The organism is Rhodoferax sp. (assembly GCF_028715765.1).
GTDB lineage: Bacteria > Pseudomonadota > Gammaproteobacteria > Burkholderiales > Burkholderiaceae_C > Rhodoferax.
This window is the reverse complement of record NZ_JAQURE010000001.1, coordinates 112,500-169,445: the sequence shown is the minus strand read 5'-3', so window position 1 is coordinate 169,445 and position 56,946 is coordinate 112,500. Positions and strand designations below refer to the sequence as shown.

The following is a 56,946-nucleotide window of genomic DNA, read 5'->3' as shown; positions in this document are numbered from 1 at the left end:
AGCCTGTGGGCAGCTGCACCAGCGGCTTGTGACTGGGTGCTGGCCGCAGTGGCTGCCGCCTGGGCGCTGGGCATGTCGTCTGAGTTGCTGGGCGCAGCCCTTCGCACTTACAAACCTACACACTAAGAATGATCGTTGAGTTATGAAGTTATCGCGCATTCGTGCCCTGCGTGGGCCCAACCTCTGGACGCACCACACCGCCATTGAAGTGGTAGTGACTTGTGACCCGCAGCATTGCAACATCACCGACTTTGCCGGTTTTGAGACCCGTTTGCGAAGCCGTTTCCCGGCCATCAGCCCGCTGCAGTCGATCGGGCAAACCGGTCCGGTGTGCTTGGCGCATGTGTTGGGCTTGGCGGCGCTGGGTTTGCAAGCGCAGGCCGGTTGCCCGGTGACCTTCAGGCGCACCACGCCCACGCTTGAGCGGGGGGTGTTTCAGGTCATCGTGCAATACAGCGAAGAAGCGGTTGGGCGCAAAGCCCTGGAGTGGGCTCACACGCTATGTTTGGCAGCGCTGAAAGACATGTCGTTTGACATCACCCAAGCCCTGACTGAGCTGCGCGACCTTGACGAAGACGTGCGCCTGGGGCCCAGCACCGGTGCCATTGTGGACGCGGCGGTAGCGCGCCATATTCCATTTCGGCGCATGACCCAAGGCAGCATGGTGGCCCTGGGCTGGGGCAGTCAACAGCGCCGCATTCAGGCGGCTGAGACCGACACCACCAGCGCCATTGCCGAGGGCATTGCCCAAGACAAACAGCTGACCAAAAAACTGTTGGCAGCTGCAGGCGTGCCAGTGCCAAGCGGCCGTGAGGTACTGAGCCCTGAAGACGCCTGGGCGGCTGCGCTAGAGATTGGTTTGCCGGTGGTGGTGAAACCCATGGATGGCAACCAGGGCAAGGGGGTCACCGTCAACATCACCACGCAAGCGCAGCTGGTGGCGGCTTTTCACACTGCCAAGAGTTTTCGCTCACATGTGTTGGTGGAGCGGTTTTTGCCAGGTCATGATTTTCGGCTGCTGGTGGTGGGCAACCAATTGGTAGCCGCAGCTCAGCGCGAAGCTCCGCATGTGGTGGGTGACGGCAAGCATAGCGTTCGAGCGCTGGTAGATGAAGTTAACCAAGATCCGCGCCGTGGTGTAGGTCATGCCACATCTCTGACAAAAATTCGGTTCGATGACATTGCCCTGGCGTGTCTGGCTGACCAGGGCTTACACGCCGAGACCATCCCTGCGCTGGGTCAACGGGTGGCCTTGCGCCGCAATGCCAATTTGTCCACCGGCGGCTCTGCCACCGACGTGACCGACGATGTGCACCCCGATGTAGCCGCCCGCGCAGTGGAGGCTGCGCAAATGGTGGGGCTGGAAGTGTGTGGCGTGGATGTGGTGGCTGACAGCATTCACCACAGCTTGGAGCAAAGTGGTGGCGGTGTGGTGGAGGTCAATGCCGCGCCGGGTTTGCGCATGCACATTGCGCCGTCTTTTGGCAAAGGGCGAGCGGTCGGCGAAGCCATTGTGGATTTCATGTTTGGCAAGCAGGGTACCGGCCGCATTCCCGTGGTGGCTGTCACCGGCACCAACGGCAAAACCACCACGGTGCGACTGATTTCGCACCTGCTGGCGCACAGCGGCTTGCGGGTGGGCATGACCAACACCGACGGCGTTTACATCGACGGGCAGTGCATTGACACCGGCGACTGCAGTGGCCCCAAAAGCGCCCGCAATGTGTTGCAACACCCTGACGTGGATGCGGCAGTGCTGGAAACCGCCCGTGGCGGCATGCTGCGCGAAGGCTTAGCCTTTGACCGCTGCGACGTGGCGGTGGTCACCAACATTGGCACCGGTGACCATCTGGGCTTGAACTACATCACCACGCTGGAAGACCTGACGGTGCTCAAGCGGGTGATTGTGAAAAACATTGCACCCCATGGCTCGGCGGTGCTCAACGCGGCCGACCCGGCCGTGGCCGATATGGCGCAGCACTGCACCGCAGGGGTGATTTTTTTCGCCTTGTCGAAAACCCAGCCGGTGCTGGCTGCCCATTTGGCAATGGGCTTGCGTGGGGTCTATGTAGAGGCGGGCGAGTTGGTGGCAGCGCATGGGGCGCAACGCATGACCATCCCACTCGCCCAAGTGCCCCTGACGCTGGGTGGCGCCATTGGTTTTCAGGTTGAAAACACGTTGGCGGCGGTGGCCGCGGTGTGGGCGCTGGGCGTGGAGTGGTCAGTGGTGAGCGCGGGTTTGGCCAGTTTTGAGAACGACCACAACAACGCGCTTGGCCGCTTCAACATGTTCACATACCAGGGTGCCACGGTGATTGCCGACTATGGCCACAACCCGGACGCCATGCTGGCCTTGGTGCAAGCCGTGAACAACCTGCCCGCCAAGCGCCGCAGTGTGGTCATCAGCGGTGCGGGCGACCGGCGTGACGACGACATTCGCCAACAAACCCAAATTTTGGGGCAAGCCTTTGATGACGTGGTGCTGTACCAAGACCAATGCCAACGCGGCAGAGCCGATGGCGAGGTCATTGCGCTGCTGCGTGAAGGTTTGAAAGATGCCACGCGCACCCAAGCGGTGACAGAAATCACCGGAGAGTTTTTAGCCATTGACACCGCCATGGACAAACTTCAAGCCGGCGACCTGTGCCTGATTTTGGTAGACCAGGTGGAAGAAGCGCTGGCGCACATCCGCGCAAAAATCAGCGCTGCTTGAGTTGCGGCTGGGCAATTCATCTGCCAGAGCATCTGTTTTTTCAGGGCTGCGCTGCAGTGAGGTGCAAAAAATTCAACTGGTGAAAGCGTTGAAAATCAGCGTCAAATGAAACCAAACGGGTGTTGGTGGCCAGCGCCAATGCTGCCAGATAAGCATCAGTCCAGCATCTGTTGGGTAGTCCTGTGTCTCTGGTCAGCGTCAAAAAATGCACATCCAAGTTGTCGGGTTCAGCGACAAAAGCAAGTTTTGGCGTGGCTAAGTAACGCTGGTAAATATCCCAAGTTTCGGCGTTGGTAAGGGTGCGGCTCAGAACCCGTGGTTGTGTGCATAAACGCATGAAACCCAACATGGTGATGCGGCAAAACGCCATTTGATCAGCGCTGCCCAGGTTCCAGTAGGCAAGCGCGGTGTCATGGTGCATGTGGTTTTCGTCCACCAAGGCAAGCCAGACGTTAATGTCAGGTATGTCCATCATTGGGTTTTGTCTGACGGCTGAAAAGCGCTGTGGTATTGCACCAAGTCTTGTGCGTTGAGCATGGCGTAAAGCTCGGCGTTGCTAAGCGCCGGATTCAGCGGCGTGCCTGGAACACGCTTGATTGCAATGGGTAGTGCGCACGGTGGTTGTTCTGGGCCAGGTGTCGTTGCTCCGGCGGCCAAGCCGCGTTGTATCAGCTGGCAAACCAACTCTTTGAGTTTCATCCCATTGATGGCGGCTTGAGCTTTGAGCTGACGAAAAGTTTCATCCGGAAGATCAAGGGTGGTTCGCATAAAAATGCCTTTACATCAAAAAATCAAATCATACACGCGCTATCTGAGTGCGGCACTTGCAGCCTCTGGGGTCAACATGGGTTGCCCCAGATTTTTGAGCACGTCGCGCACCAGCCTGGCGCGGTCATTGGCATCAGGCAAGGGGCGCTCGATGCGCAGTTTTTCGTTGCCAGCCAGTTTGATGTGTTTGTTTTTTTGGATCAAGGCAATGATTTTCATGGCATCAATCGGTGGGTCTTTCTTGAAGGTGATGGTGATCACGCCCGGTGCGGCGTCCACCTTGGTGACCCCATAGGGCTGGCTCAAGACCCGCAGGCGGTGCACGTCAATCAAGGTTTGCGCTTGGGCCGGTAGTTTGCCAAAGCGGTCGATCAGCTCTTCCATCAGCGTGTCGATCTGCCCCGCCGTTTTGGCGGTGGCGAGTTTTTTGTAAAAACTCAAGCGCAGGTGCACATCGCCACAAAAGTCGTTTGGCAAAAGGGCAGGGGCGTGCAGGTTGATCTCGGTGGCGGCATGCAGCGGCGCCATCAGGTCGGGTTCTTTGCCGGCTTTGAGGCAGCGCACCGCCTCTGAGAGCATTTCGTTGTAAAGCTGAAAACCCACTTCCATCATGTTGCCACTTTGGTTTTCGCCCAGCACTTCACCCGCGCCGCGAATCTCAAGGTCGTGCATGGCCAGGTAGAAACCGCTGCCGAGTTCTTCCATGGCCTGAATTGCGTCCAGCCGTTGCTGCGCGTGCCGGGTCAAGCCTTCCAGGTCTGGCACCATCAAATAGGCGTAGGCCTGGTGGTGGCTGCGCCCGACCCGGCCACGCAGTTGGTGCAACTGGGCCAGGCCAAACTTGTCGGCGCGCGCCATGACGATGGTGTTGGCCGTGGGCACGTCAATGCCGGTCTCGATGATGGTGGAGCACAGCAGCAAGTTGCTGCGCTGCGCCACAAAGTCGCGCATCACCGCCTCTAACTGGCGCTCTGGCATTTGGCCGTGCGCCACGGCAATGCGTGCCTCGGGCAGCAGTTCTTCCAGCTTGGCGCGGCGGTTTTCAATGGTTTCAACCTCGTTGTGCAAAAAATACACCTGGCCGCCACGCTTGAGCTCGCGCAGCACGGCCTCGCGGATCACCCCATTGCTCTCGGAGCGGACAAAGGTTTTGATGGCCAGGCGGCGCTGTGGCGCGGTGGCGATCACGCTCAGGTCACGCAAACCTTCCAGCGCCATGCCCAAGGTGCGCGGAATCGGGGTGGCGGTGAGGGTGAGCACGTCAACCTCGGCGCGTAGGGCTTTCATTTGCTCTTTGTGGCGCACGCCAAAGCGGTGCTCTTCGTCAATGATCAGCAGCCCCAGGTTGTTGAAATGGGTGTTTTGGCTCAGCAGTTTGTGAGTGCCCACCACAATGTCAATGGTGCCGTCTGCCACGCCTTTGAGTGCGGCGGTGATTTCTTTGGCTGACCTGAAGCGGCTCATTTCAGCCACTTTGACCGGCCAATTGGCAAAGCGGTCGACCAGCGTTTGGTAGTGCTGCTCGGCCAGCAGCGTGGTGGGCGCCAAAAACGCCACCTGCTTGCCCCCGGTGATGGCAATGAACGCGGCACGCAGCGCGACCTCGGTCTTGCCAAAGCCCACATCGCCGCACACCAGGCGATCCATCGGGCGCGGGCTGATCATGTCTTGAATCACCGCGTGGATGGCCGCCTTTTGGTCGGCCGTCTCTTCAAAGCCAAATTCGTTGGCAAAGGTTTCGTAATCTGTCGGGCTGTACCTGAAGGCAAAGCCTTCGCGGGCGGCGCGACGGGCGTAAATGTTGAGCAGCTCGGCGGCACTGTCGCGCACTTGTTCGGCGGCGCGGCGCTTGGCTTTTTCCCACTGGCCACTGCCGAGTTTGTGCAGCGGCGCTTCGTCTGGGCTCACCCCGGTGTAGCGGCTGATGAGCTGGAGTTGGCTGACCGGCACATACAGTGTGGCCTGGTCAGCGTATTCAAGGTGCAAAAATTCTTGTATTTCAGGGTCGCCATTGGGGAGTTTGTTACCCAGGTCGAGGTTGATCAAACCCCGGTAGCGGCCAATGCCGTGGGCGCTGTGGACCACTGGATCGCCCACTTTGAGTTCGCTCAAGTCTTTGATCAGCGCTTCTACATCACTGACTTGTTCTTGTTTTTTGCGTCTGCGGACACTGGGATTAGCCGCAAAGAGCTCGGTTTCGGTGACAAAGTCCACGCCAGCTTCTAGCCAAGAAAAGCCAGTGGCCAGGCTGGAAGTGGCCATGCCAACCGGTTCTGTGCTGGCTAAAAAGGCTTGCAAAGAGTCAAACGTGGGCGGCTCAAACTGGCTGCTGTGCAAAAAGTCCAGCAAGCTGGCGCGCCGGCCATCGCTCTCAGCCAGCACCATCACGCGCTGTTGGGTGTGGCGCAGGTGGGTTTTTAGGTGCGCCAGCGGGTCATCGGCTCCGCGCACCACGGTCAGCGGGGGCAGGGCTACAAACTCAAGTGCGTTGTCTGCTGGGGGGGCGATTGGGCGCAGCGCCAATTGGGCGTGCTGGTTGACCCGGGCGTAAAACTGCTCGGCACTTAAAAACAGCGCATCAGGCGGCAGCACCGGGTGCTCGGGGTCGCCTTGCACCAGGCGGTAACGGTCGCGCGTGTCTTGCCAAAAATGCGAAAAAGCGGGCTCCAGGTCGCCGTGCAGCACCACTGTGGCGGCAGCGCCCAGGTAGTCAAACACGGTGGCAGTTTCTTCAAAAAACAGTGGCAAATAGTATTCAATGCCAGCGGTGGCCATGCCTTGGCCGATGTCTTTGTAAATGCGGCTGCGACTGGGGTCGCCTTCCAGCAGTTCGCGCCAGCGGCTGCGAAAACGCGTGCGTGCATCGTCATCCATCGGAAACTCGCGCCCCGGCAACAGCCGCACTTCAGGCACCGGGTACAGGCTGCGCTGGCTGTCGGGGTCAAAGGTGCGAATGCTGTCAATTTCGTCGTCAAACAAATCCACGCGGTAGGGCACCAGGCTGCCCATGGGAAACAGGTCAATCAGCCCGCCACGCACGGCGTATTCACCGGGACTGACCACTTGGGTCACATGGCTGTAGCCCGCCAGGGTGAGCTGCGCCTTGAGTTTGGCCTCGTTGAGCTTTTGCTTGACTTTGAAATGGAAGGTGTAGGCGGCCAGAAAGCTTGGCGGTGCCAACCGGTAAAGCGCCGTGGTGGCTGGCACCAGCACTACATCAGCACCGGTGTCGGCGTCTTGCTGGCTGATGCGCCACAGCGTGGCCAGGCGCTCGCTGATCAGGTCTTGGTGCGGCGAAAAAGTGTCAAAAGGCAGGGTTTCCCAGTCGGGAAACAGCACACAGCGCAGGTCTGGTGCAAAAAACGCCATTTCGTCAATCAAACGCTGAGCATCAGGGGCGTCTGCGGTGACGATGGCGGTGACTTTGTGCGCTGCTTTTTCGCGCAGCGCCAGTTGCGCCAGCAGCAAGGCATCGGCCGAGCCGACCGGACGGGGCAGGGTGAAGCGCTTGCCTTGGGTGAGTTTGGGTAAATCCATAGAGCTTGGGTGCAGGTGTGCGAGTGAAAAGCCGAAGCCAAAACGCCAACACCCTGCGCAAGGGTTGGCAGGGTGTGAATGGGTTGGATTCTAGAATGCAGCCCACACCATGACCCAACTCACCGACATTGCCCTCACACCCACCCCCAGCCCGCGTTGCTGGGCACTGATTCCCTGTGCTGGCACCGGCACGCGCGCGGGCGCAGCTGGCCCCAAGCAATACCAGTGTCTTGCGGGCAGGCCGATGGTGATGCACACCCTGGCGGCATTTGCTGAGGTGGAGCGACTGGAGCAAACGCTGGTGGTGGTGTCGGCAGACGATGCATTTTTTCAAACCCATGAGGCTTTGGATGCGTCATTTTTAATAGCATTTTGTGGAGGTTCTACAAGGGCTGCAAGTGTTTTTAATGGTTTAAATGCGTTGCTGGCCGAGGGCGCTGTGGCGCATGACTGGGTGCTGGTGCATGACGCGGCGCGCTGCCTGATCACCCCAACCCAAATCAACCAGTTGCTTGATGCCTGCCTGCCAGATGAAGTGGGTGGGCTGCTGGCCTTGCCGTTGCCAGACACCCTTAAAACGTGCATCGCGGGCCGCGTGGCTGCAACCTTGGCGCGCGCTGACAAATGGCTGGCACAAACACCGCAGATGTTTCGCATAGGCAGCTTGCTGGAAGCGCTGGAGCTGGCGGGTGATGCGGTCACCGACGAGTCGAGTGCCATTGAGGCATTGGGGCTGAGTCCTAAGCTGGTGCCGGGCAGCGCGCAGAACTTCAAGGTCACTTACCCGGAAGATTTTCAATTGGCTGATGCGGTGCTGCACAGCCGCATGACAAGGCAGGCAACATGAACTTCAGAATTGGCGAGGGGTGGGACATTCATGCGCTGGTTGAGGGGCGTAAGCTGATCTTGGGTGGGGTTGAGGTGCCGTTTCACCTGGGGTTGCTGGGGCATTCAGATGCCGATGTGCTGTTGCACGCCATCACCGATGCGCTGTTGGGCGCGGCTGCGCTGGGGGACATCGGCACACATTTTCCAGACACCGATGCCCGCTTCAAGGGCGCTGACTCCAGCGTGCTGCTGGCTGAGGCTGCCCGGCGCGTGCGTGACAAGGGGTTTGAGATTGGCAATGTGGACAGCACCCTCATTGCCCAAGCTCCCAAGCTGATGCCGCACATGCCTGCCATTCGCGCCAAGCTGGCGCATACCCTGGGTGTGGCGCTTGATCAGGTCAATGTGAAGGCCAAAACAGCTGAAAAAATGGGACCGGTGGGGCTGGGTCAGGCGATGGAAGCGCGCGCTGTGGTGTTGCTTAAATTCATATAAATTCATATGAAAAATAGGCCTCTAGCGCTTGATGGTATTGCTTGAGCAGCTATTTATTTGGTAGTGTGTGCAAGGGCAGGTCATGCTGCTGGGCGAGTTGGTTGATGGACTCGCAGGTGAGCGGCGCCACAAATTTGGCCATGGCGTGTGCGGTGGCGGCTTGCATCATCAGGGTGGGTGTCCAGGTCAGGCCGACTACTGCGCACAGTCGCTTGGCGAAATGCGGCTCCAGTGCGGCCAGCGCCACGCGTCCATCTTGGCAGGGGTAAATGCGATAGCCCGCGTGACCGCCACCCAGGGGGGTACCAGGCAGAGTCACACCCCACTGGCGTGGCAATGCCAAATGGGCGGCGGCTTGCGACAAGGCCACTTCAAACATTTGCCCTTGGCCGGTTTGGCGCTGCAGCAGCACAGCTTGCAGCACGGCCTCGGTGGTCATGAGGGCACCCCCCATGTCTGCGTACAGGGTGGCGGGCAAGTCAAGGCCTGTGATCAGGTCGTTTTCTGCCATGTAGGTGAGGTCGTGACCCGGCTCCTCGGCTCGCTTGCATGGCGCCCCCACAATGGCCACCATGCTCAATGCGGGGTGCTGTGGGTGAAGGTCTTTCCAGGTCAGGCCTAACTTTTTCAGGGCGCTGGGGCGAAACGAGGTCAACAGCACATCGGTTTTGGCCAATGCGCGGTGCAGCGTTTTTTGTCCCGCTGGGGTTTTCAAGTCAACGGTTTGCACGCGGATGCCTTGGTGCATGGCGGTATAGGCGAGCGGGCTGTAGGCCTGCATGGGGTCGCCGCTGGTTGGGCTTTGCTGCTGGCTTGGGTTGAGGCTGTGAGCTGGCGCGCTTGGCACAGCGGGTGGCTCAAACTTCAGGCACTTGGCGCCCATGTGGCGCAGGCGCTGCAAGGCGGCGGGGCCTGGCAAATTCAGGCTCAAGCTCAAAATGCGCACGCCTTGGAGTGCGTGAGGTGTTTTGGGTGTGGTGATTGGCATGGTGAAAGTTCTGTGAAAGCAGGTGGGAGTGAAGCTATCAATCCCGCAAGGGCTATTTGGACAAAAGCAATTTGAGCAGAGCCCACAGGTAGAATTCAAGTCACACAAGATCATTTTGTCTTGTGATTTTTTTGCTGATTTGCACTGGTTCATGCACGCCGTTGATGCGGATTTGAGTCAGGTCAAACGGCTCAAGGATTTTCATGAAACGTGTGGATGATTTTCGCCTGAAGTTCGGTCAAAAAGAATATGTGCCGATCATGGTGGGCGGTATGGGGGTAGACATTTCTACCGCTGAGTTGGCGTTGGAAACCGCTCGTTTGGGGGGCATTGGTCACATCTCGGATGCCATGGTCAATGATGTGTCTGACCGCCGGTTTGACACCAGTTTTGTCAAAGACAAAACCAAGCTGTACCGGCACAACATCCTTAATGCGGATAAATCAGAAGTTAAATTTGACTTGGATGTGCTCGCAGAGGCCACACGCAGGCATGTGGGTGCCACCATGGAGGCCAAAAAAGGCGATGGCCTGGTGTTTGTGAATTGCATGGAAAAGCTCACCATGAATGGCCCGCGCGAGACGCTGCAGGTGCGCATGGCTTCAGCGCTTGATGCCGGCATTGACGGCATCACCTTGAGTGCGGGCTTGCACCTGGGTTCGTTTGCCTTGATTGCTGACCACCCGCGTTTTCGCGATGCCAAGCTGGGCATCATTGTGTCGAGCGTGCGCGCCCTGCAATTGTTTTTGCGTAAAAACGCGCGTCTGAACCGCCTGCCTGACTATGTGATTGTGGAAGGCCCCTTGGCCGGTGGTCACTTGGGTTTTGGTATGGACTGGGCGCAGTATGACTTGGCCACCATCATTGCCGAGGTCATCAAATACGTGGCTGATGAGCAGCTCAACATTCCGGTCATCGCGGCGGGTGGCATCTTCACCGGCAGTGATGCGGTATCGTTTTTGGAATCAGGTTCGGCCGCAGTGCAGGTGGCCACGCGCTTCACGGTGTCAAACGAATGCGGTTTGCCAGCCGCCGTCAAACAAGATTATTTCACCGCGAACGAAGATGACATTTTGGTCAACACCATTTCGCCCACTGGCTACCCCATGCGCATGCTCAAGGGCTCACCTGCGATTGGTGACGGTATTCGCCCCAACTGTGAGTCTTATGGCTATTTGCTCGATGGCAACGGCAATTGTGCGTACATCACGGCTTACAACCGCGAGTTGGCTTTGCACCCGGATGGCAAAAACATCTCAGTGCAAGACAAAACCTGCTTGTGTACGCAAATGCGCAATTTCAAACTGTGGACCTGTGGTCACTACACCTATCGGCTCAAAGACACGACCCGTCGCAACGCCGATGGCAGCTACCAAACCCTCAGCGCCGAGCATATTTTCAAAGACTACCAGTTCAGCGTTGACCATCAAGTGGCCTTGCCACTTGAAGCTACTGCATAACCCGCGTCGCGTCGGCCAGTTGTTTTGACAACTGGTTTTGGTTTTGAAACATTGATGCATGCCTATATCTGCACTTTCGAACTTTACAAATCTTTGACGTTTCATCATGCAGCCTTGACACGCACTGCGCACACTCTAGGCTTCTTTTACAAGTTTAGGAATTTCAACATGACACGTCACATCAACACGGCCATCAAATCACTGGGTTTGGCCATTTCACTTGCTCTGGGTGCCGCTGCGTATGCTGCCGACCCGGTGACTGATCTGATGCAGGCGGCCAATGCGCCTTACCGCATGGCGCTGTACAAGACCAATGGCAAGTCACAGAATGAAGCCCAGCAAGCCCTCACACAGGCGCAGCAAACATGGAACAAGCTGGCTGAGTTCGGTGCCAAACCCGCAGCGCCTTATGACCGTGATGCGGCATTTGCTGCGTCAGTCAAAGAAGTGAGCGTGGTCTACGATCAAGCGCTTAAAGAAGTTGCAGCGGGCCAGCTCTCGCAAGCACACACCACTCTTGAGCGCGTGCGTGAAGTGATGGCCGACATGCGCTTGCGCAACAACGTGGTGGTGTTCAGCGACCACATGAACGCCTACCACAGCCAGATGGAGGTCATCATGATTCATGGTCAAGACACGCTGGCGCAGCCCAAAGGCATGTGGCTGCTGACGGCTCAGACCGGTGCCTTGAGTTATCTGGCGCAACAGCTGGAACTGCAAGCCCCGGCTGATTTGAAGGCCAACGCTGAATTCACGGGTTTGCTCAAAGCCGTCAACCAGTCTGTCAGTCAGCTCGAAGCCGCGCTGTTGAATCAAGATGTGGATGCTGTCAAAGCGGCTGCCGGTAAGCTCAAAGGGCCTTACAGCAAGTTGTTTGCAAAATTCGGTTGATAAGTTTGTTTTATTTTGAGTGAGGAGCATGGATGAGTACGTTCGATTCAATGGGGTTGATGAAAAGCATCAATGACAACCTGGGGCCTTTTCGCAAGTCGCAAAGCGAAACCATGCTGGGTTTTGGTCAAATGGCCAAAGCGGCCATGGCTGAAGGGCAGGTCAGCGCCAAGCACAAAGAGCTGATTGCACTGGCCATTGGCGTGACCCAACACTGCTCTGGGTGCATTGCGTTTCATGTCAAAGCCTTACATCGCTTGGGCTGCACTCGTGCCGAGCTTGAAGAAGCATTGGGTGTGTGTGTGTACATGGGTGGCGGCCCAGGTCTCATGCTGGTGGCAGAAGCGCTGGCCGCATTTGATGCCATGGCACCACAAAAAACTTAATAAAATATGGCTTTAGCGCTTATTATTTAAGCGCTAGTAGCTATTTTTTATGTAGCTAGATTGAGTCCTCAATAGACTTGAGTTTGCGGTAGAGTGAGCGTTCACTGATGCCCAATTGAGCTGCCAGCTCTGCACGACTGCCGGTGTGGCTGCGAACCATTTCACGCAGCCCAGCTTGAGCCATCTTGGCCAGTGCGCCGGGTTTGGCCTCGGTGCCAAGGCCAGGTGCCAGCGCAGCAGGCAGCTCAAAGCTTGTTTTTCGACCAGATTGCAGCGCTTGCTGTACATGGCTGTCTTGCAACTGGCTGCCGTCACACAGCAGGGCAGAGCGCTCCAGCAGATTCCTTAGCTCTCGCACATTGCCTGGGTAGGTTTGGGTTTGCAGCAGTTGCAGCGCGCTGTCGCTTAAATTCAGTTTGCGTTGGGGGGACACCCGTTCTAGCAAGGCAGCGCATAGCAAGGAGATGTCGTCTTGGCGCTCTCGCAGTGCCGGCAAATGGATGGGGAAGGTGCTCAGGCGGTAATACAAGTCTTCACGGAACTTGCCTTGTGCCACCATCTGATCCAGATCACGGTGTGTGGCAGACACCACGCGAATGTCAGCATGGCGCTGTTCGGTGCTGCCCACGCGGCGGTAAGTGCCGGTTTCAAGCAAGCGCAGCAGTTTGACTTGCATGCTCAGAGGAATGTCGCCGACCTCGTCCAAAAACAAGGTGCCCCCACTGGCTGCTTCTACCAAGCCTCCCCGCGCGGTGTTGGCGCCCGTGAATGCGCCGCGTTCATGGCCAAAAAGTTCAGATTCAAACAAGTTTTCTGGCAGACTGGAGCAGTCAACTGGCACCAGCGCTTTGCTGGCGCGCGTGCTGGCTTCGTGCACGGCGCGGGCAACCAGCTCTTTGCCGGTGCCTGATTCACCCAGCAAGAGCACCGTGGCTTGCGAAGGTGCCACACGTGCCACCAAACCCAACATGGTCATGAACGATGCGCTTCGCCCAATCAATCCCTGAGCCGTGGGCTGACTTTGCGCCACTTTCAGGGGCTCCATTTTTTCCACATAACACGTTTGTAGCCCACTGGCGTCTTGTAAAGGCGCGAGCTCGATGCTGACGTATTCTTCGCCCTTGGAGGTGTGGTGCAGGTGCAGCACCCGTTCGCGTTGGCCTGATTCTCGCGAACGAACCAGCGGACAAGATTCACCTGCCTGGTCACAAGGCACACTGAACCGATGCGACACGTCGAAACAGGTGCGCCCGACCACACTGCGGTCGGGGCTGAATTGACGGCGGTAGGCCGCATTGGCAGCCAAGATGCGGTATTGCGTGTCAAACAAAATGTGAGGCTCGGGCAGGCTCTCAATGAAAGACATGAGTTCAGGAAAGGGTTTCATGGGGTGTGCCAAAGTGGAATCGTTCAATTATGTCAAATTTGGCATAGGATGACAAAAATGGCAGTTTTGTTGTATGAATTGACGCTGCTTGAAAAGCAAATACGTCTTTAACTGATTGTTTTTAAATGAAGAAATTTTTATTTCAAACATGGCACAGTTCTTGATTGATCTTTATCAATTAACCGCGCAAGAGGCTGGTCTGGCAGTCAAAGACCTAAGCCTCTCATTGGAAAGCACAAGGTGTATTTCAGAATCTTAAACAACGATGCCACAGGTGAACTCACCTACTTGTTGGCTGATTTAGATGCCAAAGAAGCCGTTTTGGTAGACCCACATGGGCGCGATGTGCAGCTGTTGCTGGCGTTGCTGGCCGAGCGTGATTTGCGTTTGCGTTGGTCATTGCGAACCCATCACCATGATGCGCTGCAGCCTACTGAGCCTGAGCAATTGGCACTCTTGGGTGCCCCTATGGTGCAGGGTGGCTCTGGCAGTGGGGCTGTGCAAGATGGCCATACACTGACTTTTGGTGACGAGTTGATTCACGTCATGGCCACGCCTGGGCACACCCGCAGTTGTTTGAGTTTTGCCTGGCGGGATCGCGTTTTTTGCGGTGGCTTGCTGGCCTTGACGTCGTGCCCACATCAACCCGCTCCCGCAGCGCCAGAAGCGTTGTGGGACAGTGTCACACAGCACATCTTTACCTTGCCAGATGAAACATTGTTGTTTACCGGACACGAGCAGCGCTCTCGTGCTGTGACCACTGTGTTTGAACAGCGGCGTTGGCACCCGTTTTTTGCCGGCCAGACGCGTGACGATTTTTTAATGCACATGGCCGCATTGCCCGAATCACATCCTATTCATTTTGCACATTGAGGAGTCTTTGATGACAACCGATAACAACAGCCCCAAAAAAGTCATACCCATTGCAGCAGTGGCACCCGAAGAAGAGTTGGTGTCTCTGTATGCGCCACATCAAAAAATTTATCCGCGCAGTGTTTCTGGCGTGTTTTCGCATTGGCGCTGGGTCATGGTGTGGGTCACACAGCTTGTTTTTTATGGTTTGCCGTGGTTGGAGTGGGGGCAGCGTCAGGCCGTGTTGTTTGATTTGAGTGTGCGCCGGTTTTATATTTTTGGCTTGGTGCTGTACCCGCAAGATTTCATTTACCTCACCGGCTTTATGATCATTGCAGCGCTGTCTTTGTTTTTGTTCACCGCTGTGGCGGGTCGTTTGTGGTGTGGCTACGCTTGCCCACAAACGGTGTACACAGAAATCTTTTTGTGGATAGAGAAAAAGATCGAAGGTGACCGTGCAGCACGCATGCGCAGAGATGAAGGAGCGATGACGAGCGAGAAATTGGCGCGCAAAACTGGCAAGCAATTTTTATGGATTGCTTTTTCGTTCTGGACCGGGTTTACTTTTGTCGGCTATTTTGTGCCCATGCGCGAAATGGCTGGCGCGTTCTTGGGTGGTCAGTTGGCAGCTTGGGAGTTTTTTTGGGTGTTCTTTTACGGCTTTGCCACTTATGGCAATGCAGGTTTCATGCGCGAACAAGTGTGCAAACACATGTGCCCTTATGCGCGGTTCCAAAGTGCCATGTTTGACAAAGACACTTTGATCGTGACCTATGACACTGAGCGTGGTGAACCGCGTGGTGCGCGTTCCAAGAAAGCTGACCCAAGCAAGATGAACTTGGGCTCTTGTGTGGATTGCAGTTTGTGTGTGCAAGTGTGCCCCACTGGGATTGATATTCGCAATGGGCTGCAATATGAATGCATTGGTTGCGGCGCTTGTGCCGATGTGTGCGACACGGTGATGGACAAAGTGGGCTATCCGCGTGGCTTGGTGAAATATTCCACCGAAAACGCCATGAACAACCATTGGAGCAAAGAGCAAACCATCAAACGTGTGTTGCGACCCAGGGTGTTGGTCTACAGCACCATTTTGCTGGGCATTGTGTTGGCTATTTTTGTGAGTTTGGCAACCCGCACGCCCTTCAAAGCCGATGTGGTGCGAGACCGTGGTGTGATGGCGCGGGTGATTGAGGCTGGCAAGATCGAAAATGTTTACAGCATTCAGGTCATGAATGCCACAGAGTCTAATCAACGCTACAAAATTTCTGTTGAAGGGTTGCCAGGCATTGAAATCACCTCAGAACCCACTTTGAGTCTGGAGCCGACCAAAGCGCGCTGGGTGCCAGTGCGGGTGCAGGTGCCACCAGAGGCCGATAAACCAGGTTCACATGAAATTCACTTCATTATTGAGTCACTTGACAGCCCTGGGCGTCTGCGTGAAGAGTCTAAATTTGTGATTCCACGCTGATGAATCGTTTGCCCTGAAGTCTGTCGCGGTGCTTCGATAGACTCAGGGCGAGTTGCGTTGAAAGCAGCGTTGATGTCTTACCAATGTTCCTCCGAGATGGGTTGATCACCCAAGCTTTTTGTGTTGCAGAGCCCATCCTACAATGGCCAAAAGGATTGGCAGCAACATGAAAATATTGATTTCAAATGACGATGGTTTTCGTGCACCGGGCATTGTGGCGCTCTATGAAGCGCTGAAAGACGTGGCTGAGGTAGAGGTGGTGGCGCCTGAGCACAACAACAGTGCCAAGTCCAACGCCTTGACTTTGCATACACCTTTGTATGTCACCCGGGCTCCCAATGGCTTCAGGTATGTCAATGGCACCCCGGCCGATTGTGTGCACATTGCCCTGACTGGTTTGCTGGGTTACCGGCCTGACTTGGTGGTGTCTGGCATCAATAACGGCGCCAACATGGGTGACGACACCATTTACTCAGGCACCGTGGGTGCTGCCATGGAGGGGTATTTGTTTGGCGTGCCAGCCATTGCGTTCTCTCAGGTGGAGCGTGACTGGCGTCATGTGGATGCTGCTGCCGCGAAAGCCCGCGAGCTGGTGTTGCAAATGTCGGCGCAAGGCTTGGTTGGCAGTGCTGCGTGGTTGTTGAATGTGAACATGCCCAATTTGCCACTGGATCAAATGGGGCACTTGAAGTTGTGCCGTTTAGGGCGTCGCCATGCTGCTGAAGCAGTCATCACACAGCGAAATCCCCGCGGTGAAACGATGTACTGGATTGGTGCTGCAGGGGCGGCCAAAGATGATGCTGAGGGCACTGATTTCCATGCCACTGCGCAAGGGCACATCTCAATGACACCCTTGAAAGTTGACCTGACAGACCATGAGCATCTGAGCTATTGGGCACAAACGGCAGCTAAATTGACCACTGCAGTCTGACTTGTGACATGACGCTGCATCGTCCCACGCCACCCAAAAATCGCCCCAGTTTTCCTGCACGTTTGGCCGCATCGCCCACGGGTCTTGCATCCGTCTGGTCTTCGCCTCAAGCCCATTCATTGCCAAGCGTTGCCAAACCCTTGTTGCAGCCGCATGGGCTGGGGATGGATTCCAGCGCTGTTCGGCAAAGCATGGTGACCAAGCTCAAGCACCAAGGCATTGAAGATGCCTTGGTGTTAAGTGCCATGGGTCAAGTGGAGAGGCATCGTTTTGTCGACACGGCGCTGGTGAATCAAGCTTATGAAGACACCAGTTTGCCCATTGGTCTGGGGCAAACGATTTCAAAGCCAGGGGTGGTGTCACGCATGCTTGAGCTGTTGCGCCAAGGTCAGCTGGGGCGCCTGGGAAGAGTGCTCGAAATTGGTACGGGTTGCGGTTACCAAGCCGCAGTGCTGAGTCATTTGTGTACGGAGGTTTACTCCATCGAACGATTGCGTGGGTTGCACGACAAAGCGCGTGACAACTTGCGCCACTTTCGCTTGGCCAATGTGCATTTGCTGTTTGGTGACGGCATGTTAGGGTATGCCAAAGGGGCGCCCTATGCGGGCATCATTGCCGCTGCGGGCGGTGAAGCTGTGCCGCAAGCTTGGGTGGAGCAACTGGCTGTTGGCGGGCGCATTGTGGCGCCAGTGTGCACTGGCGCAGCTGCCAAGATGGGGCAAGCGCTGGTGGTCATTGAAAAAACGACACAAGGGGTACGGCAAACAGTCATGGAGGCTGTGCATTTCGTCCCCTTAAAATCCGGCGTTGATTAAAGGGATAGGTATGACTGGTTTTAATTCAAAATTTGCTTTTGTTTGTGTGGTTTCTGCCATCACCCTGGCAGGGTGCGGTAGCAAAAGTCTGAACCATGCACCGGTTGAAGAACGCATGACGCGTGCCGGTAACCCTTCGGCACCTGTTGTGGTCACGCCTGTCAAACAGTTGCCAGGTTTTGAGAATGCAGGCAAGCCCGGCTACTACACCGTCAAACCCGGCGACACCATGATTCGCATTGCCCTTGAAAATGGACAAAGCGTGCAAGATGTGGCGCGTTGGAGCAATGTAGACAACCCCAACAAAATCGAGGTCGGCCAAGTGCTGCGTGTGGCGCCACCTGCGGGTGATGTGGTTGTCAAGCCTGTGAGCAAGCCTACTGTGACTGCGTCTACGGCCGCTGCAGGCGCTTCAGCGGCTGCAAGTTCCCCTGCTGCACCAGCTTCATCGCCCGCAGATACCAAGCCGGTTGCTGCGGTGAGTGAGGTGAGCTTTATCTGGCCAGCAGCGGGCGCTGTGTTGGCTGGGTTTGATGAACAAAAAAACAAAGGTGTGGACATTGCCGGCACTGCTGGTGAGCCGGTGCTGGCTGCAGCTGATGGCCGCGTGGTGTATGTGGGTGCAGGGCTACGTGGCTACGGCAACCTGATCATTCTCAAGCATGACAACGTGTTTTTAACCGCCTATGCGCACAACCGCGCATTGCTGGTGAAAGAAGACCAAAACGTCACCAAAGGGCAAAAAATTGCCGAGATGGGCAACAGTGATGCTGATCGTGTGAAATTGCACTTTGAAGTGCGTCGGCAGGGTAAGCCGGTTGATCCTGCCAAATATTTGCCTGCGCGTTAGGGCTCTCAAGCCCACAATTTTGTGGGCTGAATTTCTTGAAATATTGAACTCATGACTGAATTGACTGAGACGTCGGTAAAGGTGTCTGTTGTGCCTAGTAACTGGTTGCAGGTGGAGTCGCTTGACCTGGATGCCCAAGGGATTGCGCACAAGGCTGATGGCAAGGTGGTTTTTATCGAGGGTGCTTTGCCTTTTGAACACGTCAGCGCCAACATCAATCGCACTAAAAATAATTGGGAGCAAGGCACGCTGACCCAAATTCACAAATCATCTTCTCAGCGTGTCACACCAGTTTGCCCACATTTTGGCTTGCACACGGGTGCCTGTGGCGGCTGCAAGATGCAGCATTTGCATCCTAGTGCACAAATCGCTGTCAAGCAGCGGGCACTTGAAGACAACTTGTGGCATTTGGGAAAGGTCAAGCCTGAGCTGGTATTGCGACCCATTGAGGGGCCAGGCTGGGGCTATCGGTACCGGGCACGGTTGTCAGTTCGATTTGTGAAGAAAAAAGGCACGGTGTTGGTGGGTTTTCATGAGCGCAAGAGCCGCTATGTGGCCGATATGCAGGTCTGCCCTGTGCTGCCCCCGCATGTCAGTGCCATGCTAATGCCGCTGCGAAGTTTGATTGCTTCGCTCGATGCAGTAGAAACTTGTCCGCAAATTGAACTTGCGTGTGGCGACGAGGTCACTGCGCTGGTGTTGCGACATCTAGAACCTCTGAGCGTGGTCGATGTGCAGAAGCTGCGCGCCTTTGCCGCGGAGAACAAGGGGGTGCAATGGTGGCTGCAAGCCAAAGGGCCTGAGACGGTGAAGTTGCTCGACCCGCAGGCTGCCCCTTTGACCTACGCATTGCCAGAGTTTGGCATCACCATGCCGTTCAAACCCACCGACTTCACTCAGGTGAATCCGTACATCAACCGGGTGCTGGTGTCGCGCGCATTGCGGCTGCTCAATGTCCAACCGCACGAGCGTGTGATTGACTGGTTTTGTGGTTTAGGCAACTTTACTTTGCCCATTGCCACGCAGGCGGGTCAAGTGTTGGGCATTGAAGGAAGTGACACACTGGTTGAGCGGTCACGTGAAAATTATATGAATAATTGTGCTCTAAGGCCTATAAATAGAGTGCTCGCAGCTACTGAATTTATAGCTAGAAATTTATTTGAAATGACCCCTGAGGTATTGATTCAAGATGGCGTAGCCGACAAGTGGCTGGTAGACCCCCCGCGTGAAGGTGCTTTTGCACTGGTGAGCGCTTTGGCTGAATTGCATCAGCAAAAACTTGGCTCAGTTGAAGGCACTGCCACGCCCGGCGCAAGCCAGTGGCAAGCGCCGCAGCGCATTGTGTATGTCAGTTGCAATCCATCAACTTTGGCCAGGGATGCGGGGTTGTTGGTGCACCGTGCAGGTTACCGTTGCGTAGCCGCAGGGGTGGTGAACATGTTTCCACATACTGCGCATGTCGAAAGTATGGCGGTTTTTGAGTACCAAGAGCCAAGCCATTGACCGATCAAACTCAATGCGCTGATGTTTTACTCTTGGTTTTGGGTGTGATGTCTGTCAGCTCTTCTTCCGCGGGTGGACTCACAGGTGCGGGCGGTAGTGGTGGCGCAATTTCTGCTTTGACACCCTCAACTTTGTTATCTCGCATGTAGGCGTCCATTTCGCGCCAGCCATCAAAAATGGCAGCTTTGTTGATGCCTTTGTTCAGGGTGTAGCAGTCTTCAATGCCTCGCATGCCATAGCGGCAAGCGCCACCTATGGCTTTGGCCTCAGCTTCTTTTTGGGCAACTCGAGGGTCGGGCCCCAAACCTAGTAAGTCACATGCTGACAGCAGCAGGGCAGTCAAGACGATGAACAGGTTTTTTGACATGGTTAAGCGTGGATGTTCATTCAGAGAATGTTGGAAATTATGTGCCTTTGACAAGTGATTGAGTCACAATTTAAACCAACAAAAAAGGCCTGAAAAGGCCTTTTTTTCTGGGATTGGACGCGGATTGTCAGTCGCGCTCGCCACCCATGATGCCAAGCAAGGCAAGCAGACTTTGAAAAACGTTGATGATGTCCAGGTACAAAGCCAATGTGGCGCTGATGTAGTTGGTTTCACCACCGTCGACGATGCGTTTGAGGTCATAAAGCATGTACGCGCTGAAAACCCCGATAGCCATCACAGAGATCACCATCATGCCTGCAGTTGAACCAACAAATACATTGATGATGCCACCCACCATGATAGCCAGTGCGCCTACAAACAACCACTTTCCCATGCCTGATAAATCACGTTTGATGACGCTGGAAAGGCTTGCCATGACAAAAAATACACCGGCGGTGCCACCAAATGCGGTCATGATCAAGTCAGGGCCGTTTTTGAAGCCCAGTACCATGGCAATCATGCGAGAAAGCATCAGTCCCATGAAAAATGTAAAACCTAACAAAACTGGCACACCTGCAGCAGAGTTTTTGGTTTTTTCAATGGCGTACATGAATCCAAAAGCACCACCCAGAAAAACGATCAAGCCAAGTCCACCACTGAGTGAGCGAGTTATGCCGGTGGCTACGCCAAGCCATGCACCGAGTACTGTGGGTACCAAACTTAAGGCAAGCAACCAATAAGTGTTACGCAATACCTTGTTGCGCTCCTGAACCGCAGCGCCATAGCCAAAGCGGGGCTCAATGGATTGAATTCGTTCTGTCATGTTGGGCTCCTGATAAATTGAACAATTTGAACGCAAATTTTAGGGTGGTTCAGCCAAACGGCCAAATATGGACGTCATTCCAGCGCTTACTTTTTGTGAGGATACTTGTGACTTGGATATCTTGAATGCGATCAAGCTTGCACTGTATTCTTCAACCTTAACTCAACGCTTTTTAAGGTGTCTCACATGCAAACCAAACCCGTATTGCAACTCTCTGATGTGAAGGCGATTGCCATGGCTGCCGAACAGCATGCACTTGCCAACAACTGGCCTGTCACCATTGCAGTCGTAGATGACGGCGGACATTTGCTTTGGCTGCAGCGTCTAGATGGTGCAGCAGCCATTTCTGCACACATTGCGCCGGCGAAAGCGCATACCGCGGCGTTGGGTCGGCGTGAAAGCAAGGTTTATGAAGAGGTGATCAATGGCGGTCGTGTTTCATTTTTAAGTGCACCTGCCGTGTCTGGCATGCTTGAAGGCGGCGTACCTATTATCAAAGATGGATTCTGCTTGGGCGCTGTGGGCGCTGTGGGCGTGAGCGGTGTGAAGTCAAGTGAAGATGCTGAAATTGCACGTGCGGGTATTTCCGCTTTGGGAATTTGAAAATAAATTTGATCCATCGCATTCAGTTCAGCGCAAAGTTGACCGGAACGTTAAACCACATGTCCTGCGCTTCACCTGCGCGCTGCCCTGGCACATATCTCCAACCCATCACGGCATTTTGGGCGGCTTGATCTAATCTCTGAAAACCACTGCTTTGTTCGATGCGACTGTCCAGTGCTACCCCACTTTTACTGATTAAAACCTTGATCACTACGCGTCCTTGTTCACCTAGTCGTTGACTGAGCTGTGGGTAAAGTGGTGGTGGATTTTTTAAGTACTCGGCATTGCTTGATGGCAGGATCACTTTCTGAAGTGCAGATGCACCAGAGGCATCTGATGATTTTTTGTTTTTTGAGGTTTCAGCGGGTGCTGCGCTGTGTTCGGGCTCTGCAGCACTCAAAGATGACGGCTTTGTTGACTCATTGGCGCTAACCAAACTGCCAACAGGAAGAGCCTGTTCTGATTGTCGTGAAGGTTGTAACGCTGGAAGCGTTTTTTCCAAACGATGAACAGGCAAATGGGCGGCGTGATGAGTGGATTTTTGAACCCGTTCACGTACTTGTTCTGGGCTGGTGGTTTGAGTCGTAGCTGCATGCCACATATTGATTTGAACATGTACAGGTTCAACAAAAAATTGCGATGGCAAAGAGCGAGTTTGGAACCATGTCAGCCCTATCAAGTGAATGCTCAACACCACGGAGACGAGAAAACCCAATCGCATTTTTTCAACTGAAACATCAATGACTAAGCTCAAACTCAGGAAAAGGATAAGCGTTCCGGGCGAAGTTCTTGAAGAATGGTGGCTGAGATTTCTTCAATGGATTTGGTTGTTGTAGACAACCATCTGATGCCTGAGCGTCGCATCATGGCCTCAGCCTGTTGGACTTCACGTCGGCAGTTCTCAAGCGAGGCGTATTTGGAATTAGGTCTGCGTTCGTTTCGAATCTCACTCAAGCGCTCGGGCTGAATCGTTAGACCAAACAATTTTTTCTGGTGCGCTTTAAGTGCTGGAGGTAAATCCTGGCGCTCAAAATCTTCCGGTATCAAAGGGTAATTGGAGGCTTTTAACCCGTATTGCATGGCTAGGTACAGCGAGGTTGGCGTTTTGCCACTGCGACTGACACCCACCAAAATCACGTCTGAGCTCTCAAGGTCGCGGTGCGATTGGCCATCGTCATGGTCGAGTGAGAAATTGATGGCATCAATACGGGTTTGGTATTGTTTGCTTTTGCTGGCATCACTGAACCGGCCGATTCGGTGGTTTGACTTGATGTTGAGTTCTTTCTCAAGAGGGTGAACAAATGTACTGAACATGTCTAGCAACATTCCTTCACAACCTTCAGCGATGACTTTGAACACCTCCTCGTTGGCCAGTGTGGTGAAAACGATAGGGCGTTTGTTGTCGTGTGCGCCAGCTTGATTGATTTGTCTGACGGTTTGATGCGCTTTATCAACCGTATCCACAAAAGGCAATCTGATGCGATGCAAGTTGGCCTCAAACTGATTCAAAATCGCTCCGCCAAAGGTTTCAGCGGTAATGCCTGTGCCATCTGACACAAAAAAAACTGTTCTGTTGGGCATGATGAAGATCAAAGTTGGTTGTTGCGTTCGCTTGATCCTGGTCTTGCCACTCGCGGGTTCGGGTGGCATTTCAGTCTGCTCTGGAGTGCATTTGCAAGCTCTACAATAATGATTATCTAACCAAATTTCCTGCAAAACCGCTTCAACATCACAACATCAAAGTCAGCGGTTTTTGTTAAATTGACAGACCGAAGTTCGGGTTTGTCAAAGACCAGTTTTTTAACTTCTGGAGTCTTGATATGTCTAAACTTTTTGCTGAAACCGACTTGGTCGTTCCTTTTGAAAAATTGCGAATGACGGATGTGGATACCGTGGGCGGAAAAAATGCCAGTCTTGGAGAAATGATCTCCAATTTACCCACTGGCGTGAAAGTGCCCACAGGTTTCGCGACCACGGCGCACGCTTTTAGACAGTTTCTCGCCTTTGATGATTTGACTGGAAAAATCAACGCACGTTTGAGCAATTTAGATGCTGATGATGTCAACGCGCTGGCATCGGCAGGTGCCGATATACGAGCCATGATTGAAAATCAGCCCTTCCCTGCCGATCTTGAAAAAGGAATACGCGAGGCGTTTGCGACCTTGTCGGGAGGCAGTGAGGTGGCTTCATTCGCCGTGCGATCGTCAGCGACTGCAGAGGATTTGCCCGATGCCTCATTTGCCGGGCAGCAAGAAACATTTTTGAATGTGACCGGTATCGAAGCTGTCCTGCACAAGATTCGTGAGGTATTTGCATCGCTCTATAACGATCGTGCGATCAGTTACCGTGTGCACAAAGGTTTCGCACATGAAACCGTGGCTTTGAGCGCAGGCATTCAGCGCATGGTGCGTTCAGATTTGGGCGCAGCGGGTGTGATGTTCACGCTGGATACCGAATCAGGCTTTGATCAGGTTGTTTTCATCACCTCAAGTTATGGTCTAGGTGAAACAGTGGTGCAGGGCGCAGTGAACCCAGATGAGTTTTATGTTCACAAACCCATGCTTAAAGCGGGTAAATTGGCCTTGATTCGCCGCAGTTTGGGCTCTAAATTGATTCAAATGCAATTCACCACGGCGGAAGAAAAGGCGCAGACGGGTCATTTGGTTAAAACCACCGATGTGCCCACTGAGTTGCGCAATCGGTATTCTTTGACGGATGCAGATGTTCAAAAACTTGCCGCTTATGCATTGGTGATTGAAGAGCATTACGGCCGCCCCATGGACATTGAATGGGGTAAGGATGGCATCGATGGTGAGTTGTACATCCTTCAAGCTCGCCCTGAAACTGTGAAAAGCCAGGCTGTTGGCAAGGTTGAACATCGCTACAAGCTCAAAGGCAAAGGCGCAGTGCTCGTTGAGGGGCGGGCCATTGGTCAAAAAATTGGCACTGGGCCAGTGAAGATTGTGCACAACATCAGCGAAATGGATCGGGTGCTTGCAGGTGATGTGTTGGTGACTGACATGACGGATCCCAATTGGGAACCTGTTATGAAGCGTGCTTCAGCCATTGTGACAAACCGTGGTGGCCGCACTTGTCATGCAGCAATCATTGCTCGAGAGTTGGGCATACCTGCCGTGGTGGGGTGTGGCAATGCAGATCAAGTCTTGAAAGACGGGATGTTGGTGACTGTCAGCTGTGCTGAAGGAGATACCGGCTTCATTTATGACGGACTGTTGGAAACCGAAGTGACAGAAGTTCAGCGTGGCTCCATGCCTGACATCAATGTGAAAATCATGATGAACGTGGGTAACCCACAATTGGCATTTGACTTCTGTCAGTTGCCCAACGCTGGCGTTGGCTTGGCTCGTCTTGAATTCATCATCAACAATAACATTGGTGTGCATCCGAAAGCCATTCTTGAATATCCAAACATTGATGCCGATCTGAAAAAAGCAGTTGAGTCTGTGGCGCGTGGACATGCGTCACCCCGGGCTTTTTATGTGGATAAAGTTGCTGAGGGCGTTGCCACAATTGCGGCCGCTTTTTGGCCCAAACCAGTCATCGTTCGTTTGTCTGACTTCAAGAGCAATGAATACCGCAAATTGATTGGCGGTAGCCGTTATGAGCCTGATGAAGAAAATCCAATGTTGGGTTTCCGTGGCGCAGCACGTTACATCAGTGAAGATTTTGGTGAAGCTTTCGCCATGGAGTGTGAAGCTTTAATGCGCGTTCGTAATGACATGGGTTTAACCAATGTGCAAGTGATGGTGCCTTTTGTGCGAACCTTAGGTCAGGCGAAAAAAGTAACAGAATTACTTGCGGCGCAAGGACTTCAGCGTGGTCGTGACGACCTCAAGCTCATCATGATGTGTGAGATTCCTAGCAATGCTATTTTGGCCAAGGATTTCTTGCAGTACTTTGATGGTTTCTCAATTGGTTCAAATGATTTGACCCAACTTACTTTAGGACTAGACCGAGACTCTGGCCTTGAATTGTTGGCCAAAGATTTTGACGAGCGTGATCCAGCTGTCACTGCTCTCATTGGTGCAGCCATCGGTGCTTGCCGTTCTGAGAGCAAATACATTGGTATTTGTGGTCAGGGGCCCAGTGACCATCCAGATTTTGCAAAATGGTTGATGAATGAAGGTATCTCTTCAATTTCATTAAACCCAGATACTGTAGTTGCTACCTGGCAAAATCTTGCCAAAGCATAGATTCCATTTATTACGCGTGGCACCACGGGGTGCCATCATCTATCGATGATGAACCCAGATTCCACTGAGGTGCAAAGCCAACCTTTGATTCGCTTATCAAGCTTACGAGGTTGGCTTTTGTTTTGTTGGTTTATTGCCTCTTTTGGCGTTGTTTTTTTTGCTCAAAATTTGCAACAAGTGGTAGCAGGCTGGCCGCTTGCCTATTGGTTTGCGGCTCAGGGAAGCGTACTTGTCTTCATCGTTATTGTGGCGATGTTTGCTTGGTTTGCAAATCGCCATGAAGGTGTATCTCAAGCGCCTGACCCTGGCTACACACGTTACGTCAATCGTATTCATAAACGGTTTGCGTTGTTCGTGGTAGTTTTTCTCTTGTTTTTATTGTTACTGACGTTTGCGGAGCAGTCAGGTCTGAGAAAAATATGGGTTGGCGCTATTTTTCTTTTTGCTACTGTTTTCTTTTACGCCTTGGTCGGAATATATGGTCGAACCTCGACTGCGACAGAATATTACGTTGCAGGTCGGCGAATTCCAGCCATGTACAACGGCATGGCAGTTGCCGCAGATTGGATGAGTGCTGCCTCTTTCATCAGTATGGCAGGTGGTTTGTATTTGCAAGGTTTTTCAGGTTCGGGTGCGCAACCTGGTGGGCTGGTTTACATACTTGGCTGGACAGGCGGTTTTTGTTTGGTTGCATTGCTTGTTGCACCACATTTGCGTCGAATGAACTTATACACAGTTCCTGATTTTTTTGGTGTGCGCTATGGTGGCCGTTGGCCGCGAATTATTGCTGCATGGGCTGCTGTACTTTGTTCATTCACCTATGTTGTCGCTCAAATTTACGGTGTTGGGCTCATTACTTCAAGATTGACAGGGGTTCAGTTTGAAATTGGCATTTTGCTAGGTTTGGGCGGCGTGCTGGTTTGCTCATTTTTAGGGGGGATGCGTGCCGTGACGTGGACCCAAGTCACTCAGTATGTGGTTCTCATTCTGGCTTTTTTGATACCTGTTTCATGGTTGGCATACAAACAGCTTGGCAACCCTTTAGCTCCCCTTGTGTATGGTCAACAACTCTCCAAAATCACCAATTTGGAGCGAAAACTTGTTGATGATGAAAAGGAGCAAGACGTCATCTATCTGTATGCTAAAAAATCAACTGATTTCGCACTCAAATTAAGCAATGTATCTGAAGCGCTTGAGCTAGAGCGTAAAAATCTTCGTGCGGAAATCAGCCAATTGACAGAAGCACATGCTGAAGAATCTGTGATCGTTCAAGCGCGGCGTGAACTGGCCGCTTTGCCCAGAGATGAGGATGCAGCCAGAGAGCGCTGGACCAAAGCCATGGTGGAAAACATGGAGCGCGCGCAGCCCTTGGCGGGTATGCCACTCCACACGCGCCCTTTTGCAGGTGACTCAGAAGGCTCCAAGAATGACCAACAGTTGTTCAATACTTCTCGTCTCAATTTCCTGGCATTGATGTTCTGTTTGATGATTGGCACAGCAGGACTGCCGCATTTACTGACGCGCTTTTTTACCACTCGTGATGTCTCAGAGGCTAGAAATTCTGTCACTTGGTCACTTTTTTTTATCGCATTGCTTTATTTGGCAGCTCCGGCATTGGCAGTGCTGGTCAAGTTCGAGATCATGGGGCATTTGGTAGGACAAAGATTTGACGACCTACCGGTTTGGATTGCGCAGTGGGCGAAGGTTGATCCTTCATTGATTTCAGTCAGCGACATCAATGGCGATCACATTCTGCAATTTGCAGAGTTAAAACTAGGTGCTGATATTGTGATGCTGGCTACGCCAGAAATTGCTGGTTTGCCCTATGTGGTGTCTGGATTGGTCGCCGCTGGTGGCTTGGCGGCAGCTTTATCAACCGCTGATGGCTTGTTGTTGACCATTGGTAACGCACTGGCTCATGATCTTTTTTACAAGGGCGAGAGCACCAAATCGAGTGCAGTGCGACGTGTGATGTTGTCTAAATTTGCGTTGCTGTTGGTTGCGTTGTTGGCTGCTTATGTGGCAGCTCAAAGACCGGCTGATATTTTGTATCTGGTTTCAGCTTCGTTTTCTTTGGCCGGTGCTGCCTTTGTACCGGTCATGGTGATCGGAATTTTTTGGCCCAGAGCAACACGGCAGGGTGCAGTTGCAGGCATGCTTTCTGGGTTGTTTGTGACGATTTATTACATGGTTGTCAATGCACCTGCAGTCAGAACTCTCTTAGATTTACATGGGTCAGGACTTTGGTTTGACATAGAGCCAGTATCTGCTGGCGTTTTTGGTGTTTCGGCGGGCGTCCTGGCGACGCTTTTTGTAAGCTTGTTGACCCCTACCTCTCAATCCACTCCACACAGTATCAAGTCACCAGACTAGCAGTCTATAATTGAGGGCTTACCTTATCACACCCCAAAGAGACGCTGGGGGTGATTTTTCGCCTCATAGAGGTTTATCCAGAAGGAGTTTCAATGCGTCATTATGAAATCATTCTCATGATCCATCCGGATCAGAGCGAACAAGTCCCAGCCATGCTGGAGCGCTACAAAGGCATGATTGTTGCTGGTGGCGGCAAGGTGCACCGCGTTGAAGACTGGGGTCGTCGCCAGTTGGTGTACATGATCAATAAGCTGGCCAAAGCTCATTATTTGTGTGTCAATATCGAGGCAAATCAAGCTGTGATGGCTGAACTAGAGCATGCCTTCAAGTTCAATGATGCTGTTCTCCGTCACTTGACAGTGCTGAAGAAAAAAGCTGAAACCGGCCCATCTTCAATGATGAAGACGGTTGAACGTGAAGATGCACGCAAAACGCAGCAGGCAGAATACCAAGCTTGATGCCGTTGACATCAGTTTGAGGTGAATGCGAAAGTCAATCAATTGGTGCTGACTGCGAGTATTGTTGAGATTGAATCTCTTCGGTACACGCCTTCTGGCGTACCTGCTCTGAATTTCAAACTTGAACACGCTTCTGAAATAACCGAAGCGGGCAAAGTAAGACAAGTCAAAGCGTTGCTCAAGTCAGTGTCTTTAGGGGCTGTGGCTGAAAGTTTGGCCAAGCAAGACATTGGCAGTCAGTGGGTATTTCATGGGTTTTTGTCAACACCGCGCAATACCAAGCAAATTGTGTTTCACATTCATACATTCGTTAAAGATTAAAGCTTTTCCCCATATTTAAGGAGTCCATCATGGCAGGACCAAAACGTTTCAATAACAAAGACAAGCGCCCAAAGCGCCCAGCACAAAATTTACTCTTCAAGCGCAAGCGCTTTTGCCGCTTCACCGTGACTGGTGTTGAAGAGATTGACTACAAAGACATCGATACCTTGCGTGACTTTATTGCCGAAAACGGCAAAATTATTCCAGCACGCCTGACCGGTACCCGTGCCATTTTTCAACGTCAACTCAATACCGCTATCAAGCGTGCCCGCTTTTTAGCCATGCTGCCTTACAGCGATCAGCACAAGATCTAAGGAAAACCATCATGCAAATTATTCTGCTCGACAAGGTGGTTAACCTTGGCAATCTCGGTGAAATCGTTCGTGTGAAAGACGGTTACGCTCGCAATTTTTTAATACCTTCTGGACGCGCTCGCCGTGCTACTGCTGCAGCCAAGCAAGAGTTTGAAGCACGTCGTGCCGAACTTGAGAAAGCTGCTGCAGCCAAATTGGCCGAGTGTCAAGCGCTGGGTGAAAAGTTGGCTGGTTCAACTTGCAAGCTGACCCAAAAAGCGGGTGTGGATGGCCGTTTATTTGGCTCTGTCACCAATGCTGACATCGCTGAAGAACTCACCAAATCTGGCTTTGCCGTGGCTAAAGCGCAAGTTCGCATGCCTACAGGCCCCATCAAGGTGGTCGGTGACAGCAACGTGAGCGTTGCCTTGCATACAGATGTTGTGGTTGAAATCACTGTATCTGTGTACGGCGAAACAGCTTAATCATTTTCTGTAAAGTTGAGGCCGCCAGGCGAAAGCCATGGCGGCTTTTGTTTTTTTAAGCTCACCATTTTTCACTTTGGGTTTGAAAGTATGGCTGCCTCAATCTCAATTTTGACGTAGCAGCTCTTTGATCGGCATTACGTAGTAGTTGTATTGCAAAGGAAGTAGACATGTCCGCAGTTCTCTCAAACCTTTCAGATGATTTTGGAACAGATCGTCAAGTGGCTCAGCTGCGTATTCCACCGCACTCGATTGAAGCTGAATCGAGTGTGCTGGGCGGGTTGTTGCTTGACAACGCCGCATGGGATCGTGTCAGTGATGTACTGACTGAACTCGATTTTTATCGCTACGAACACCGTGCCGTGTTTGCAGCCATGAGTCAGCTGATCAATGCGTCTAAGCCGGCCGACGTGATCACGGTGTTTGAGCAATTGCAAAGCTCGGGCAAGGCAGAGGAAATGGGCGGCTTGGGTTACTTGAACGCACTTGCGCAATACGTTCCCAGTGCAGGAAACATCAGACGCTACGCCGAAATTGTTCGTGAGCGATCAATTCTGAGAAAACTGGTTTCTACCAGCGAGGAAATTTCAGCCAACGCCTTCAATCCGAAAGGTCGTCCAGTCGCTGCCATTTTGGATGAAGCCGAGCAAAAGATTTTCAATATTGGGGAAGAAGGTAACCGCACCAAGCAAGGCTTTCAGACCATGGACAAGCTGGTGGTGGAGTTGCTTGATCGGGTGCAGGAAATGGCCGACAACCCCAATGACGTCACGGGTGTACCCACTGGGTTTTATGATCTTGACCGAATGACCGCTGGGTTGCAGGGGGGAGATTTGGTGGTTTTGGCGGCACGACCCTCCATGGGAAAAACTGCGCTTGCGATCAACATTGCCGAGCACGTGGCTTTAAACGAAGGTTTACCCGTAGCGGTGTTTTCTATGGAAATGGGGGCTGCGCAGTTGGCGGTGCGTATTGTCGGCTCGATTGGACGCATTGACCAAGGCCATTTACGTACCGGTAAACTGACGGATGACGAGTGGCCCAGGTTGTCAGAAGCAATTGAAAAACTCCGTACCATTTCCTTGCACATTGACGAAACAGCTGGGTTGACGTCGAGCGAACTGCGTGCCAATGCCCGCAGACTTTCACGTCAATGTGGTCAGCTGGGTTTGATTGTTGTCGACTATTTGCAGCTGATGAGTGGCTCAAACGGCAGCGATGGTGAAAATCGTGCCACCGAATTGGGTGAAATTTCCCGTGGCTTGAAGATGCTGGCCAAAGAGCTTAAATGCCCTGTGATTGCCCTGTCCCAGCTAAACCGCAGTGTGGAGCAGCGGCCAGACAAACGTCCCATGATGAGTGACTTGCGTGAATCAGGTGCCATTGAGCAAGATGCTGACATCATCATGTTCATTTACCGTGACGAGTACTACACCAAAGACGCGTGCAAAGAGCCTGGTGTGGCCGAAGTCATCATTGCCAAACAGCGTAACGGTCCTACTGGCGTGGTCAAATTGGCGTTCTTGAACAAGATCACGAAATTCGAATCTTTGGCCTCAGGCACATCTGGTGATTTTTAAAAAATAGGCTGTAGACCATTAAAAATAAGCGCAAGCAGCTATTTAATTTGCAGCAAATCTTTTTATAAAATTTCACTGGCGAAATCAGCCAAACGTGAGCGTTCACCACGTGCCAGCGTGATGTGACCACTGTGTGGCCAACCTTTGAATTTGTCCACTGCGTAAGTTAAGCCTGATGAGCCTTCCGTCAGGTAGGGGGTGTCAATCTGGGCGATGTTGCCCATGCAAATGATTTTGGTGCCAGGCCCTGCACGGGTGATCAAAGTTTTCATTTGTTTTGGGGTCAAATTTTGCGCTTCGTCAATGATCACGTACTTGTTTAAAAATGTGCGACCCCGCATGAAATTCATGCTTTTGATTTTGATGCGGCTGCGAATAAGCTCATTGGTGGCGGCACGTCCCCATTCACCTGCGGCGGTGTCGGTTTTACCAAGCACTTCAAGGTTGTCATCCAGCGCGCCCATCCAAGGCCCCATCTTTTCTTCTTCGGTGCCGGGTAAAAAACCAATGTCTTCACCCACACTGACCGTGGCGCGGGTCACAATGATTTCGGTATAGCGTCGTTCATCCAGCACCTGTGTCAAGCCAGAAGCCAAGGCCATCAAGGTTTTACCTGTTCCGGCGGTTCCTGTGAGGGTGACAAAGTCCACCTCGGGATCCATCAATAAATTCATGGCGAAATTTTGTTCGCGATTGCGTGTAGTGATGCCCCAGATGGCATTTTTCAAATGTGTAAAGTCACGCAGGGTTTTGAACACCGCTGTTTTATTGCGAATTTCGATCACTTTGGCATACATGCTGGGTTCGCCAGGTGCTTCAAAATAAACGAATTGGTTGATCAACAGCTTGGGCACCACAGGGCCGGTGACGCGGTAAAAAGTTTGCGCACCCTGTTGCCAACTCTCAACCGCTTTGCCGTGTGTGCCCCAAAAGTCAGCGGGCAATGCGTAAGCGCCGCTGTAGAGCAAATCACCATCTTCAAGCGTTTTGTCATTTTGGTAATCCTCCGAGCTCAGACCCAATGCACGCGCTTTGACGCGCATGTTGATGTCTTTGGAAACCAGAACCACTTCACGTGGCGCGCATTGTTGCTTGAGCGCTTCCACCACCCCCAAAATTTGATTGTCTGCCTTGCCTTGAGGAAGACTGTCGGGCAGAGCATAGTGAAGCAGCTGCGTTTGAAAAAAGAGTTTGCCGCCCGCTTCTACGTGACCAGTGGTGTTCAGCGGTAAACCTTGGCTGATGTCTGAAGAAAGCTGTCCTGCCAATGCGTCCAGCGTTCGACTGGTTTGGCGACCATTGCGCGCCACTTCGGTCATGCCTTTTTTATGGGCATCCAGCTCTTCAAGCACGATCATGGGCAAGAACACATCGTGCTCTTCAAACCGGAACAAACAAGTGGGGTCGTGCAGTAACACATTGGTGTCAAGCACAAACAGCTTGGTAAGACCTGTCTGCTTTAAGGGGCGAGCGCGCTTCGCTGCTGCTTTACCCTGTTTGGCTGGCTCGGGGCGCTGAATCGGCGGCTGTGGGTTGACTGTTTCAGGTGCTGGCTTGGCATCAGCCACCGCAGGTACGGCCACCTTGGGCGATTGCGTCTTGCTTTTGGGCCGGGCAGGTACGTCGTATTCTTTCATTGACAGCAAGGCGGCGCGTTTGGTGGGGGCAGTTGGCAAAGGCATAAGGAGTGCTCGCAAAAAGGGGAGAATCAGAAATTTAAAAACAAAAAAGCCGCCATGTCACCAAGGCGGCTTTGATTGAATTTGAAAAACAACATAAATTAATTATGCAGGAACCTTTGTGACAGTTGTGTGAATATAAATCTGACAACGAACAACAATCAAACGAACCGACTCAAGCCAACACGGGTGTTTTTTTGAGTGCTTTGACCGCAGCCAGAACTTCTTCCACGTGTCCTGGCACCTTCAAGCCTCGCCATTCTTCTTTTAAATTGCCGTCTGCACCAATGAGGAAGGTGCTGCGCTCAATACCTTTGACTTTTTTCCCGTACATGATCTTGTTTTTGACAACACCAAACATGTGGCACATCTTTTCTTCAGTGTCGGCAATCAATTCAAACGGCAATTCAAGTTTTGATTTGAATTCTTCGTGCGACTTCATGTTGTCGCGCGACACACCAAACACAGCTGCACCAGCTTTCGCAAAATCTTTGTACTTGTCGCGAAACTGCATGGCTTCGGTGGTACAACCCGGTGTATTGTCTTTAGGGTAAAAATACAAGATGATGACTTGGCCTAAGTGCGAGGTGTTGGTAACCCGAATACCCCCTGTGGCATTAGACTCAAATTCCGGAAGGGGTTTATTGATAACTATCGCCATATTTCTTCAATCTCTTGTGACTGGATGCGTCATACACTCAAGTCGTGGACACTATCCTCATGTGCGCTTGTGCGCCCTCGACTGCAAGCTTTGGATTTTACTCTGATTTGATTTTCAATCTTGAGACGAACTGAGCCAATTTCAACGCTCGCACACCATTCAAAAAATTCAATTTTCCAGCAGCAAAGCCACTGCCACATGTCGGCCTTCGCTCGCAAGTACGTTATAAGTTCGACAGGCGGCCTGGGTGTCCATGGTTTCAATACCAATTTGTTGACCAATCAATGACTGAAGCAGGCTGGCAGCAGGAAACCGCAGTCGTGCGCCGCTTCCAAAAATGACCAGTTCGGTTTGCAAAGCTGCCAACTGTTCAAAATGTGCCGGCGTTAAATCTTCAAATCGACAACAGTTCCAATCAAATCGCTCACCGTTGGAGGCAATAACCACGCTGTGGTCAAAGCGCGTATCACCGAATTGAACCCAGTTTGCACCGTAGGATTGAATGGATTGAGCTGAGACAGGGTCGGGATGGAATTTCATGGATGTAGGCTAATAACAAGCCTTGACGAACCGAACACAGCAGCAAAAAAATGCCGCATCACTTGTGTTTAAATTATAGGTTTCGCTATTTAGCAGCCATGCCCGGAGGGACATTGAAAACCATACGCAAATCAGCCAAACTGGCCAACGTCTGTTACGACATCCGCGGCCCCATCATGGACGCGGCGCGCCAGATGGAAGAAGATGGTCACAAGATCATCAAGCTCAACATTGGCAACCTGGCGGTGTTCGGCTTCGATTCCCCTGAAGAAATTCAGCAGGACATGATCCGCAACTTGCCCAATTCGGCCGGTTACTCGGACAGCAAGGGTATTTTTGCGGCGCGCAAAGCGGTCATGCACGAGACCCAAAAGCAAAACATCAAAGGTGTCACGCTGGATGACATCTACCTAGGCAATGGCGCCAGTGAATTGATCGTGATGGCCACCAACGCCTTGCTTGACGATGGTGATGAGATTTTGCTTCCTTCCCCCGACTACCCGCTGTGGACGGCTGCAGCCAGCCTGTCTGGCGGCTCACCTGTGCATTATTTGTGCGACGAAGCCAATGGCTGGATGCCTGATTTGAACGACTTGCGTAGCAAAATCACGCCCCGCACCAAGGGCTTGGTGGTCATCAACCCCAACAACCCGACCGGCGCGCTTTACTCTGATGAGTTGTTGCAAGCGCTGGTGCAGATTGCGCGCGAACACGGCTTGGTCATTTTTGCCGATGAGGTCTACGACAAAGTGCTGTACGACGGCGCCAAACACACCGCCATCGGTTCTTTGAGCGACGATGTGTTGACCTTGACTTTCAATTCGCTCTCAAAAAGCTACCGCTCATGCGGTTACCGTGCGGGCTGGATGGTGGTGTCAGGCGACAAAAAGCCTGCCAAGGACTACATCGAAGGCCTGAACATGTTGTCCAACATGCGCTTGTGTTCCAACGTCCCTGGTCAATACGCGATCCAGACCGCTTTGGGTGGCTACCAAAGCATCAACGACCTGGTGTGTGAAGGGGGCAGACTGCGCCGCCAGCGTGACCTGGCTTATGAACTGATCACGGCCATTCCGGGTGTGAGTTGCGTCAAACCGGTGGCCGCGCTGTACATGTTCCCCAAACTCGACCCGACCCTGTACCCCATAGAAGACGACCAACAATTCTTTTTGGAATTGTTGCAAGAAACCAAGGTCATGCTGGTGCAGGGCACGGGCTTCAACTGGCCAGCGCCAGACCATTTCCGCATTGTGTTTTTGCCGCATGAAGACGATCTGCGTGAAGCGATTGGTCGTGTGGCCAAGTTTTTGGAGAGTTACCGCAAGCGCCACAGCAATTGAATTTGTTACATTTTCAATAGCTTTTCACGCTTATTTCATAAGGGCTAGAGGCCTTTTTTACTGATAAAAATGGATGGATTGATGAAACCTATACAAGTAGGCCTGTTAGGCATTGGGGTGGTGGGCTCGGGCACGTTCAATGTGCTACAGCGCAACCAGGAAGAAATCAAACGCCGTGCTGGCCGGGGCATTGAGATCACCATGGTGGCGGATCTGAACGTGGCGCGAGCCCAAGAATTGGTGGGTCCAGGCGTGACCGTGGTGGCTGATGCCCGTGCCGTGATCGCCAACCCTGACATTGACATCGTGATCGAGCTGATTGGCGGCTATGGCATTGCCAAAACGCTGGTTTTAGAAGCCATTGCCGCCGGCAAACACGTCGTCACCGCCAACAAAGCCTTGCTGGCTGTGCACGGCACCGAGATTTTTGCCGCCGCTTCGGCCAAAGGTGTGATGGTGGCGTTTGAAGCCGCCGTGGCTGGCGGCATCCCGATCATCAAGGCGCTGCGCGAGGGTCTCACGGCCAACCGCATCCAGTGGATTGCCGGCATCATCAACGGCACCACCAACTTCATCCTGAGCGAAATGCGCGACAAGGGGCTTGACTTTGCCGTGGTGCTCAAAGAAGCCCAACGCCTGGGCTACGCCGAGGCCGACCCCACTTTTGACATTGAAGGTGTAGACGCCGCCCACAAGGCCACGCTGATGAGCGCCATTGCCTTCGGCGTGCCGGTGCAGTTTGACAAGGCTTATGTGGAAGGCATCACCAAGCTGGGCGCGGCCGACATCAAATACGCCGAGCAATTGGGCTACCGCATCAAGCTTTTGGGCATCACCAAGCGTCGCCAAGGCGATGCGGCAAAGGGCGAGTCAGACGGTATCGAGTTGCGTGTGCACCCCTGCCTGATCCCGGCCAAGCGCCTGATTGCCAATGTGGAAGGCGCCATGAACGCTGTGGTGGTGCAGGGCGATGCCGTCGGTACCACGCTGTATTACGGCAAAGGCGCGGGCTCAGAGCCCACCGCCAGCGCGGTGATTGCCGACCTGGTGGACATTGCCCGGCTGCACACCGCAGACGCCGCGCACCGCGTGCCGCACCTGGCGTTCCAGCCCAACGCCATGAGCAACCTGCCGGTGTTGCCGATGGGTGAGGTCATCACCAGCTACTACCTGCGCTTGCGCGTGGCAGATGAAACGGGTGTATTGGCCAAAGTGACCGGCATTTTGGCAGAGTCAGGCATCAGCATCGACGCCGTGCTGCAGCGCGAAGCTGATGAAGTGTCTGCCGATGCCAAGGTCGCACAAACCGACGTGATCATCCTGACCCACGACTGCCAAGAGGCCAAGATGAACGCAGCCTTGGTTCACATGCAAGCTTTGCCCAGCGTGCTGGAGCCCATTACCCGCATCCGCAAGGAAGAATTGGCCTAATGGCTGGCTTGACCTTTGGCGTTCGAGTAAAGTAATACTTTCGTTTGTAATACTTTAGGAGCCGGTCATGGGGTACGCGCTAACAGTCAAAGGCCAGGTTACTTTGCCCAAAGCCATACGCGATTTTTTGGGTGTGTCGCCTGGTCAGGAAATTGACTACGAAGCCTTGTCAGATGGCCGGGTGGTCATTTTTCCTGTGCGCCGTCAAGCTGCTCAAAGCAATCCATACCAGCAGCTGCTCGGTGTGGGGCTGCGCAAGCGCCCCACAGACGAAATCATGCGCGAAACTCGGGGCGAGGACTGGAACCGATGATTTTGGTCGACAGTTGTGTGCTGATTGACGTGTTTGATGCCGATCCGCAGTGGCAGAAATGGTCGCTGGATGCACTGCAAGCGCATCATGCTCAAGGGCTGGCGATCAATGCGTTGATCTGTGCAGAAATTTCACCTTCATTTGAGAGTGTCCAGAGTCTGCAAAGCGCGCTTGATTTGGTGCATTTGGCATACGCGCCACTGCCGCAGGCGAGTGCATTCTTGGCAGCCCAGGCGTTTGCGCTGTATCGGCAAAACAAAGGCTCCAAGTTGACGACACTTCCAGATTTCTTCATTGGTGCGCATGCTCAAACGCAAGCTTGGCCGATCTTGACGCGTGACAAAGCGCGTTACAAAACCTACTTCCCGGCGGTGAAGCTGATCACGCCTGAGACTTATCCCTAACAACTGAACTGTATGCTCTACCTCTCCACCCGTGGCGACCAAACGCCCAAACAATTTTGCGACATCCTGCTCGAAGGCCTGGCACCGGACGGCGGCCTGTACCTGCCCGCGAGTTATCCCCAAGTGGATGCAGCCACGCTGGAACGCTGGCGCACGGTGTATCACACGCAGGGTTATGCCGAGCTGGCTTTTGAGGTTTTGTCCCTCTACATTGATGACATTCCTGCTGCAGATTTGAGAGCGCTGTGCGCCAAAACCTACACGGTGGAAGTGTTTGGCACCGGTGAGATCGTGCCGCTGCGCCATTTAGAGAACGGCATCTGGCTAGAGGCCTTGTCCAACGGCCCGACGCTGGCCTTCAAGGACATGGCCATGCAACTGCTGGGCAACCTGTTTGAATACGAGCTAGCGCGCCGTGGCGAAACCCTTAACATTCTGGGCGCCACCAGCGGCGACACCGGCAGCGCCGCCGAATACGCCATGCGCGGCAAAAAAGGTGTGCGCGTCTTCATGACCAGCCCGGCGAATCGCATGAGCCCGTTCCAGCAAGCGCAGATGTTCAGCCTGATGGATGAGAACATCTTCAACATTGCGGTGGACGGCGTGTTTGACGACTGTCAAGACATGGTCAAGGCCGTCAGCAACGACCTGGAGTTCAAGCGCAAGTACAAAATTGGCACGGTCAACTCCATCAACTGGGCGCGCCTGCTGGCGCAAGTGGTTTACTACTTTGCTGGCTACTTCCAAGCCACTGAAACCAACGCTCAAAAGGTCAGTTTCACCGTGCCCAGCGGCAACTTCGGCAACGTCTGCGCCGGTCACGTGGCGCGCATGATGGGCTTGCCCATTGCCAAACTGGTGGTGGCCACCAATGAAAACGACGTATTGGATGAATTTTTCAAGACCGGCGTGTACCGTGTGCGTACCAGCGCCGATACCCACGAGACCTCCAGCCCGTCCATGGACATCTCCAAGGCCAGCAACTTCGAACGTTTTGTGTTTGACCTGCTCGGCCGTGACGGCGCGCGCACCAAAGCCTTTTTTGGTGATGCACTTAGCCGCGTGGGTTTCTTTGATCTGGAGGCGCACCCCGCCTTCAGCCAAGCCGCTGGCAAATATGGTTTTGAGAGCGGCAAAAGCACCCACGCCGACCGTTTGGCCACCATCAAAGACACTTGGACACGCCACGGCATGATGATCGACACCCACACCGCCGATGGTGTGAAAGTTGCGCGTGAACACTTGCAAGCAGGCGTGCCAATGATCGTGCTGGAAACCGCCTTGCCCATCAAATTTGCCGCCACCATTGTCGAGGCCACAGGCCGTGAGCCTGATCGTCCCGCCCGATTTGAAGGCATTGAAGCGCTGCCCAAACGCGTGACCCACATGGCAGCAGACGCCCAAGCCATCCAACAGTTCATCGCTCAACATTGTGCATAAAAAAGGCCTCTAGCGCTTATTTTATAAGCGTTAGTAGCTATTAAATAAAGAGTAATCAAATGAATGTGGTTGGATTTGCCGGGTTTTCCGGCTCGGGCAAGACCACGCTGGTCGAGCAGTTGATACCCAAGCTCAAACTCAAAGGCTTGCGGGTCTCGGTGGTCAAGCACGCGCACCACCGTTTTGACATTGACCACGAGGGCAAAGACACCTTTCGCCATCGCGAAGCCGGTGCGTTTGAGGTCATCGTGGCCTCAGACAAGCGACTGGCCTTGATGCGCGAGTTTGAAGTGCCCAATCGCCCTACTGTGCACCAGTTACTGGCCGAGCTTTACGAGGGTGTGGACTGGGTGCTGGTAGAAGGCTTCAAAGACTCTGATTTGCAAAAAATAGAGGTCTGGCGAGCGCTGTCCGCCAAGCCTGCGCGCTACCCAGAGGACGACTTCATTGTGGCCGTGGCCACGGATTCTCCCGACCATTTGCCAGCGCCCACCGGTTTGCCCGTGCTTGACCTGAATGACCCCAGCGCTGTGGCCGACTGGCTGGTGGCGCAGGGCAGCCGTTTTGACTACCGTTTTGAGAACTACGCATGACACCCACCCCACCCCGACCCGCCTTCAAGCCCCTCAAACCCCTGGACGACGCGCTGGCGCAATTGCTTGCGTACGCCCAACCACTGGCGCGCACCGAGCAAGTGACCACGTTTGAGGCCGATGGCCGTGTGCTGGCGCAAGACCTGGTCTCGGGCTTGCACGTGCCGCCGCAAGACAACAGCGCCATGGACGGGTACGCCGTGCGCTGTGCCGACTTGGTGGCCATGCCCGTGCCGCCGCTGCCCGTGTCGCAACGCATTCCTGCGGGCAGCTCAGGCAGCGCTTTGGCACCCATGACGGTGGCGCGCATCTTCACCGGCGCACCCATTCCCGCTGGGGCTGACGCGGTGGTGATGCAAGAAGACTGCGAGGTACACGACAACGCCAGCGTCAGCATCAACACCGCGCTGCAGCCTGGTCAATGGATTCGCCGCGCCGGCGAAGATGTCTCACGCGGCGCCGTGGTGCTTCGTAAAGGTGAGCGCCTCACGCCTGCTTCACTTGGGCTGGCGGCCAGTGTTGGCATGAATGTGCTGGCCGTGTCAGCGCGCCCCAAAGTGGCCTTGTTTTCCACCGGTGACGAGCTGGTGATGCCCGGCACCGTGCCGCCCCAAGACATGCCGCCGGGTGCCATTTACAACTCCAACCGGTTTTTTCTCAAAGCGCTGCTGCAGCGCCTGGGCTGCGAGGTCAGCGACCTTGGCATCGTGCCTGACGACCGCACGGCCACCACCGATGCGCTGCGCTCAGCGGCGGCTCAGCATGACTTGATCTTGACCAGCGGCGGGGTTTCGGTGGGGGAAGAAGACCACATCAAACCCGCTGTGCAAAGCCTGGGGCACCTGGACTTGTGGCAAATTGCCATCAAGCCCGGCAAACCGTTTGCTTATGGCTGGGTCGGGGCGGGTGCTGAAGCTGGTGCGCATTTCATTGGCTTGCCGGGTAACCCGGTGTCGAGTTTTGTGACCTTTTTGCTGCTGGTGCGGCCGTTTTTACTCAAGCTCCAAGGGGTGTCGCAAGTTGCTATCGCACCGGTAGCTGCCCGGGCAGATTTCACTTGGTCTAGAGCCGATAAACGCCGTGAATTTTTGCGCGTCAAACGCAACGCTTCGGGCGGGCTTGACCTGTTTCCCAACCAAAGCTCAGGGGTGTTGACCTCTGCGGTGTGGGGCGACGGCCTGGTTGACAACCCGCCCGGACAAACCATTGCGCCGGGTGATGTGGTGCGTTTTGTTTCATTTGCGGAGTTGCTGGCATGATCCTAGATTCCTTAGTTGGACACACCCGAGTGGGCTGTCAGGAGCGTGTCTGGGTAGGCGGGACGACGCTGAAGGCTTCTGCCTTCGAGGAGGAGCAACGCCCCCAGGCGCGTTCCTGGCGGCTCAATCGAGTGCGTAGCGATGTCACCCAAATGATGAAGTTGATCAACGCTGAAAAATTCAATGTTCATAAGTACTTATTGGTACATGTGAGCGGTCAACTGAGGAATCTAGGATGATGGTCACGGTGAAATATTTTGCCGGCATCCGCGAAGCCATTGGCGTGGGCAGCGAGTTGCGCGATACCGCTGCGGCTACGCTGGCTCAACTGCGCGACGAGCTGATTGCTTTGGGCGGCGCCCATGCCGAGAGTTTGGCGCGTGGCAAAGCCGTGCGCTTGGCGCTCAATCAAGTCATGAGTGATGAGTCTGCGGCCTTGTCAGATGGGGCAGAAGTGGCCTTTTTCCCACCGGTAACGGGTGGCTAAAACGCTATTTATTAAATAGCTGCTTACGCTTTATTTATAAGGTCTAGAGGCTAATTTCTTATGAAAAAAATCCCAAGGGTATCGATTCAGACGTTTGATTTCAATGTGGCAGAGGAAATTGCTGCATTGCGTGCGCAAGACCCACGCGTGGGGGCGGTCTGCAGTTTCATTGGCACGGTGCGCGACCACACCCAAGGCGAGCCGGGTCACATCAGCAGCATGGAGCTGGAGCATTACCCTGGCATGACCGAGAAGTCGATTGAGCAGATGATTGACGCGGCCATGACGCGCTTTGACATCTATGCCGCCCGTGTCATCCACCGGGTGGGGCTGTTGATGCCGCTGGATCAAATTGTGCTGGTGGCGGTGACTTCAGCGCACCGGGGCGAGAGTTTTCAGGCCTGTGAGTTTTTGATGGACTACCTCAAAACCCAAGCCCCTTTTTGGAAAAAAGAGCAAACCCCCAAAGGCTCACACTGGGTCGATGCCCGTGTCAGCGACGATGCCGCGCTGGCCAAATGGGGCATTCAGGCCAGCAACGTGTGACTGAGGTGGTGCTTTAACGCCCAAATATCTGAGCGTTTGATTCGTTTATCCTGCGCCTGGTGTGTTACCTCAACCGCATTGCCCCACATAGCCGCAGGCGGTGCAAAAGTCGCAGCCGTCTTTATGGATCACGGTGGGGTTGCCGCACTCTGGGCAGGTTTTCCCGGCCATGGTTTTGCTGTTGGCTTGTGCTTGCGGGGTGTCTAGCACGCCCATGTCGCGCAGCGGGTAACCGGCCTCGTTCAAGATGCCCAGCATGGCGTAGCGGTGAATGATCAGGCGGGCAATGTAGGCCACGGTCGATGGCCAGGTTTGCTGACGCTTTTCACCGTGCGGCAGGCCAGGCACAAAGGCCATGAAGTGGCCCAGTGGCTCGGCGTAATTCAGCAGCTTGCGCAGCTTCATGCCAATCCAGGCGGGGTCGATCACGCGCATGTCCAGGCTGAGCAGTCGCGCCAGACCATCCATGGCTTTGGGGTAGTTGCCGCTAAAGCCCACCGCGCAGGGTCGTGTGACCATGCTGCCGTCGGGCGCGGGCAGATTCACCTCTTTCAGCGTCACGGTGAAGGCTTCACCCGTGGCGGGGTTGTCCACATCCACCGCCCAGGCCAGCGTGCCAGACGGGCCGGTGATGGGCTCGTTGCGGCTGAACATGGCATCCAGCACCGGGGTCAGGGTGTTGGCGATGTCGGTTGCTTTTTTGCCAGACAGCGCGGCGAGTTGCTCGCAGCGCCAGCGAATCACCGCAGCGGTGGCGGCTACCACACCGGGGAACGGGCGCTTTTCGCCATGGGGTGGGAACGGCATCTCAAACGGGTGCTCTTCGGTGACGGTGGTCAAGGCATCGAGCTTCAAGGCCAGCCAGGCGGGGTCGTTGGCGCGCAAGTCCATCGACAAGGTTTTCGCCATGGCACCCAGGCCGCGTGGTTGCTCAGCCCCGTTGACCCACACCTCAAACGGCTGCAGACCGCATCCGTCTTGCGCAGGTAGCTCTCCAATAAATAGCGCAAAGTCGCCAAATGGGTGGTGCACCATGAACGTCCAGGCGCTGTTGCCGCCAGGCAGGGTGGGGCGCCCCGGCCAGCGCAGGCTTGAGAGCACGGCCGCCGGCAAGCGGTCGAGTTTGAGGCGGTGGTTGGTGCCTTCAATTTCAAGCGGTTTGGCGGGCGTGGTGGTGGGGGCAACACTCAGCACCGAGCCCAGCACGCTGTTGGGGCGGTAGGTGGCCAGGCCTTTCAGGCCCGCTTGCCAGGCTTGGGTGTAGAGCCCCTGAAAGTCTTCATAGGGGTAGTCGGCTGGCACATTCACGGTTTTCGAGATGGCCGTGTCAATGAACGGCGCCACTGCAGCCACCATGTCGGCATGCGCCTGGGCGCTCATTTCAAGGGCTGAGACAAAGGCGTCGGTCAACGGCGCGTCGGCACCTTTGAGGTGCCGGTACAAGCGCCAGGCGTGGTCTTCAACCGCATATTCTTTGAAACTGCCGTCTGCCATGCGCTTTTTGCGGTTGTAAGTCCAGCTGAATGCAGGCTCGATGCCGTTGCTGGCGTTATCGGCAAAGGCCAGGCTGATGGTGCCGGTGGGGGCAATTGAGAGCAGGTGCGAGTTACGCAGGCCATGCTGGCGAATGTGGGTGCGCAGTTTGTTAGGCAAGCGTGAGGCAAAGTTTTGCCCGCTGAAAAACAGGTCGGCATTGAACAGTGGAAATGCGCCGCGCTCTTTGGCCAGGTCGCAAGAGGCGGCGTAGGCGGTGTCGCGCATCAACTCTGAAATCTGGCGCGCTTGGTCGCGCGCGGCCTGGGTGTCGTAGCGCAGACCCAGCATCACCAGGGCATCGCCCAAGCCGGTAAAACCCAAGCCCACGCGGCGCTTTGAGGCGGCTTCGGCTTGTTGCTGCGGCAGCGGCCAAACGCTGGCATCGAGCACGTTGTCGAGCATGCGCACCGCTGTGCGCGCCACTTTGGCAAAGGCTTCGCCGTCAAATGCAGCAGACTCTGAAAAAGGAGCTGTGATGAAGCGCGTCAGGTCAATCGAGCCCAGGCAGCAGCAGCCGTAGGGGGGCAGCGGCTGCTCCGCACAGTTGTGTACATACAGGCCATTGGCATCGAAGGCGTGAACGTCTTGTACCGTCACGTCATACACCTCTTCTTCGCCGATGTCGGTGAGGGTTGCGACGGTGGCGGTGAAGCGCTCGCGGTTGAGTTCGCGGCGGTAGCTTTGTAGCAGTGTGTCTAGCCTCACTGCTTTTGCGGTGTCGTTGAAGCCAATGGTGTCTGCAAAACGGCACAGGTTGTCGCCGCTGATGACCAGCTCGTGTGTGGCTTGGCACGCGTAGCTGGCGCTGTTGCCCTTGCCGTCCGGCAGATTTCTCGGGCCAGCCGGGTGGCGATTTTGGTAAATGCTGGATGCCACGCCCAATCTGAGCAGCATTCTTTGCACGGTGCCAAGCAGTGATACATCGGATTGGGTCAGCCGCACGCTCACCCCTTTGTCTTGCTGGCCCTGCACCGAGCCGTCGGCGTCAAACAAACCGCGCAGCAGGCCCAGATAAAAATCTGACGATGCCCGTTCCATCTCTGCGGTGATGGTCTTGCGCTGTGGCGTCATGCCCAAGCGGTGGGCCAGGTGTTTGAGCGCACCTGAAGCCATGCGAACCTCGCCACGCGCAGCGATGGGGCGCTGCCAGCCGCAAAAATCTGCACGATGGGGCAGGGTGCGAATGGCCGCTTCAGCGGCATCCATGATGCCTTGAGCGCTGTGGGTGCCATTGGCCAATGGTGCGCCGCCAGCCACCATTTTGAGTTCTGGTGCCCAGACCGAGAGCACTGCTTTGTCTTCTTTCAGGGTGCCGTCGCCAATGAGTAAACCCATCAAATAGCCTTCGTCTTGGGTGCAGTTGCCCTCCCACCCTTGCAATGGCACATGGTTGTGCAGCACCAGTTCGTCGCCTGGTTGCAGCAGGCCAGCTTCCACCCATTCGGATTCGGTCACGTAGCGGGTTTTTTTGCAGACTTTGCGCACCAGGTGGTTGGCAGTCAGCTTGAGTGTGTGGCCTTGCTGGGTATTGAGTTGCAACACGCGTTTGCGGCCAGTCGCAAAAAAACCTTCAGACACGGTGGGGTAGGCTTGGCCGTCAACCACTGCGGTAAAGCGTTGGCCAATGAGTTCTTGTACTTGTCGTGCACCTTGGGTGGTGGTCACCCAGGTGTCTGCGGTGACACAAGGGTTGGTGCTGGCAATGGTTTCGCAGTAGGCCAGGTTGTTGTCGCGGTTCATCTGGTCAAGAAACAACACGCCGGGCTCGGCATGGTCGTAGGTGCTGCGCATGATTTGATCCCACAGTGCTTGGGCTTTGAGCTTGCGGTAAATCCACAAGCCTTTGTCGGGGTCGAGGTAGGCCCCCGCTGCTTTTTGCGCTTCGCCGGGCTCGGCTTTGTGCACCAGGCAAAAGTCGGCATCGGCCAGCACGGCGGTCATGAATTCGTCGGATACACCCACCGAGATGTTGAAGTTTTTCAGGTCGCCCTTGTCTTTGGCGTGAATGAATTCTTCAATGTCGGGGTGATCGCAGCGCAGCACACCCATTTGGGCGCCGCGGCGGGCACCAGCGGACTCAACCGTTTCGCAACTGCGGTCAAACACGCGCATGTAACTGACCGGGCCAGAGGCACTGCTTTGGGTGCTGCCTACCCAGGCGCCGCGCGGGCGAATGCGCGAGAAGTCGTAACCCACACCACCGCCACGGCGCATGGTTTCAGCGGCTTCGGTCAAGGCGGTGTAAATGCCAGGGTGGCCATCTTCCACATGGGCAATGGAGTCGCCTACGGGTTGTACAAAACAGTTGATCAGGGTGGCGGCCAGGTCAGTGCCGGCGGCCGACTGGATGCGACCCGCTGGTAAAAAACCAGCTTCCAGAGCGGTTAAAAATTTGGCTTCCCACTGGGCTTGTTGCTCAGGTGCTTCCACCTTGGCCAAGGCACGCGCGACCCGTTGGTTCACGTCTGAGACGGTTTTTTCAGCGCCTTTGCTGTATTTTTCAATCAGCACTTCTTCGCTGATGGGTTGGGGGAGCAAGGTAGCGGAAGTGGCTGCGGAGCTGGTGTGAGACATGGCATCTTTCTGATGAAAAAACAGCCGCAATGGTAGCCCTGCGCTTGCAGAATTGGGGTTGATTCAACGCAAATAAATGAATATTTTTTTAGAAAAAACACTATAGGTAGTCAATAATTTGTCAAGCGTAACTAAATGTAGTGTTTGTGAGAGTGTCTTGGATTTTCAAAATAAGAACCCGTTCAAGCGCAAAAAAATAGCGCCTTGCGCCCTATTGACAAGGGCTCAAGGCGCTTTTTGTATCAAGCTTGAGTTGCTTACAAATTGTCTGTAAAGCTGCGCAGTTTGTCCGAGCGGCTGGGGTGTTTGAGTTTGCGCAGCGCCTTGGCCTCGATTTGGCGGATGCGTTCACGGGTCACGTCAAACTGTTTGCCCACTTCTTCAAGCGTGTGGTCGTTGGTCATCTCAATGCCAAAGCGCATGCGCAGCACCTTGGCCTCGCGCGGGGTCAGGCTGTCAAGGATGTCTTTCACCACATCACGCAGACCGGCTTGCATGGCAGCTTCCATGGGGGCGGTGTTGTGTCCGTCTTCAATGAAGTCGCCCAGGTGGCTGTCGTCGTCGTCACCAATCGGGGTTTCCATCGAAATGGGTTCCTTGGCAATTTTCATGATCTTGCGGATTTTGTCTTCAGCAATTTCCATGCGCTCAGCCAGCACGGAGGCATCTGGCTCGTAGCCAAATTCTTGCAAGTGCTGACGGCTGATGCGGTTCATCTTGTTGATGGTCTCAATCATGTGCACCGGGATGCGGATGGTGCGCGCCTGGTCAGCAATGCTGCGGGTAATGGCCTGGCGAATCCACCACGTGGCGTAGGTACTGAATTTGTAGCCGCGACGGTATTCAAATTTGTCCACCGCTTTCATCAAACCAATGTTGCCTTCCTGAATCAAGTCAAGGAACTGCAAACCACGGTTGGTGTATTTTTTGGCAATCGAGATCACCAAGCGCAAGTTGGCCTCGATCATCTCTTTCTTGGCAGAGCGTGAAGCGTATTCGCCTTCGTTCATGCGTTTATTGATGTCTTTGAGGTGATCAAGCGGCACCACCACTTTGGTTTGCAATTCAAGCAAGCGCTGTTGCAACTCTTGTACCGGGGGAATGTGCCGCCCCATGGCTGCACTCCAGGTTTTGCCCGCGGCCGCTTGCTTTTCAATCCAGTGCAGGTCAATCAAATGGCTTGGAACTTTGTTGTGGTGCTTGTCACGGCCACTGAATTCTGCAATGAACTGCGCCTGCGGGTAACCGCATTTGTCCACAATGATGCGGCGCAGTTCACGTTCTTTTTTACGCACATCATCGACTTGGTGGCGCACCATGTCGCACAGCTTTTCAATGGTTTTGGCCGTGAAGCGGATCGATATCAACTCATCAGACAAAGCACGCTGGGTTTTGACATAGGCTGGTGTGCCATAACCTTCTTTTTCATGAATTTTGTGGATTTTCTCGAAGTATTCGCGCAAGCGGTCAAAGCGGTTCATGGCCTCTTTTTTCAGCTCTTCGAGTTTTTTGGTCAGCGCTTTGGAGCCGCCATTGCCATCATCATCGTCGTCGGCATCGAATTCGTCAAAGTCTTCTTCAGCCACGTAGTCATCGGCTTCATTGGGGTTGGTAAAGCCGTCCACAATGGTGGTGATGACTACTTTGTCACTGCGAATGTCTTCACCCAGTTGCAGCACTTCGGCAATGGTGGCGGGAGAGGCTGAAATGGCTTCCATCATGGCCATCAGGCCACCTTCAATGCGCTTGGCGATCTCAATTTCGCCTTCGCGGGTCAGCAACTCCACGGTACCCATTTCACGCATGTACATGCGCACGGGGTCGGTGGTGCGGCCAAATTCGCTGTCAACGGTGGACAGCGCAGCTTCAGCTTCTTCTTCAGCCTCTTCCTCAGTGGCTGCGGTGGGGCCATTTTGGTTGAGCAACAGGGTTTCGGCATCGGGGGTGTGCTCGTAAACGGCCACACCCATGTCGTTGAGCATTGACACCACCACTTCCATGGTTTCAGCATCGACCAGCTTGTCGGGCAGGTGATCGGAAATCTCACCGTGGGTCAAGTAGCCGCGGGTTTTACCCAGCTTGATCAGCGCCTTCAGGCTCAAGCGGCGTTTGTTCAAGTCTTCTTCAGACAAGATTGTCTCGTCCAGACCAAACTCTTTCATCAAGGCGCGTTCTTTGGCCTTGCTGATTTTCATGCGCAAAGGTTTGACCTTTTCAGCCGTGACTTCGGTGGCGGCAGCCGCTTCTGGCTCTGGCTCGCCGACTAAATCGTCTTCAATGTCAGACATGTCCAAGTCGTCAGCGTCTTCCTTTTTGGCCTTGGCTTTGGGGCCACGTTTGGCACCAGCTGCCGGTTTGGCTGCGGCTTTTGCTTTGGCAGGTTTTTTCTTTTCAACTGGCGCAGCAAGTTCTGCGTCAACTTTGATTTCTTCGGGAACGGGTTTGACTTTGGTTTTGGTTTTGGCAGTGGTCACAGGTGCGGCTTTCGGTTCAATGGCGATACTGATCGTCTTTTTGGTGGCGCCGGATGGTGCTTTGGGTGTGGCTGGTTTTTTGGGCTGGGTGGTGGCCATGGTGATACCTTCAAACAGGGAAACAACAATCAAACGCACACTCAGACACCGTCAAACGCTCAATTTTTTGAAGCAACGCAAAAACCTTCAGCGTTGTCAATCAAATTAAATCAGTGTTGGGCGGGGGCCAAGAGAAAACTTGGGGATACCTTGTCTGACAAGATGGATGGGCGAACATTTGGAGTGCAGTCCTTGCGGTAGGTTGGCCAGATGTGGAGTGGTCATCGGTTGGCACGAGCCCGGAGGTGCTGCTGTCGCTCTTGTCTGAGACGAAAAACGCGGATTATACCTTTTGTCTATAAAAACTGGCAATACACATCCTTGTGCGGGTGCGATTCAAACTGATGTAGTGATTTGATCATCTACGCTGCTTGAAATTTTTTGCCAATAGCTGTGCCACTGATGGTTTGCCCGATTGAGCCGCAAGGCCAGCATATGTTCGGCGTTGTGCACTCGCCACCAAGCGCCTGGGCGTTTCATGCGTTGCTGAACAATATAGCGGTGGGCGCTCTCAATTTCTCCTGAACCAATTGGTAATTCGCGCTTGATGGCATCCCTGTAATTGAGTTGCTCGAGTCTGTTGTTGAGATAGCGGTGGCACTGTCTTACCGGGGCTTCGCTGTCGTTGAGCTGTGGTGATTCAAGATGCGATTGCAGCTCTTGCAATACTTTGCCTGCCTGATTCGTTTTAAGTAGGGCTGTTTGGTCGTTCATCCAGATTTGCTGTTCCAGCTCTGCCTTATGGATGCCTTTACAAGCGGCACTGAGGTAGTCGCACGCATGGAAGAAATCGACCAGGTAACTGCCTTGCGCACCAAATTTTTTCTCCACCTGATCGGCTATCCAGGGTGCGCCATCACCCACCCCATGAATGGGCGTACCTAGGCCAAATCCGGCTTGCACTGCACAATCGAAAAGGCATTGTCCAGCTCTGTCAACATCACCCTGGAGCGTGCCGCCAAATGCCAGCGTCTTGCTGCCCTGTGGGTGTGCAAGACATATTTTTGCCTCTTCCCAGTGCAGATTTTTGCCTTTGCGTTTGTCTGCACTGTTGGCGTTGGGTTCCATGATGGGCACCATGCCAGCGTCAGTTTCGACAATGATGGGGCTGCTGGTGCCCGCCCTCGTTGGCCAGCCCTGCGCTGGTGGGGCGCTCTCAAAGATCGCCTTGGCATGGCCCTCGGTGATGCGGGCGATGGTGCTTTCACTGACCACAATGCCGTAGTGTTCGACGATTTTGTCCATCGCTTGGGCAAAGGGTTGGTCAGCACCAAAGTCTGTCACTACGCGCTGTAGCGGGCGTGAGCAGCCGCGGTTGCTGACTTGGGCGCTTTGCGCAAACGGACGGATTCTTTTGGTGCCGTCACGGTATTGGGGTTCGTCAACGCTGATGTCGCCAAAGGTGGTGTGCCAGCAGAGTTTTTTTTACCCTCGCGCCATACGCCAGCGGTTTGTTTGGACTTTTGGGAAGTCTTTTCTACTTGGTGTTTGGCCCAAGCTTGCAGTGCATCGTGCCCAGTGCGTCGTATGACCTCAATGACTCGCATTTCCGCTGCATCGGCCGTCTGGAGTTCTCCTGTCTCGTCTTCGACCGCCAGCAGCAAGGATTCCATTCGACTTCGCAAATCAGGATGGGCGCCCAGTCTTCTTACCAATTCCGCATCACTCATCAATGGTTCAGTCATGTCTGGGCTCCTTTGCTGCATGGATGGGGCGAGAATAACTCCACATCAGTTTGAATCACACCCGCCTTGTGCAGCGTGCTGCCGCTGTGCGCTTACAAGCCTTGGGTCACGGCATCGGGCGTGTAGGCTTCTTCTGCTGCAAAAATTTTGGCTGCTATGGCCGCAGCATCAGGCTGCATGAGGCGCTGATGCCATCGCGCCACGAGCTCGGTGGCAACAGGTTTGGGCTCAAACGCCAGCCGAGCGACCGCACGCGACACGACTTCTGAGGCGACCCCCGCTTGCAGCAGCGCAGCCGCAAACCGACTGGCGGCATCGCCCATGCGAAACGCGTTCAGGTTGGCTGTGACGATGCGATCACCTTTGCGTCCAAACAAATGGCGCAACTGGTTTTCAAAGAACTCACCAGGCAGCGGCAGGTGCATGGCAGCAGCGCCCAGCATGACGGTGTTTTGCACCTTGATGCTGCCGGCTTTGTGTGCCAAGCGCGCCGCATCCAGTGCCACCAGGCGTGGCGCAGAAAACAGCACTTTGTACAAATCTGGCAATGACGGGTAGTTGTCTACATTGAGCATGGGGGTGATGTCGGTCACGATCCAGCCGTCTGGCCTCAGCAAAGGCGTGTAGCGCAAGGCTTCCATGGGCTCCACTGACAAAATCATTTGCGCGCAACCTTGAGCGATCAGGTCACTGGCTACAGCGTGATCTGAGAGTCGTACAAAGGCTGACACAGCGCCTCCGCGCTGCGCCATGCCATGCACTTCAGACTGTTTGAGTTGCAAGCCTGCTTCATGCACGGCGTGGTCGATCACGCCAGCCATGGTCAAAACACCTTGCCCGCCCACACCACAGACCACCAGATCGAAGTTCATACGCTGACCACCTCAATGGTGTGTTTGTTCGCTCGGTTTTCCTTCTGCAGCTTGACTTCTTTGGCATATGTCACGCAGGCACGCCGCGCAACGATCACCGACAGGCCGACGTAGGCCAGCTCTTGGCGGATGGTCTCGGTGGTGTGTTGTTTTTTGTGCGGTGACGGCACCACAATGCGAATGTGCGCACGTGGCACGCCCAGCCCGGCCACCAGGTCAACCACTTCCTCATCGGTGGCGGCAGTAGGTTGGCCGCCGGTCATGGCAATGATGCTGTTGTCCAGAATGAACACCTTGATATTGGTGTTGTCACGCGCTGCATCGAGTAGCGCCGTCATGCCCGAATGGGTGAATGTGCCATCGCCAATCACACACAGTGCCGGGCTGATGCCGGCGTGCACCACACCAATGGCCATGCCGATGGAGGCGCCCATGCACAGGCAGGAATGAATGCCCTGCAACGGCCCCATGGCGCCCAAGGTGTAGCAGCCAATGTCGCCCATTACCCGGGCATCTGGATTGAACTCGGCAATCACTTCATTGATGGCCAAGTAAGAGTCGGTGTGCGGGCATTTGTCGCACAGACTCGGTGGCCGTCCTACCAGCACGTCTTCGAGACCTGCAATTTTGAGCGAAGGGTTGATGGGCAATCCAAAGCAACGTTTGATGTCATCTTGAGACAGTTCACCCATGCGCGGCAAGTGGCCGGTCAGCTTGCCACGAATAGGGCGATCGGTCATCAGTCCCAGCGCGCTGACATAACGCTCAATAAAGGGGTAACCCTCTTCCACCACAAAGATTTCGCTGGAGGCATCAAGCAATTGACGGATTTTTTTGATAGGCAGCGGGTAAAAACCTATGCGCAACAGGTTGTACTGCTCAAGCCCTGTGCCCAGTGCCTCTTGCAGGTAGTTCCAGGCCAAACCGCTGACCAAGATACCAGGGCACTTGTCACCCCGCAAAGTCAGCGGGTTGATGGCAGAGGATTCACCATAGGCCTGCAAGGCGGTTTGCTTGTCAATCAAGCTGGCATAAGCCTTGCGCGCGTTGCCAGGCAGCAGGATAAAGCGGCGTGGATCATCGACAAAATGCGCCACATTTTGAGCCCGCTGTGCCGCCAGTTTGACCCGCGAGCGGCTGTGTGCCAGCCTGGTGACCAAGCGCAGCAAGACTGGCACCTGGTGGGTTTCAGACACCTCAAAAGCCTCTCGTGTCATGTCATAGCATTGCTGTTGGTCGGCTGGTTCAAAGCAGGGCACCATGGCGAAGTCGGCAAAAAAACGCGAATCCTGTTCGTTCTGTGAGCTGTGCATGCCAGGGTCATCTGCCACCACCACCACCAAACCACCGTGTGCACCGGACACTGCAACGTTCATGAACGGGTCTGCCGCCACATTCAGCCCCACGTGTTTCATGGAAACCATGGCGCGGCGTCCGGCATATGAGACCCCAACACCTTCTTCCAGCGCAACTTTCTCATTTGTAGACCACATACCGCGCACATGATGTCCGTGCTTTTTGGCATAGTCCTCAATGGCTTGGTAAATCTCGGTGGATGGCGTGCCAGGGTAGGCAAAGGCAGCGCTCAAACCCGCATCTATGGCACCACGAGCCACCGCTTCATCGCCCAGCAAAATCAGTTCAGACATAGGTTTCCTGTTCAACAAACTTGGTTGAAAGAGAAATTTTAAATTGCCAATGCTGACGCAATAGGTACAAGTCAGAGGGCATCGGGCTGGTTTTTTGGTGCCGCTTGGACAAAAGCTTGCAGATTGGCGCAGGTCTGGTCGACTGCACAAATGAAAGGGTAAGGCGCCAGGTCGACCTGGAAGCGCCGGGCGCTTTCCACCTGGGCCACTAGGTAGGCATCGGCCAGGCCAGGCTGGCCACCAAAGCAGAAGCTGCCGCGCTTCGGGTCTGCCGCCAGCAGCTGTTCCAGTGCTTCAAAACCAGCGTTGATCCAGCAGCCGCACCAAGCCAGCACCGCCGCCTCGTCGCCATGGAGCTGGTGGCGAAGGTATTCCAGCACGCGGCGGTTGTTCAGCGGGTGGATGTCACAGCCCACCACGGCGGCCAGGGCGCGCACACGGGCGCGGTCATTCGCATCCACAGGCAGCAGCGGTGGTGTCGGGTAGCGTTCCTCCAGCCACTCGATGATGGCCGGCGACTGCGTCAGCACCAGGTCACCCTCGATCAACGTGGGGACAAAACCTTGCGGGTTCAGTGCTTTGAAGGCCGGGTCAAAGTGGGCTTCAGCGCGCAAATCAACCGCCACATAGTCCCAATCCAGGCCCTTGAGGTTAAGCACGATGCGCAGGCGGTGCGAGGTACCGCTGCGAAAGTAGTTGTAAACCTTCACCGCTCGTCAAAACTCACGGTGACGCTTTCGCTGGTCGGGCGCGACTGGCAGCTCAGCACAAAGCCTTTTTCAGTTTCCCAGGGCTCCAGACCGTAGTTTTTGTCCATGCTCACGCTGCCGTCCATGACCTTGCAGCGGCAGGTGGCGCAGACCCCTCCCTTGCATGAAAAAGGCAGGTCAAGCCCGGCAGCCATGGCTGCGTCCAGCACATGTTCATCGGGGTTCATTTTGAGCGCGTGTGCCTTGCCGTCCAGCACCACCGTGAGCGCCACCTGGCCACCAGCGGGCAGCTTCATGTGGCTGGCCAGCGCCGCCTGACGGGCTTCGGGGGTCAGGGTTTCGAGCACCGGCGAGGTGAAGCGCTCGGTGTGCACCTGTTTGGCGGGCACACCGGCCTCCAGCAACGCCTTTTCAGTGACCTCAATCATCGCCTCCGGGCCGCAAATGAACACCTCGTCCATGCTGGCCACGGGCAGCAGGGTGGCGATGAGGGCGCGTACCTTGTCGGCGTCAATGCGGCCTTGCAACAGGTCCACCTCTTGCGCCTGGCGCGACAGGATGTGAATCAGGGTCAGGCGGTCGGCAAAGCGGTCTTTCAGGTCTTGCAGCGCCTCATTGAACATCACGCTGGCCATGCTGCGGTTGCCGTAGACCAGGGTGAATTTGGCCTCTGGCTGGTCTTCCAGTGTGCTGGCCATGATCGACAAAATGGGCGTGATGCCCGAACCCGCGGCAAACCCCACGCGGTGCAAGGCGCGTGGACGTTTTGACACAAAGCGGCCATCGGGCGGCATCACTGCCAGCGTGTCACCGGCTTTGAGTTGTGTGGCCGCCCAGTTGGAGAACACGCCACCTTCCATCGGGCGGATGCCCACCACCAGCTCATGCTGTTGCTTGAGATGGCTGTGCGTGCAGCAGATGGAATAACTGCGGCGCACGTCGGCGCCGTCAATCTTGCTGCGCAACGTCAGGTATTGACCGGGCTGGAAGTCATAGCTACCCAACAGGTCATCGGGCACGCTCAGGGCAATGGCCACCGAGCCAGCGGCCTCGGGGCTGACGCGTGACACGCGCAGGTCGTGAAAACGGGGAGATTTGGACATGATGGCTCAATATGGTTTGAAGTAATCAAAGGGTTCCAGGCAGTCCAGGCAGCGGTACAACGCTTTGCAGGCGGTCGAACCAAAGTGCGAGGTCTCGGTTGTATTTTGTGAGCCGCATTGCGGGCAAAGCACCGCCAAATGTGCGCTGGAAGCTCTGTTTTTGGAAGCAAACTGGATGACGTTGGCATTCGACTCGCCGCAGCGGCTGGCATGTGGCGGGGCAATGCCGTAGCTGCGCAACTTCTCGCGCCCCTGCGCTGTCATCCAGTCGGTGGACCAAGCGGGCGCAATCTGTGTCAGCACCCGTGCCGCCATGCCGGCTTTGGCCAGGGCATTCACCACATCGTCGTGCATCTGGCTCATGGCCGGGCAGCCGCTGTAGGTGGGGGTGATCACCACTTCAAGCCCGCTGGCGGTCTGGCGCACGGCGCGCAAGATGCCCATCTCGCGCAGGTTGACGACCGGAATCTCGGGGTCGGTGACCGACTCCAGCAGCTGCCAGACGGCGTAAAACGGTTCTGATGGCTGTTTTTGGGCGATTGGGCCATCCGGCAAGACGTTCAAAGCCGCCAGCTGGTTCGGGGTGGTAGGGGTTGACATGGCACTTTCCAGAAGTCTTTTTCAGACGGCCTACCAGACCGCTTCCGGGTGCGCCCGGGCCAGGCTTTGCATCTCGGCCAGCACAAAACCCAGGTGCTCGGAGTGCACGCCGCTCTTGCCGGTGGAGACAAAGCCCCCGGCCGCCGGGCGCTTGAGCGTGGCCACTGCCAGCGCGTCGTCTACCAGCGCGTTCCATGGGTCTTGAAGTGGCTGCACATCAACCCCTTGGCCACTTTTCGCCACCGCAGATTCCATGGCGCTGGGTGTCCAGAACTCCTGCGTGTAGGGCATCAAGTGGTCAATGGCGGCCTGCATTTTGGCGTGTGACGTGTCGGTGCCGTCGCCCAGGCGCAGCAGCCAGTCGTGGGCGTGGCGCAGGTGGTATTGGGCTTCCTTGAGCGACTTGGATGCAATCGCGGCCAGCTGTGCGTCGCTGGAGGCCCTCAAGCCGTCCCACACCAGCACCATCAGCGCGCTATACAAAAAGTTGCGCCCAATCGTCACCGCGTAATCACGCTCGCCACTGGCCGTGGGAGCCAGCGCGGTGCTGTGCGGCAGCTCCAGCAGGGTGTAGTTTTTGAAATCCGGCACATCGCGGAAATAGGCCAGCAGGTCTTCGCTGGTCTTGCCGTCTTTGCGCACGGTGGCCACATGCTGGTACAGCAGGCGGGCCTGGCCGATCAGATCCAGACTGTTGTTGGCCAGCGCCAGGTCTTCTTCCAGCACCGGGCCGTGGCCGCACCATTGGGCGTTGCGCTGGCCCAGAATGAGCGCGTTGTCGGCCAGGTGCAGCAGGTAGTCTTGAAAATAGGCGGCCATCACATGTGCCCCACTTCGTCAGGAATGTCATAAAAAGTGGGGTGGCGGTAGATCTTGTCGGCGGCTGGCTCAAACATCGAATCTTTGTCTTCGGGTGCACTTGCCGTGATGTTTTTGCTCGGCACCACCCAGATGCTCACGCCTTCCTGGCGGCGGGTGTAGACATCGCGTGCCATTTGCAGGGCGTGTTGTGCGTCGCTGGCGTGCAGGCTGCCGCAGTGTTTGTGCTCCAGACCTTGTTTGCTGCGCACAAAAACTTCCCAGAGCGGCCAGTCTTTGAGCGCCGGTGCGCCGACTTCTTTGGTTTGAGGGGTTGGGGTGCTCATGCTGCTTCCTTGTGTTGGGGGGTGGGTTGGTGTTTGCGGGCGTGCGCCAGGGCGGCATCGCGCACCCATTGGCCATCGTTGTGGGCTTTGACGCGGGTCGCCAGGCGCTCGCGGTTGCACGGGCCGTTGCCGTTGACGGTGCTCCAAAACTCGTCCCAGTCAATCTGGCCGTAGTCAAAGTGCTGGCGCGCTTCGTTCCATTTCAAATCAGGGTCGGGCAGGGTCACACCCAGCACTTGGGCTTGTGGCACGGTGGCGTCGATGAACTTCTGCCGCAGGTCGTCGTTGCTGATGCGTTTGATGCCCCAGTGCATGGCCTGGGCGCTGTGCGGGCTGTCGGCATCGGGTGGGCCAAACATGGCCAGGCACTTCCACCAGAAGCGGTTCACGGCATCTTGCACCATGGCTTTTTGCGCG

General features: G+C 54.8%; 52 protein-coding genes and 1 pseudogene (2 of these 53 running past the window's edge). 30 read left to right on the top strand and 23 right to left on the bottom strand.

What is annotated here, in order from left to right:
- Both cphA (PHT20_RS00835) and cphA (PHT20_RS00830) read left to right on the top strand, forming a co-directional pair.
- A protein-coding gene (cphA, locus tag PHT20_RS00835) for a cyanophycin synthetase (RefSeq protein WP_301019004.1) crosses the window boundary here: on the top strand, window positions 1–126 show its end. The gene continues 2,031 nt to the left of window position 1, outside the view; only the last 126 of its 2,157 coding nucleotides appear in the window; its start codon lies off the left edge, out of view; the stop codon is at window positions 124–126.
- 16 nt (window positions 127–142) lie between these two features.
- Window positions 143–2,713, top strand: a complete 2,571-nt coding sequence (gene cphA, locus PHT20_RS00830; RefSeq protein ID WP_301019003.1) for a cyanophycin synthetase — start codon at window positions 143–145, stop codon at window positions 2,711–2,713.
- Between the two features lie 40 nt (window positions 2,714–2,753).
- Here the strand turns inward: cphA (PHT20_RS00830) and PHT20_RS00825 are convergent, their stop codons facing one another.
- From PHT20_RS00825 to mfd, 3 genes are read right to left on the bottom strand one after another with little or no spacing between them, the layout of a single operon-like run.
- Window positions 2,754–3,188, bottom strand: a complete 435-nt coding sequence (locus PHT20_RS00825) for a TA system VapC family ribonuclease toxin (protein WP_300086597.1) — start codon at window positions 3,186–3,188, stop codon at window positions 2,754–2,756.
- Window positions 3,185–3,481, bottom strand: coding sequence for a hypothetical protein (locus PHT20_RS00820; protein ID WP_300086600.1), 297 nt, complete (start codon window positions 3,479–3,481; stop codon window positions 3,185–3,187). Before PHT20_RS00820 ends, PHT20_RS00825 begins: the two co-directional genes overlap by 4 nt.
- Before the next feature lie 39 nt (window positions 3,482–3,520).
- Window positions 3,521–7,018 carry a transcription-repair coupling factor gene (gene mfd, locus PHT20_RS00815; protein WP_300086602.1) on the bottom strand — a complete coding sequence of 1,166 codons (3,498 nt, stop codon included), beginning with the start codon at window positions 7,016–7,018 and terminating at the stop codon, window positions 3,521–3,523.
- A gap of 109 nt (window positions 7,019–7,127) precedes the next feature.
- Here mfd and ispD point away from each other — a divergent pair, with 109 nt between their 5' ends.
- Both ispD and ispF read left to right on the top strand, forming a co-directional pair.
- Entirely contained in the window at window positions 7,128–7,865 is a 738-nt protein-coding gene (gene ispD, locus PHT20_RS00810; protein ID WP_300086605.1) for a 2-C-methyl-D-erythritol 4-phosphate cytidylyltransferase, read from the top strand.
- Complete coding sequence (gene ispF / locus PHT20_RS00805) at window positions 7,862–8,341, top strand: 2-C-methyl-D-erythritol 2,4-cyclodiphosphate synthase (RefSeq protein WP_300086608.1); 480 nt, start codon at window positions 7,862–7,864, stop codon at window positions 8,339–8,341. The genes ispD and ispF overlap by 4 nt, the downstream gene beginning before the upstream one ends.
- Window positions 8,342–8,390: 49 nt before the next feature.
- Here the strand turns inward: ispF and PHT20_RS00800 are convergent, their stop codons facing one another.
- Window positions 8,391–9,329, bottom strand: a complete 939-nt coding sequence (locus PHT20_RS00800) for a CoA transferase (RefSeq protein ID WP_300086610.1) — start codon at window positions 9,327–9,329, stop codon at window positions 8,391–8,393.
- A gap of 203 nt (window positions 9,330–9,532) precedes the next feature.
- Between PHT20_RS00800 and PHT20_RS00795 the strand changes: the two genes are divergently transcribed.
- From PHT20_RS00795 to PHT20_RS00785, 3 genes are all read left to right on the top strand, one after another.
- The gene (locus PHT20_RS00795; protein ID WP_300086615.1) at window positions 9,533–10,789 is read left to right on the top strand and encodes a nitronate monooxygenase; all 1,257 of its coding nucleotides are present in this window, start codon (window positions 9,533–9,535) and stop codon (window positions 10,787–10,789) included.
- A gap of 168 nt (window positions 10,790–10,957) precedes the next feature.
- Window positions 10,958–11,680, top strand: a complete 723-nt coding sequence (locus tag PHT20_RS00790) for a hypothetical protein (protein ID WP_300086621.1) — start codon at window positions 10,958–10,960, stop codon at window positions 11,678–11,680.
- 32 nt (window positions 11,681–11,712) lie between these two features.
- Entirely contained in the window at window positions 11,713–12,066 is a 354-nt protein-coding gene (locus tag PHT20_RS00785; RefSeq protein ID WP_300086624.1) for a carboxymuconolactone decarboxylase family protein, read from the top strand.
- A 55-nt stretch (window positions 12,067–12,121) separates the two neighbouring features.
- On the opposite strand, the gene PHT20_RS00780 is transcribed toward PHT20_RS00785, so the two are convergent.
- Complete coding sequence (locus PHT20_RS00780) at window positions 12,122–13,453, bottom strand: sigma-54-dependent Fis family transcriptional regulator (protein WP_301019002.1); 1,332 nt, start codon at window positions 13,451–13,453, stop codon at window positions 12,122–12,124.
- 240 nt (window positions 13,454–13,693) lie between these two features.
- On the opposite strand from PHT20_RS00780, the gene PHT20_RS00775 reads away from it, so the two are divergent.
- From PHT20_RS00775 to rlmD, 6 genes are all read left to right on the top strand, one after another.
- The gene (locus tag PHT20_RS00775; RefSeq protein ID WP_300088294.1) at window positions 13,694–14,326 is read left to right on the top strand and encodes a hypothetical protein; all 633 of its coding nucleotides are present in this window, start codon (window positions 13,694–13,696) and stop codon (window positions 14,324–14,326) included.
- A 10-nt stretch (window positions 14,327–14,336) separates the two neighbouring features.
- A complete protein-coding gene (ccoG, locus tag PHT20_RS00770) occupies window positions 14,337–15,773 on the top strand; it encodes a cytochrome c oxidase accessory protein CcoG (RefSeq protein WP_301019001.1) in 1,437 nt (478 codons plus the stop codon).
- Window positions 15,774–15,939: 166 nt separating this feature from the next.
- Window positions 15,940–16,704, top strand: coding sequence for a 5'/3'-nucleotidase SurE (surE, locus tag PHT20_RS00765; RefSeq protein ID WP_301019017.1), 765 nt, complete (start codon window positions 15,940–15,942; stop codon window positions 16,702–16,704).
- Window positions 16,705–16,868: 164 nt separating this feature from the next.
- Entirely contained in the window at window positions 16,869–17,519 is a 651-nt protein-coding gene (locus tag PHT20_RS00760) for a protein-L-isoaspartate(D-aspartate) O-methyltransferase (protein ID WP_300088300.1), read from the top strand.
- Between the two features lie 10 nt (window positions 17,520–17,529).
- Entirely contained in the window at window positions 17,530–18,369 is an 840-nt protein-coding gene (locus PHT20_RS00755; RefSeq protein WP_301019000.1) for a peptidoglycan DD-metalloendopeptidase family protein, read from the top strand.
- Between the two features lie 51 nt (window positions 18,370–18,420).
- Window positions 18,421–19,872, top strand: coding sequence for a 23S rRNA (uracil(1939)-C(5))-methyltransferase RlmD (gene rlmD, locus PHT20_RS00750; RefSeq protein WP_301018999.1), 1,452 nt, complete (start codon window positions 18,421–18,423; stop codon window positions 19,870–19,872).
- A 10-nt stretch (window positions 19,873–19,882) separates the two neighbouring features.
- Here the strand turns inward: rlmD and PHT20_RS00745 are convergent, their stop codons facing one another.
- Both PHT20_RS00745 and PHT20_RS00740 read right to left on the bottom strand, forming a co-directional pair.
- Window positions 19,883–20,239: a hypothetical protein gene (locus PHT20_RS00745; RefSeq protein ID WP_300081575.1), complete on the bottom strand. Its 357-nt coding sequence runs from the start codon at window positions 20,237–20,239 to the stop codon at window positions 19,883–19,885.
- 127 nt (window positions 20,240–20,366) lie between these two features.
- Entirely contained in the window at window positions 20,367–21,062 is a 696-nt protein-coding gene (locus PHT20_RS00740) for a Bax inhibitor-1/YccA family protein (protein WP_301019016.1), read from the bottom strand.
- A 186-nt stretch (window positions 21,063–21,248) separates the two neighbouring features.
- Here PHT20_RS00740 and PHT20_RS00735 point away from each other — a divergent pair, with 186 nt between their 5' ends.
- Window positions 21,249–21,665: a heme-binding protein gene (locus PHT20_RS00735; protein ID WP_301018998.1), complete on the top strand. Its 417-nt coding sequence runs from the start codon at window positions 21,249–21,251 to the stop codon at window positions 21,663–21,665.
- Between the two features lie 22 nt (window positions 21,666–21,687).
- Here PHT20_RS00735 and PHT20_RS00730 read toward each other — a convergent pair whose 3' ends face one another.
- Together PHT20_RS00730 and PHT20_RS00725 are read right to left on the bottom strand one after the other, a co-directional pair.
- Window positions 21,688–22,419 (bottom strand): energy transducer TonB, encoded by a 732-nt coding sequence (locus tag PHT20_RS00730; RefSeq protein ID WP_301018997.1) that lies wholly within the window; start codon window positions 22,417–22,419, stop codon window positions 21,688–21,690.
- A gap of 2 nt (window positions 22,420–22,421) precedes the next feature.
- Window positions 22,422–23,246 carry a pyruvate, water dikinase regulatory protein gene (locus PHT20_RS00725; protein ID WP_301019015.1) on the bottom strand — a complete coding sequence of 275 codons (825 nt, stop codon included), beginning with the start codon at window positions 23,244–23,246 and terminating at the stop codon, window positions 22,422–22,424.
- A gap of 239 nt (window positions 23,247–23,485) precedes the next feature.
- Here PHT20_RS00725 and ppsA point away from each other — a divergent pair, with 239 nt between their 5' ends.
- The 7 genes from ppsA (at window position 23,486) to dnaB (ending at window position 31,389) form a co-directional block, all read left to right on the top strand.
- On the top strand, window positions 23,486–25,879 hold the full coding sequence (gene ppsA, locus PHT20_RS00720) for a phosphoenolpyruvate synthase (RefSeq protein ID WP_301018996.1): 2,394 nt from the start codon (window positions 23,486–23,488) through the stop codon (window positions 25,877–25,879).
- 45 nt (window positions 25,880–25,924) lie between these two features.
- Window positions 25,925–28,252, top strand: coding sequence for a VC_2705 family sodium/solute symporter (locus tag PHT20_RS00715; protein ID WP_301018995.1), 2,328 nt, complete (start codon window positions 25,925–25,927; stop codon window positions 28,250–28,252).
- A gap of 92 nt (window positions 28,253–28,344) precedes the next feature.
- A complete protein-coding gene (rpsF, locus tag PHT20_RS00710; RefSeq protein ID WP_300081590.1) occupies window positions 28,345–28,710 on the top strand; it encodes a 30S ribosomal protein S6 in 366 nt (121 codons plus the stop codon).
- 21 nt (window positions 28,711–28,731) lie between these two features.
- Window positions 28,732–29,031 (top strand): primosomal replication protein N, encoded by a 300-nt coding sequence (gene priB, locus PHT20_RS00705; RefSeq protein ID WP_301018994.1) that lies wholly within the window; start codon window positions 28,732–28,734, stop codon window positions 29,029–29,031.
- A 29-nt stretch (window positions 29,032–29,060) separates the two neighbouring features.
- On the top strand, window positions 29,061–29,345 hold the full coding sequence (rpsR, locus tag PHT20_RS00700; protein ID WP_011464487.1) for a 30S ribosomal protein S18: 285 nt from the start codon (window positions 29,061–29,063) through the stop codon (window positions 29,343–29,345).
- A gap of 11 nt (window positions 29,346–29,356) precedes the next feature.
- The gene (rplI, locus tag PHT20_RS00695; RefSeq protein WP_300081560.1) at window positions 29,357–29,809 is read left to right on the top strand and encodes a 50S ribosomal protein L9; all 453 of its coding nucleotides are present in this window, start codon (window positions 29,357–29,359) and stop codon (window positions 29,807–29,809) included.
- 170 nt (window positions 29,810–29,979) lie between these two features.
- Window positions 29,980–31,389 (top strand): replicative DNA helicase, encoded by a 1,410-nt coding sequence (gene dnaB / locus PHT20_RS00690; RefSeq protein ID WP_301018993.1) that lies wholly within the window; start codon window positions 29,980–29,982, stop codon window positions 31,387–31,389.
- Window positions 31,390–31,451: 62 nt separating this feature from the next.
- Here dnaB and PHT20_RS00685 read toward each other — a convergent pair whose 3' ends face one another.
- The 3 genes from PHT20_RS00685 to PHT20_RS00675 all read right to left on the bottom strand — a co-directional run bounded on the left by PHT20_RS00685 (window position 31,452) and on the right by PHT20_RS00675 (window position 34,269).
- Entirely contained in the window at window positions 31,452–33,071 is a 1,620-nt protein-coding gene (locus tag PHT20_RS00685; protein ID WP_301018992.1) for a PhoH family protein, read from the bottom strand.
- A 172-nt stretch (window positions 33,072–33,243) separates the two neighbouring features.
- Window positions 33,244–33,729: a peroxiredoxin gene (locus PHT20_RS00680; RefSeq protein WP_301018991.1), complete on the bottom strand. Its 486-nt coding sequence runs from the start codon at window positions 33,727–33,729 to the stop codon at window positions 33,244–33,246.
- Window positions 33,730–33,897: 168 nt separating this feature from the next.
- On the bottom strand, window positions 33,898–34,269 hold the full coding sequence (locus tag PHT20_RS00675) for an Mth938-like domain-containing protein (RefSeq protein WP_301018990.1): 372 nt from the start codon (window positions 34,267–34,269) through the stop codon (window positions 33,898–33,900).
- Between the two features lie 113 nt (window positions 34,270–34,382).
- Here PHT20_RS00675 and PHT20_RS00670 point away from each other — a divergent pair, with 113 nt between their 5' ends.
- The 9 genes from PHT20_RS00670 (at window position 34,383) to PHT20_RS00630 (ending at window position 42,082) form a co-directional block, all read left to right on the top strand.
- A complete protein-coding gene (locus PHT20_RS00670; protein ID WP_301018989.1) occupies window positions 34,383–35,609 on the top strand; it encodes a pyridoxal phosphate-dependent aminotransferase in 1,227 nt (408 codons plus the stop codon).
- A gap of 81 nt (window positions 35,610–35,690) precedes the next feature.
- On the top strand, window positions 35,691–37,040 hold the full coding sequence (locus PHT20_RS00665; RefSeq protein ID WP_301018988.1) for a homoserine dehydrogenase: 1,350 nt from the start codon (window positions 35,691–35,693) through the stop codon (window positions 37,038–37,040).
- A gap of 67 nt (window positions 37,041–37,107) precedes the next feature.
- A complete protein-coding gene (locus PHT20_RS00660; RefSeq protein ID WP_300081543.1) occupies window positions 37,108–37,353 on the top strand; it encodes an AbrB/MazE/SpoVT family DNA-binding domain-containing protein in 246 nt (81 codons plus the stop codon).
- Complete coding sequence (locus PHT20_RS00655) at window positions 37,350–37,757, top strand: PIN domain-containing protein (RefSeq protein ID WP_301018987.1); 408 nt, start codon at window positions 37,350–37,352, stop codon at window positions 37,755–37,757. Before PHT20_RS00660 ends, PHT20_RS00655 begins: the two co-directional genes overlap by 4 nt.
- 12 nt (window positions 37,758–37,769) lie before the next feature.
- Window positions 37,770–39,197 (top strand): threonine synthase, encoded by a 1,428-nt coding sequence (gene thrC, locus PHT20_RS00650; RefSeq protein ID WP_301018986.1) that lies wholly within the window; start codon window positions 37,770–37,772, stop codon window positions 39,195–39,197.
- A 59-nt stretch (window positions 39,198–39,256) separates the two neighbouring features.
- Window positions 39,257–39,790 (top strand): molybdopterin-guanine dinucleotide biosynthesis protein B, encoded by a 534-nt coding sequence (gene mobB, locus PHT20_RS00645; RefSeq protein WP_301018985.1) that lies wholly within the window; start codon window positions 39,257–39,259, stop codon window positions 39,788–39,790.
- On the top strand, window positions 39,787–41,049 hold the full coding sequence (gene glp / locus PHT20_RS00640) for a gephyrin-like molybdotransferase Glp (RefSeq protein WP_301018984.1): 1,263 nt from the start codon (window positions 39,787–39,789) through the stop codon (window positions 41,047–41,049). The genes mobB and glp overlap by 4 nt, the downstream gene beginning before the upstream one ends.
- 235 nt (window positions 41,050–41,284) lie before the next feature.
- Window positions 41,285–41,536: a MoaD/ThiS family protein gene (locus tag PHT20_RS00635; RefSeq protein ID WP_301018983.1), complete on the top strand. Its 252-nt coding sequence runs from the start codon at window positions 41,285–41,287 to the stop codon at window positions 41,534–41,536.
- A gap of 60 nt (window positions 41,537–41,596) precedes the next feature.
- Window positions 41,597–42,082, top strand: a complete 486-nt coding sequence (locus tag PHT20_RS00630; protein WP_301018982.1) for a molybdenum cofactor biosynthesis protein MoaE — start codon at window positions 41,597–41,599, stop codon at window positions 42,080–42,082.
- A 69-nt stretch (window positions 42,083–42,151) separates the two neighbouring features.
- Here PHT20_RS00630 and PHT20_RS00625 read toward each other — a convergent pair whose 3' ends face one another.
- From PHT20_RS00625 to paaA, 11 genes and pseudogenes are all read right to left on the bottom strand, one after another.
- Window positions 42,152–46,192, bottom strand: a complete 4,041-nt coding sequence (locus PHT20_RS00625) for an LAGLIDADG family homing endonuclease (protein WP_301018981.1) — start codon at window positions 46,190–46,192, stop codon at window positions 42,152–42,154.
- A gap of 257 nt (window positions 46,193–46,449) precedes the next feature.
- On the bottom strand, window positions 46,450–48,765 hold the full coding sequence (gene rpoD / locus PHT20_RS00620; RefSeq protein WP_301018980.1) for an RNA polymerase sigma factor RpoD: 2,316 nt from the start codon (window positions 48,763–48,765) through the stop codon (window positions 46,450–46,452).
- A gap of 336 nt (window positions 48,766–49,101) precedes the next feature.
- Window positions 49,102–50,450, bottom strand: a pseudogene (locus tag PHT20_RS00615) (ISKra4 family transposase).
- A 92-nt stretch (window positions 50,451–50,542) separates the two neighbouring features.
- On the bottom strand, window positions 50,543–51,322 hold the full coding sequence (locus PHT20_RS00610) for an indolepyruvate oxidoreductase subunit beta (protein WP_301018979.1): 780 nt from the start codon (window positions 51,320–51,322) through the stop codon (window positions 50,543–50,545).
- Window positions 51,319–52,971 carry a thiamine pyrophosphate-dependent enzyme gene (locus tag PHT20_RS00605; RefSeq protein ID WP_301018978.1) on the bottom strand — a complete coding sequence of 551 codons (1,653 nt, stop codon included), beginning with the start codon at window positions 52,969–52,971 and terminating at the stop codon, window positions 51,319–51,321. Before PHT20_RS00605 ends, PHT20_RS00610 begins: the two co-directional genes overlap by 4 nt.
- Before the next feature lie 71 nt (window positions 52,972–53,042).
- The gene (maiA, locus tag PHT20_RS00600; RefSeq protein ID WP_301018977.1) at window positions 53,043–53,681 is read right to left on the bottom strand and encodes a maleylacetoacetate isomerase; all 639 of its coding nucleotides are present in this window, start codon (window positions 53,679–53,681) and stop codon (window positions 53,043–53,045) included.
- Window positions 53,678–54,784, bottom strand: a complete 1,107-nt coding sequence (gene paaE, locus PHT20_RS00595; RefSeq protein ID WP_301018976.1) for a 1,2-phenylacetyl-CoA epoxidase subunit PaaE — start codon at window positions 54,782–54,784, stop codon at window positions 53,678–53,680. Before paaE ends, maiA begins: the two co-directional genes overlap by 4 nt.
- A gap of 6 nt (window positions 54,785–54,790) precedes the next feature.
- A complete protein-coding gene (gene paaD, locus PHT20_RS00590) occupies window positions 54,791–55,384 on the bottom strand; it encodes a 1,2-phenylacetyl-CoA epoxidase subunit PaaD (RefSeq protein ID WP_301018975.1) in 594 nt (197 codons plus the stop codon).
- Between the two features lie 30 nt (window positions 55,385–55,414).
- Entirely contained in the window at window positions 55,415–56,203 is a 789-nt protein-coding gene (gene paaC, locus PHT20_RS00585) for a 1,2-phenylacetyl-CoA epoxidase subunit PaaC (RefSeq protein ID WP_301018974.1), read from the bottom strand.
- Entirely contained in the window at window positions 56,203–56,529 is a 327-nt protein-coding gene (gene paaB, locus PHT20_RS00580; RefSeq protein ID WP_301018973.1) for a 1,2-phenylacetyl-CoA epoxidase subunit PaaB, read from the bottom strand. The genes paaC and paaB overlap by 1 nt, the downstream gene beginning before the upstream one ends.
- A protein-coding gene (gene paaA / locus PHT20_RS00575; RefSeq protein WP_301018972.1) for a 1,2-phenylacetyl-CoA epoxidase subunit PaaA crosses the window boundary here: on the bottom strand, window positions 56,526–56,946 show its end. Its footprint extends 596 nt past the window's final position; 421 of the gene's 1,017 nt are visible here — the last part of the coding sequence; its start codon lies off the right edge, out of view; the stop codon is at window positions 56,526–56,528. Before paaA ends, paaB begins: the two co-directional genes overlap by 4 nt.

Excerpts from the sequence above, each read along its gene's own strand:
- cphA (WP_301019003.1), top strand. The coding sequence starts at position 143 with ATGAAGTTATCGCGCATTCGTGCCCTGCGTGGGCCCAACCTCTGGACG.
- PHT20_RS00825 (WP_300086597.1), bottom strand. The coding sequence starts at position 3,188 with ATGATGGACATACCTGACATTAACGTCTGGCTTGCCTTGGTGGACGAA.
- PHT20_RS00820 (WP_300086600.1), bottom strand. The coding sequence starts at position 3,481 with ATGCGAACCACCCTTGATCTTCCGGATGAAACTTTTCGTCAGCTCAAA.
- mfd (WP_300086602.1), bottom strand. The coding sequence starts at position 7,018 with ATGGATTTACCCAAACTCACCCAAGGCAAGCGCTTCACCCTGCCCCGT.
- ispD (WP_300086605.1), top strand. The coding sequence starts at position 7,128 with ATGACCCAACTCACCGACATTGCCCTCACACCCACCCCCAGCCCGCGT.
- ispF (WP_300086608.1), top strand. The coding sequence starts at position 7,862 with ATGAACTTCAGAATTGGCGAGGGGTGGGACATTCATGCGCTGGTTGAG.
- PHT20_RS00800 (WP_300086610.1), bottom strand. The coding sequence starts at position 9,329 with ATGCCAATCACCACACCCAAAACACCTCACGCACTCCAAGGCGTGCGC.
- PHT20_RS00795 (WP_300086615.1), top strand. The coding sequence starts at position 9,533 with ATGAAACGTGTGGATGATTTTCGCCTGAAGTTCGGTCAAAAAGAATAT.
- PHT20_RS00790 (WP_300086621.1), top strand. The coding sequence starts at position 10,958 with ATGACACGTCACATCAACACGGCCATCAAATCACTGGGTTTGGCCATT.
- PHT20_RS00785 (WP_300086624.1), top strand. The coding sequence starts at position 11,713 with ATGAGTACGTTCGATTCAATGGGGTTGATGAAAAGCATCAATGACAAC.
- PHT20_RS00780 (WP_301019002.1), bottom strand. The coding sequence starts at position 13,453 with ATGAAACCCTTTCCTGAACTCATGTCTTTCATTGAGAGCCTGCCCGAG.
- ccoG (WP_301019001.1), top strand. The coding sequence starts at position 14,337 with ATGACAACCGATAACAACAGCCCCAAAAAAGTCATACCCATTGCAGCA.
- surE (WP_301019017.1), top strand. The coding sequence starts at position 15,940 with ATGAAAATATTGATTTCAAATGACGATGGTTTTCGTGCACCGGGCATT.
- PHT20_RS00760 (WP_300088300.1), top strand. The coding sequence starts at position 16,869 with ATGGATTCCAGCGCTGTTCGGCAAAGCATGGTGACCAAGCTCAAGCAC.
- PHT20_RS00755 (WP_301019000.1), top strand. The coding sequence starts at position 17,530 with ATGACTGGTTTTAATTCAAAATTTGCTTTTGTTTGTGTGGTTTCTGCC.
- rlmD (WP_301018999.1), top strand. The coding sequence starts at position 18,421 with ATGACTGAATTGACTGAGACGTCGGTAAAGGTGTCTGTTGTGCCTAGT.
- PHT20_RS00745 (WP_300081575.1), bottom strand. The coding sequence starts at position 20,239 with ATGTCAAAAAACCTGTTCATCGTCTTGACTGCCCTGCTGCTGTCAGCA.
- PHT20_RS00740 (WP_301019016.1), bottom strand. The coding sequence starts at position 21,062 with ATGACAGAACGAATTCAATCCATTGAGCCCCGCTTTGGCTATGGCGCT.
- PHT20_RS00735 (WP_301018998.1), top strand. The coding sequence starts at position 21,249 with ATGCAAACCAAACCCGTATTGCAACTCTCTGATGTGAAGGCGATTGCC.
- PHT20_RS00725 (WP_301019015.1), bottom strand. The coding sequence starts at position 23,246 with ATGCCCAACAGAACAGTTTTTTTTGTGTCAGATGGCACAGGCATTACC.
- ppsA (WP_301018996.1), top strand. The coding sequence starts at position 23,486 with ATGTCTAAACTTTTTGCTGAAACCGACTTGGTCGTTCCTTTTGAAAAA.
- PHT20_RS00715 (WP_301018995.1), top strand. The coding sequence starts at position 25,925 with ATGATGAACCCAGATTCCACTGAGGTGCAAAGCCAACCTTTGATTCGC.
- rpsF (WP_300081590.1), top strand. The coding sequence starts at position 28,345 with ATGCGTCATTATGAAATCATTCTCATGATCCATCCGGATCAGAGCGAA.
- rpsR (WP_011464487.1), top strand. The coding sequence starts at position 29,061 with ATGGCAGGACCAAAACGTTTCAATAACAAAGACAAGCGCCCAAAGCGC.
- rplI (WP_300081560.1), top strand. The coding sequence starts at position 29,357 with ATGCAAATTATTCTGCTCGACAAGGTGGTTAACCTTGGCAATCTCGGT.
- dnaB (WP_301018993.1), top strand. The coding sequence starts at position 29,980 with ATGTCCGCAGTTCTCTCAAACCTTTCAGATGATTTTGGAACAGATCGT.
- PHT20_RS00685 (WP_301018992.1), bottom strand. The coding sequence starts at position 33,071 with ATGCCTTTGCCAACTGCCCCCACCAAACGCGCCGCCTTGCTGTCAATG.
- PHT20_RS00680 (WP_301018991.1), bottom strand. The coding sequence starts at position 33,729 with ATGGCGATAGTTATCAATAAACCCCTTCCGGAATTTGAGTCTAATGCC.
- PHT20_RS00675 (WP_301018990.1), bottom strand. The coding sequence starts at position 34,269 with ATGAAATTCCATCCCGACCCTGTCTCAGCTCAATCCATTCAATCCTAC.
- PHT20_RS00665 (WP_301018988.1), top strand. The coding sequence starts at position 35,691 with ATGAAACCTATACAAGTAGGCCTGTTAGGCATTGGGGTGGTGGGCTCG.
- PHT20_RS00660 (WP_300081543.1), top strand. The coding sequence starts at position 37,108 with ATGGGGTACGCGCTAACAGTCAAAGGCCAGGTTACTTTGCCCAAAGCC.
- PHT20_RS00655 (WP_301018987.1), top strand. The coding sequence starts at position 37,350 with ATGATTTTGGTCGACAGTTGTGTGCTGATTGACGTGTTTGATGCCGAT.
- thrC (WP_301018986.1), top strand. The coding sequence starts at position 37,770 with ATGCTCTACCTCTCCACCCGTGGCGACCAAACGCCCAAACAATTTTGC.
- mobB (WP_301018985.1), top strand. The coding sequence starts at position 39,257 with ATGAATGTGGTTGGATTTGCCGGGTTTTCCGGCTCGGGCAAGACCACG.
- glp (WP_301018984.1), top strand. The coding sequence starts at position 39,787 with ATGACACCCACCCCACCCCGACCCGCCTTCAAGCCCCTCAAACCCCTG.
- PHT20_RS00635 (WP_301018983.1), top strand. The coding sequence starts at position 41,285 with ATGATGGTCACGGTGAAATATTTTGCCGGCATCCGCGAAGCCATTGGC.
- PHT20_RS00630 (WP_301018982.1), top strand. The coding sequence starts at position 41,597 with ATGAAAAAAATCCCAAGGGTATCGATTCAGACGTTTGATTTCAATGTG.
- PHT20_RS00625 (WP_301018981.1), bottom strand. The coding sequence starts at position 46,192 with ATGTCTCACACCAGCTCCGCAGCCACTTCCGCTACCTTGCTCCCCCAA.
- rpoD (WP_301018980.1), bottom strand. The coding sequence starts at position 48,765 with ATGGCCACCACCCAGCCCAAAAAACCAGCCACACCCAAAGCACCATCC.
- PHT20_RS00610 (WP_301018979.1), bottom strand. The coding sequence starts at position 51,322 with ATGAACTTCGATCTGGTGGTCTGTGGTGTGGGCGGGCAAGGTGTTTTG.
- PHT20_RS00605 (WP_301018978.1), bottom strand. The coding sequence starts at position 52,971 with ATGTCTGAACTGATTTTGCTGGGCGATGAAGCGGTGGCTCGTGGTGCC.
- paaE (WP_301018976.1), bottom strand. The coding sequence starts at position 54,784 with ATGTCCAAATCTCCCCGTTTTCACGACCTGCGCGTGTCACGCGTCAGC.
- paaD (WP_301018975.1), bottom strand. The coding sequence starts at position 55,384 with ATGTCAACCCCTACCACCCCGAACCAGCTGGCGGCTTTGAACGTCTTG.
- paaC (WP_301018974.1), bottom strand. The coding sequence starts at position 56,203 with ATGGCCGCCTATTTTCAAGACTACCTGCTGCACCTGGCCGACAACGCG.
- paaB (WP_301018973.1), bottom strand. The coding sequence starts at position 56,529 with ATGAGCACCCCAACCCCTCAAACCAAAGAAGTCGGCGCACCGGCGCTC.